General features: G+C 55.9%; 48 protein-coding genes (1 of these 48 running past the window's edge). 24 read left to right on the top strand and 24 right to left on the bottom strand.

Annotated elements, in window-relative coordinates; translation table 11 throughout:
- The first annotated feature begins 137 nt into the window (after positions 1–137).
- The 4 genes from drpB (at position 138) to GV764_RS20150 (ending at position 3076) form a co-directional block, all read left to right on the top strand.
- Complete coding sequence (drpB, locus tag GV764_RS20165; RefSeq protein WP_161661717.1) at positions 138–401, top strand: cell division protein DrpB; 264 nt, start codon at positions 138–140, stop codon at positions 399–401.
- 54 nt (positions 402–455) lie between these two features.
- Complete coding sequence (locus tag GV764_RS20160) at positions 456–1142, top strand: phosphohydrolase (RefSeq protein ID WP_161661715.1); 687 nt, start codon at positions 456–458, stop codon at positions 1140–1142.
- Positions 1143–1222: 80 nt separating this feature from the next.
- Complete coding sequence (locus GV764_RS20155) at positions 1223–2605, top strand: DNA cytosine methyltransferase (protein WP_476561227.1); 1383 nt, start codon at positions 1223–1225, stop codon at positions 2603–2605.
- A gap of 3 nt (positions 2606–2608) precedes the next feature.
- The gene (locus GV764_RS20150; protein WP_161661710.1) at positions 2609–3076 is read left to right on the top strand and encodes a very short patch repair endonuclease; all 468 of its coding nucleotides are present in this window, start codon (positions 2609–2611) and stop codon (positions 3074–3076) included.
- Between the two features lie 2 nt (positions 3077–3078).
- On the opposite strand, the gene yedA is transcribed toward GV764_RS20150, so the two are convergent.
- On the bottom strand, positions 3079–3990 hold the full coding sequence (gene yedA, locus GV764_RS20145; RefSeq protein ID WP_161661709.1) for a drug/metabolite exporter YedA: 912 nt from the start codon (positions 3988–3990) through the stop codon (positions 3079–3081).
- Between the two features lie 343 nt (positions 3991–4333).
- Here yedA and GV764_RS20140 point away from each other — a divergent pair, with 343 nt between their 5' ends.
- The 3 genes from GV764_RS20140 to dgcQ all read left to right on the top strand — a co-directional run bounded on the left by GV764_RS20140 (position 4334) and on the right by dgcQ (position 7369).
- Positions 4334–5248: a DUF808 family protein gene (locus tag GV764_RS20140; RefSeq protein ID WP_161661707.1), complete on the top strand. Its 915-nt coding sequence runs from the start codon at positions 4334–4336 to the stop codon at positions 5246–5248.
- Between the two features lie 90 nt (positions 5249–5338).
- On the top strand, positions 5339–5521 hold the full coding sequence (locus GV764_RS20135; protein WP_161661705.1) for a YodC family protein: 183 nt from the start codon (positions 5339–5341) through the stop codon (positions 5519–5521).
- Positions 5522–5701: 180 nt separating this feature from the next.
- Positions 5702–7369, top strand: coding sequence for a cellulose biosynthesis regulator diguanylate cyclase DgcQ (gene dgcQ, locus GV764_RS20130; protein ID WP_161661703.1), 1668 nt, complete (start codon positions 5702–5704; stop codon positions 7367–7369).
- On the opposite strand, the gene GV764_RS20125 is transcribed toward dgcQ, so the two are convergent.
- Positions 7358–8176, bottom strand: coding sequence for a mannosyl-3-phosphoglycerate phosphatase-related protein (locus tag GV764_RS20125; RefSeq protein WP_161661701.1), 819 nt, complete (start codon positions 8174–8176; stop codon positions 7358–7360). The two genes, dgcQ and GV764_RS20125, sit on opposite strands and share 12 nt — an antisense overlap.
- A gap of 307 nt (positions 8177–8483) precedes the next feature.
- The gene (yodD, locus tag GV764_RS20120) at positions 8484–8717 is read right to left on the bottom strand and encodes a YodD family peroxide/acid resistance protein (protein ID WP_125292229.1); all 234 of its coding nucleotides are present in this window, start codon (positions 8715–8717) and stop codon (positions 8484–8486) included.
- Between the two features lie 131 nt (positions 8718–8848).
- Here yodD and dsrB point away from each other — a divergent pair, with 131 nt between their 5' ends.
- Positions 8849–9037, top strand: coding sequence for a protein DsrB (dsrB, locus tag GV764_RS20115; RefSeq protein WP_161661699.1), 189 nt, complete (start codon positions 8849–8851; stop codon positions 9035–9037).
- A 56-nt stretch (positions 9038–9093) separates the two neighbouring features.
- Here the strand turns inward: dsrB and rcsA are convergent, their stop codons facing one another.
- From rcsA to fliF, 14 genes are all read right to left on the bottom strand, one after another.
- Entirely contained in the window at positions 9094–9717 is a 624-nt protein-coding gene (rcsA, locus tag GV764_RS20110) for a transcriptional regulator RcsA (RefSeq protein ID WP_161661697.1), read from the bottom strand.
- Between the two features lie 310 nt (positions 9718–10027).
- Positions 10028–10822, bottom strand: a complete 795-nt coding sequence (gene fliR, locus GV764_RS20105; protein WP_161661695.1) for a flagellar biosynthetic protein FliR — start codon at positions 10820–10822, stop codon at positions 10028–10030.
- A 4-nt stretch (positions 10823–10826) separates the two neighbouring features.
- Positions 10827–11096, bottom strand: coding sequence for a flagellar biosynthesis protein FliQ (gene fliQ / locus GV764_RS20100; RefSeq protein WP_002434937.1), 270 nt, complete (start codon positions 11094–11096; stop codon positions 10827–10829).
- A gap of 12 nt (positions 11097–11108) precedes the next feature.
- Positions 11109–11846, bottom strand: coding sequence for a flagellar type III secretion system pore protein FliP (gene fliP, locus GV764_RS20095; RefSeq protein ID WP_161661693.1), 738 nt, complete (start codon positions 11844–11846; stop codon positions 11109–11111).
- The gene (gene fliO / locus GV764_RS20090) at positions 11843–12226 is read right to left on the bottom strand and encodes a flagellar biosynthetic protein FliO (protein WP_161661691.1); all 384 of its coding nucleotides are present in this window, start codon (positions 12224–12226) and stop codon (positions 11843–11845) included. Before fliO ends, fliP begins: the two co-directional genes overlap by 4 nt.
- Positions 12227–12634, bottom strand: coding sequence for a flagellar motor switch protein FliN (gene fliN, locus GV764_RS20085; protein ID WP_161661688.1), 408 nt, complete (start codon positions 12632–12634; stop codon positions 12227–12229). It abuts the gene before it with no gap.
- Positions 12631–13635: a flagellar motor switch protein FliM gene (gene fliM / locus GV764_RS20080; RefSeq protein WP_161661686.1), complete on the bottom strand. Its 1005-nt coding sequence runs from the start codon at positions 13633–13635 to the stop codon at positions 12631–12633. Before fliM ends, fliN begins: the two co-directional genes overlap by 4 nt.
- A 4-nt stretch (positions 13636–13639) precedes the next feature.
- On the bottom strand, positions 13640–14107 hold the full coding sequence (gene fliL / locus GV764_RS20075) for a flagellar basal body-associated protein FliL (RefSeq protein ID WP_161661684.1): 468 nt from the start codon (positions 14105–14107) through the stop codon (positions 13640–13642).
- 103 nt (positions 14108–14210) lie between these two features.
- On the bottom strand, positions 14211–15416 hold the full coding sequence (locus GV764_RS20070; RefSeq protein WP_161661682.1) for a flagellar hook-length control protein FliK: 1206 nt from the start codon (positions 15414–15416) through the stop codon (positions 14211–14213).
- Entirely contained in the window at positions 15413–15856 is a 444-nt protein-coding gene (fliJ, locus tag GV764_RS20065) for a flagellar export protein FliJ (RefSeq protein ID WP_161661680.1), read from the bottom strand. The genes GV764_RS20070 and fliJ overlap by 4 nt, the downstream gene beginning before the upstream one ends.
- 21 nt (positions 15857–15877) lie before the next feature.
- Entirely contained in the window at positions 15878–17248 is a 1371-nt protein-coding gene (gene fliI / locus GV764_RS20060) for a flagellar protein export ATPase FliI (protein ID WP_161661679.1), read from the bottom strand.
- Positions 17248–17943: a flagellar assembly protein FliH gene (gene fliH, locus GV764_RS20055; RefSeq protein WP_161661677.1), complete on the bottom strand. Its 696-nt coding sequence runs from the start codon at positions 17941–17943 to the stop codon at positions 17248–17250. The genes fliI and fliH overlap by 1 nt, the downstream gene beginning before the upstream one ends.
- The gene (gene fliG, locus GV764_RS20050; RefSeq protein WP_125292217.1) at positions 17936–18931 is read right to left on the bottom strand and encodes a flagellar motor switch protein FliG; all 996 of its coding nucleotides are present in this window, start codon (positions 18929–18931) and stop codon (positions 17936–17938) included. Before fliG ends, fliH begins: the two co-directional genes overlap by 8 nt.
- Positions 18928–20613, bottom strand: coding sequence for a flagellar basal-body MS-ring/collar protein FliF (gene fliF / locus GV764_RS20045; RefSeq protein WP_161661675.1), 1686 nt, complete (start codon positions 20611–20613; stop codon positions 18928–18930). The genes fliG and fliF overlap by 4 nt, the downstream gene beginning before the upstream one ends.
- A 226-nt stretch (positions 20614–20839) precedes the next feature.
- Between fliF and fliE the strand changes: the two genes are divergently transcribed.
- Together fliE and agp are read left to right on the top strand one after the other, a co-directional pair.
- Positions 20840–21151, top strand: coding sequence for a flagellar hook-basal body complex protein FliE (gene fliE / locus GV764_RS20040; protein ID WP_125292215.1), 312 nt, complete (start codon positions 20840–20842; stop codon positions 21149–21151).
- 260 nt (positions 21152–21411) lie between these two features.
- Positions 21412–22650 (top strand): bifunctional glucose-1-phosphatase/inositol phosphatase, encoded by a 1239-nt coding sequence (agp, locus tag GV764_RS20035; protein ID WP_161661673.1) that lies wholly within the window; start codon positions 21412–21414, stop codon positions 22648–22650.
- A 34-nt stretch (positions 22651–22684) separates the two neighbouring features.
- Here agp and GV764_RS20030 read toward each other — a convergent pair whose 3' ends face one another.
- Together GV764_RS20030 and wrbA are read right to left on the bottom strand one after the other, a co-directional pair.
- Entirely contained in the window at positions 22685–22912 is a 228-nt protein-coding gene (locus tag GV764_RS20030; protein ID WP_161661671.1) for a YccJ family protein, read from the bottom strand.
- Between the two features lie 18 nt (positions 22913–22930).
- Positions 22931–23527 carry an NAD(P)H:quinone oxidoreductase gene (wrbA, locus tag GV764_RS20025; RefSeq protein WP_161661668.1) on the bottom strand — a complete coding sequence of 199 codons (597 nt, stop codon included), beginning with the start codon at positions 23525–23527 and terminating at the stop codon, positions 22931–22933.
- A gap of 392 nt (positions 23528–23919) precedes the next feature.
- Between wrbA and GV764_RS20020 the strand changes: the two genes are divergently transcribed.
- The 3 genes from GV764_RS20020 to rutR all read left to right on the top strand — a co-directional run bounded on the left by GV764_RS20020 (position 23920) and on the right by rutR (position 25817).
- Positions 23920–24102 (top strand): con-10 family general stress protein, encoded by a 183-nt coding sequence (locus tag GV764_RS20020; RefSeq protein ID WP_161661666.1) that lies wholly within the window; start codon positions 23920–23922, stop codon positions 24100–24102.
- A 154-nt stretch (positions 24103–24256) separates the two neighbouring features.
- Positions 24257–25174 carry a DMT family transporter gene (locus tag GV764_RS20015; protein WP_161661664.1) on the top strand — a complete coding sequence of 306 codons (918 nt, stop codon included), beginning with the start codon at positions 24257–24259 and terminating at the stop codon, positions 25172–25174.
- Between the two features lie 7 nt (positions 25175–25181).
- Positions 25182–25817, top strand: a complete 636-nt coding sequence (gene rutR / locus GV764_RS20010; protein WP_161661663.1) for an HTH-type transcriptional regulator RutR — start codon at positions 25182–25184, stop codon at positions 25815–25817.
- On the opposite strand, the gene GV764_RS20005 is transcribed toward rutR, so the two are convergent.
- Both GV764_RS20005 and putA read right to left on the bottom strand, forming a co-directional pair.
- The gene (locus GV764_RS20005) at positions 25814–26215 is read right to left on the bottom strand and encodes a lysozyme inhibitor LprI family protein (RefSeq protein ID WP_161661661.1); all 402 of its coding nucleotides are present in this window, start codon (positions 26213–26215) and stop codon (positions 25814–25816) included. The genes rutR and GV764_RS20005 overlap by 4 nt on opposite strands.
- A 53-nt stretch (positions 26216–26268) precedes the next feature.
- Positions 26269–30231, bottom strand: a complete 3963-nt coding sequence (gene putA / locus GV764_RS20000; protein ID WP_161661659.1) for a trifunctional transcriptional regulator/proline dehydrogenase/L-glutamate gamma-semialdehyde dehydrogenase — start codon at positions 30229–30231, stop codon at positions 26269–26271.
- Positions 30232–30656: 425 nt separating this feature from the next.
- On the opposite strand from putA, the gene putP reads away from it, so the two are divergent.
- Together putP and phoH are read left to right on the top strand one after the other, a co-directional pair.
- A complete protein-coding gene (gene putP, locus GV764_RS19995; protein ID WP_161661657.1) occupies positions 30657–32165 on the top strand; it encodes a sodium/proline symporter PutP in 1509 nt (502 codons plus the stop codon).
- A gap of 574 nt (positions 32166–32739) precedes the next feature.
- The gene (gene phoH, locus GV764_RS19990) at positions 32740–33528 is read left to right on the top strand and encodes a phosphate starvation-inducible protein PhoH (protein WP_192798670.1); all 789 of its coding nucleotides are present in this window, start codon (positions 32740–32742) and stop codon (positions 33526–33528) included.
- A gap of 54 nt (positions 33529–33582) precedes the next feature.
- On the opposite strand, the gene GV764_RS19985 is transcribed toward phoH, so the two are convergent.
- The gene (locus tag GV764_RS19985) at positions 33583–34926 is read right to left on the bottom strand and encodes an anaerobic C4-dicarboxylate transporter (RefSeq protein WP_161661655.1); all 1344 of its coding nucleotides are present in this window, start codon (positions 34924–34926) and stop codon (positions 33583–33585) included.
- Positions 34927–35296: 370 nt separating this feature from the next.
- Complete coding sequence (locus GV764_RS19980; RefSeq protein WP_161661653.1) at positions 35297–35794, bottom strand: non-heme ferritin-like protein; 498 nt, start codon at positions 35792–35794, stop codon at positions 35297–35299.
- Between the two features lie 769 nt (positions 35795–36563).
- Between GV764_RS19980 and araF the strand changes: the two genes are divergently transcribed.
- From araF to otsA, 5 genes are all read left to right on the top strand, one after another.
- Entirely contained in the window at positions 36564–37553 is a 990-nt protein-coding gene (gene araF / locus GV764_RS19975; RefSeq protein WP_161661651.1) for an arabinose ABC transporter substrate-binding protein AraF, read from the top strand.
- A gap of 57 nt (positions 37554–37610) precedes the next feature.
- A complete protein-coding gene (araG, locus tag GV764_RS19970) occupies positions 37611–39125 on the top strand; it encodes an L-arabinose ABC transporter ATP-binding protein AraG (RefSeq protein WP_161661649.1) in 1515 nt (504 codons plus the stop codon).
- Between the two features lie 13 nt (positions 39126–39138).
- Positions 39139–40119, top strand: a complete 981-nt coding sequence (araH, locus tag GV764_RS19965) for an L-arabinose ABC transporter permease AraH (protein ID WP_161661636.1) — start codon at positions 39139–39141, stop codon at positions 40117–40119.
- Between the two features lie 239 nt (positions 40120–40358).
- Entirely contained in the window at positions 40359–41162 is an 804-nt protein-coding gene (otsB, locus tag GV764_RS19960; protein WP_161661634.1) for a trehalose-phosphatase, read from the top strand.
- On the top strand, positions 41137–42561 hold the full coding sequence (gene otsA / locus GV764_RS19955) for an alpha,alpha-trehalose-phosphate synthase (protein ID WP_161661632.1): 1425 nt from the start codon (positions 41137–41139) through the stop codon (positions 42559–42561). The genes otsB and otsA overlap by 26 nt, the downstream gene beginning before the upstream one ends.
- Positions 42562–42613: 52 nt before the next feature.
- On the opposite strand, the gene uspC is transcribed toward otsA, so the two are convergent.
- Positions 42614–43033, bottom strand: a complete 420-nt coding sequence (uspC, locus tag GV764_RS19950) for a universal stress protein UspC (RefSeq protein ID WP_161661630.1) — start codon at positions 43031–43033, stop codon at positions 42614–42616.
- Positions 43034–43835: 802 nt separating this feature from the next.
- On the opposite strand from uspC, the gene flhD reads away from it, so the two are divergent.
- From flhD to motB, 4 genes are all read left to right on the top strand, one after another.
- The gene (flhD, locus tag GV764_RS19945; RefSeq protein ID WP_201743271.1) at positions 43836–44186 is read left to right on the top strand and encodes a flagellar transcriptional regulator FlhD; all 351 of its coding nucleotides are present in this window, start codon (positions 43836–43838) and stop codon (positions 44184–44186) included.
- Positions 44183–44767 (top strand): flagellar transcriptional regulator FlhC, encoded by a 585-nt coding sequence (gene flhC / locus GV764_RS19940; RefSeq protein WP_161661727.1) that lies wholly within the window; start codon positions 44183–44185, stop codon positions 44765–44767. The genes flhD and flhC overlap by 4 nt, the downstream gene beginning before the upstream one ends.
- Positions 44768–44895: 128 nt before the next feature.
- Positions 44896–45783: a flagellar motor stator protein MotA gene (gene motA, locus GV764_RS19935; protein WP_161661626.1), complete on the top strand. Its 888-nt coding sequence runs from the start codon at positions 44896–44898 to the stop codon at positions 45781–45783.
- Positions 45780–46671, top strand: partial view of a flagellar motor protein MotB gene (gene motB / locus GV764_RS19930; protein ID WP_161661624.1) — the 5' portion only. 38 nt of this gene lie beyond the right edge of the window; 892 of the gene's 930 nt are visible here — the first part of the coding sequence; it begins with the start codon at positions 45780–45782; the stop codon falls past the right edge of the window. The genes motA and motB overlap by 4 nt, the downstream gene beginning before the upstream one ends.

Genomic DNA, 46671 nt, shown 5'->3' with positions numbered 1-46671 from the left:
CTTCCACGGCAATACCGTACTAAAAACGTGATCAATCACAAACGAGAGCGGGAAAGAATTTCACTTAGTTGTTTAATGTGATAAAAATCACACTTATTGATGTAATACTTACACGTTGCTGATAGTCAGGTACGAAGATGGATGAAAAAATTCAAAGAAGTCTGGGAGGGAAGCTGGCGCTGTGGGCGTTTTATGCCTTTTGTTTTTACTTCCTCTGGATGATGGTGCGTTTTTTTTGGGTAGTGAGTGGTATCCAGGCTCCACCGGGCGCGGCCTCTGACGGGCCGATGACGACAATTTCCGGTCACTGGTTAAGCGCACTGCTCGGTGCCGGCGTGTTAGGTGCGGTGGGTATGCTGCTTGGCGCAATTGCCTGGTATACCCGGCCCCGTGAGGATTAAATTGCCAGGCCATTGATGCTAGCATCGCGGAACACGCTTTCAGGAGAACCTGCGATGACGCTTGATGACTGGCAAACCTGCTTCGAAAACTTCCTTCAACAGCATTTTACGCACCAGGACGGCGCCCACGATATTGCTCATTTTCGTCGCGTATGGTGTACCGCGCAGCGCATCATGGACGATAGCGCGACGCCGCTGACCGTTCTCGCGGCCTGCTATTTTCACGACATCGTAAATCTGCCAAAGAACCACCCTGAACGCCATCTCGCTTCCCGTTATGCCGCGGAGAAAGCGCTAACCCTGCTCGCCAGCCATTTTCCCGCCTTCCCCGAGGCGCTTTATCCGGACGTTTACCATGCTATTGAAGCGCACAGCTTCAGCGCCGGTATCACGCCACAAAGCATTGAAGCCAAAATCGTTCAGGATGCGGACCGGCTGGAGGCGCTCGGTGCCATTGGTCTGGCACGGGTGTTCTACGTTTCTGGCCAACTGGGGCGGCCGCTGTTTGATGCAGAGGATCCCTTTGCGCAGCAGCGCGAGCCGGATGATAAACGCTGGGCGCTGGATCATTTTCAAACCAAGTTGCTTAAGCTGCCTGCCACCATGCAGACTGAAAAAGGGCGCGAACTGGCCCGTCACAACGCCAATTATCTGGTGAAATTTATGGCCAAACTTGCCGCCGAGCTGCGCGGCGAACATCATCAGTATGACGAGGATGTGATGCGTCAATTTGCGTTGTAACCCGGCGGCGTCGGGTTTTGTGATACTCTTAAGGCAATTCGTTCTGAATGGCTTATGTAATGCTGGAAAATCAATCTGCTATGACGCAGTGCGCGTCATCCGGGCACGGCGCGTCTGACGCCTCTGTCGCCATTTTGCGTAAACTGAGCGAGATCTACGACACCAAAACAGTTTTGCAGGTGTTGAATGACGCAGGCGTTCAGAAATGGAACCGCACACACCTTAAACGCGAGCTTGAAGGGGACACAGCCTTTCGGCTTCATGCTGGCGAAGTCTCACGGCTGGCGGCGCTGTTGCCGTCGCCGCCTGCGCATCATCCCCACTATGCATTCCGCTTTGTCGATCTGTTCGCCGGTATCGGCGGTATCCGCCGGGGGTTCGAATCCATCGGTGGGCAGTGCGTTTTTACCAGCGAGTGGAATAAACACGCGGTGCGCACCTATAAAGCCAACTGGTTTTGCGACGCGGATCAGCACACGTTTAATGAAGATATCCGCGACGTCACGCTAAGCCACCAGGCGGAAATTAGCGATGACGAGGCGTTCGCCCACATCGATAAAACCATGCCGGATCATGATGTACTGCTGGCGGGCTTCCCCTGTCAGCCGTTTTCCCTGGCGGGGGTATCCAAGAAAAACGCCTTAGGCCGCGCCCACGGATTTGCCTGTGATACCCAGGGCACGCTGTTTTTCGATGTGGCGCGCATTATCGCGGCGAAAAAACCGGCGATTTTTGTGCTGGAAAACGTCAAAAACCTGAAGAGCCATGATAAGGGCAACACCTTTCGCATCATCATGCAAACCCTGGACGAGCTGGGTTATGAGGTGGCAAATGCCGGGGACGCTGGCCCGGACGATCCCAAAATCATCGACGGCAAAAACTTTTTACCCCAGCACCGCGAGCGTATCGTGCTGGTGGGCTTCCGGCGGGACCTCAATCTTCACCAGGGTTTTACGTTGCGTGATGTAAACAAATTTTTCCCTGACAGACGGCCTGCGATCGGTGAATTACTGGATACTGCCGTTGACGCGCGTTACATCCTTAGCCCGATATTGTGGAAATATCTTTATCGTTATGCCAAAAAACATCAGGCGAAGGGCAACGGCTTTGGATTTGGCATGGTTGACCCGCGCGATCCGTCCAGCGTGGCGCGCACGCTGTCTGCCCGTTATTACAAAGACGGCGCAGAAATTCTGGTCGATCGCGGCTGGGATAAAGCGCTCGGCGAAGCCGATTTCGATCATCCCGCCAACCAGCTACAACGCCCGCGCCGCCTGACGCCACGCGAATGCGCGCGGTTGATGGGGTTTGAAGCGCCGAAGCAAAGTGAATTCCGCATTCCGGTGTCGGATACCCAGGCCTACCGGCAGTTCGGCAACTCGGTGGTGGTGCCGGTGTTCGCGGCGGTCGCTAAACTACTTGAATCACGCATTTTTCAGGCGGTGGCAAAGCGTAAGGAGTAAGGCATGGCGGATGTCCACAGTAAGGCGATACGCAGCAAAAATATGCGGGCGATTGCGACACGCGACACCGCCATTGAAAAACGCCTCGCGCCGCTACTGACCGCCATGGGCTTTGACTGGCGGGCGCAGGACGCCGCCCTTGCCGGCAAGCCCGACTTCGTGATTGAGGCGTACCGTTGCGTTATCTTTACCCACGGCTGTTTCTGGCATCATCACGACTGCTATCTGTTTAAAGTGCCCGCCACGCGTACCGACTTCTGGATGACCAAAATCAACAGCAACGTTGAGCGGGATCGGCGCGACGTTGCGCGGCTGCGGGCAGCAGGCTGGCGGGTGCTGATTATCTGGGAATGCGCGCTGCGTGGTCGGAGCAAACTGTCCGACGAGGCGCTGTGCGAGCGGGTAGAAGAGTGGGTATGCGGCGGAGGCGACTGCGCCGAAATCGATCTTCAGGGCATCCATGCCCTGTAGCGTTATTTTTCTACCGGGCAGGGCTCAACCACCGGCTTTCCCGGGAAAAAATATTTCCCCAGCGTTACCAGCACTACCGCGAAAATGATAATGCCCAGCGCCAGCCATTCGGTTGGCGACAGGTTTTCCCCACCAAAATGGGTGCCCAGCAGCACCGCCACCACCGGGTTAACGTAGGCATAACTGGTCGCCACAGCGGGAGTGACATTACGGATCAAATACATATAGGCGTTGATGGCGATTAACGAGCCAAACACGGCCAGATAGCCCACGGCGAGAAAACCGGAGAGATCGGGCATCGCGGTAAGTTTTTCACCGGTCACCCGCGAAGCCACCATCAGCACAATCCCGGCAGCCAGCATTTCAATCGCGCCCGCCATCATGCCGGTCGGCAGCGCAATCCGCGATCCATACACTGACCCGAAGGCCCAGCTCAGGGAGCCGATCAGGATCAGCAGCGCGCCCCACGGGTTGCCGTTGAGATTGCCGCCGCTGTTCAGCAGCACAATGCCGGCAAGGCCGATGGCGATCCCCAGCCATTCAATCTTGCGGGTTTGAATACCGAAAAAGCGGCTAAAAATCAGGGTAAACAGCGGAACGGTGGCAACCATTACCGCGGCAATGCCGGACGGCACGTTTTGATGCTCAGCGACGGTCACGAACCCGTTGCCTACCGCCAGCAGCAGGACGCCGATCAGTGCGGCATTCAGTAGCGGACGCAGGGCAGGCAGCTTATGGCCGGTCGCCAGCAGTATCGCCAGCAGCAGCAAACCCGCCGCCAAAAAACGCACCCCGGCCATCATAAACGGCGGCCAGCTTTTTACCCCAACGGCGATAGCAAAATAGGTTGAACCCCAGATGATATAGAGCGCAAAGAGCGACCCAATCAGGGGCAACAGTTTTCCGAAACGCATACTCCCTCACGACTTGATTAAGAAAACACGAATGCGGCGTCGCCATAACGACGCCAAAAAAATTGCGAAAAACGAGACGCTTCAATCCGGCAGAGAAGAAGCATAACGGGCTAATAGTGAACGACAAAACTACTCCAGGCGCGAGCACTTTAATGTTCGCAAACGGTTAAATAAATGTTGACATAAAGGTCCTGAAAACAGATAGCGCAAAAAGGCGGCGAAAAGCGCTGAATCTGTCGCGTGGGCCAGCGCCAATATTCCGATTACCACGCAGTTTATTACCGTTCACATCGCTTTTGTTCCATACTTTGGGGCATTAAAACCAGACAGAAGGAAGTTAACTTTGGCCGGGAGTAGTTTATTAACACTGTTAGATGATATCGCCACGCTACTGGATGACGTGTCGATGATGGGCAAGCTGGCGGCAAAAAAAACCGCCGGGGTATTGGGCGATGATTTATCACTTAACGCCCAGCAAGTTTCCGGCGTACGCGCCAACCGCGAGCTGCCCGTGGTCTGGAAAGTGGCGAAAGGCTCTTTTATCAACAAACTGATTCTGGTGCCGCTGGCCCTGATTATCAGCGCCTTTGCGCCCTGGGCCATCACGCCGTTGCTGATGATCGGCGGCGCGTTTCTCTGCTACGAAGGGGTAGAGAAAGTGGTCCACTCCTGGCAGGCGCGCAAGCACAAAGAGACCCCGGAAGAGCGCCAGGCGCGGCTTGATGCCATTGCCGGGCAGGATCCGCTGGTGTATGAGCGGGATAAAGTGAAAGGCGCGATTCGCACCGACTTTATTCTCTCCGCCGAAATCGTGGCGATAACCCTCGGCATCGTGGCGGAAGCACCGCTGTTGAACCAGGTGCTGGTGTTATCCGGGATCGCCATTGTGGTCACCATTGGGGTGTACGGCATCGTTGGGATTATCGTTAAGCTCGACGATCTGGGTTTCTGGCTGGAGAAAAAGGCTTCCGCGCTCGCCAGGGCCGTGGGTAAAGGGTTGCTGGTAACCGCACCCTGGTTGATGAAAGCGCTGTCGATTTTGGGCACCCTGGCGATGTTTCTGGTGGGCGGCGGTATTGTGGTGCACGGCATTGGCCCGGTTCATCACGCCATTGAACACTGGGCGGAGCAGGGCGGCGGCATAGGGCAGGCGCTGCTGCCGTTAGCGATGAACCTGGTGCTGGGCTTTATTATCGGCGCGGTGGTGCTGACGGTCGTGAATATGATTTCCCGGCTGCGCGGCAAACCCGCTCATTAGGATTTTTCCTCAAAATACGCGCGGGCACCAGGCAAAAATCACCATAATTGTCTATGTTTTAAACGTTTCGCACTGATTAAGGAGGCAGGTATGGTCTTTGTGGTCAGCGATGAAGTTAAACGCAAAAATGGTGGTCCGCGCATGGTGGTGACCGGATATTCAAGCGGCATGGTGGAATGCCGCTGGTATGACGGGTACGGCGTGCAGCGTGAAGCTTTTCGTGAAGACGAATTGACCGTGGGGAAACTCGCTTCACGTGAAGAAGACCATTGACCGCACGTCAGCAATGCTCGCGCATTGATGATAAAGAGGGAAACCGCAGGGTTTCCCTCTTTATTTCTGCCCGGCCTCTAACCGCCTGGCGCGAATTTATGGCGCGATTCTGACAGCGCATCTTCAACGTTATGCCAAACTACTTGTTAGATTCCGGGCAGTTTTCAGGGAGCGTTGTCTGTGTCGGCAAAAATCCAACAACACGCATGGCGAACCAGGCACCCGATAAAAATCGTTAATTTTTGCTTTCTGGTGGTGTTTCTCTGTTCCACTTTACTCACCTGGCGAGAAATCGTGGTGCTGCAAAATGGCTGGACCGCCAGTCAGAAAAACCGCATTCAAAGCGTTGCCGCAGCGCTCGATCGCCATCTTCAGTACAGCGTGGATAAGCTGCAATTTTACCGCGCCGCCATGCAGCACGCCCTGAGCTCGCCCATTTCCACTAACCGCACCGATGCGGCGCTGGCGCAGTTTGACCAACAGCGCCAGTCCGGGGCCTGGCAAATCCGCCTCGATACGCAACGCGGTCTGCCGGTGAATGGCGTTTCCGACGATCGGGTTCGGCAAAATCCGCTACTCGCCCGCGACGAACAGCGGCTGGAGAACGAACTGATCGCCGCGCTGGAGTTTGGCGCGATCCTGCAACTGGCCGATCCCCAACAGGACCGGCAGCGCCGCACGTTTTACACCTCGCGCGCCGGTTTTTATCTCTCCAGCACGCCCCATGCCGCGTCTGATGATATTGCGTCCCGCTATCACCGGCTGGTGACGCGGCCCTATTTCCACAGCCATACCCGGCGCAATAATCCCGATCGCGGAGTGCGCTGGACGCATGCCCGGGAAGCGAATCGTCAGGAGGACCAGGTGGTGACCGCCAGCCTGCCGCTGGATTATCAGAATCAGTGGTATGGCGTGCTGGCGATGGATTTCTCGCTGGGCACCATGAATGATTTTTTAAACCAGGCGATGTTTCGCCGCGAGAACGGTGAAATACTGCTGCTGGATAATCAGTTTCAGGTTATTGCTTCATCGGCGGAACCGGTGCCCACCGGCAGCGTATTGAGCGACAGCGAACGCGAACGGCTCATTCGCGAAATGGCGGAGCATAACGAGGGGGGAGCGCTGATCGACACCCGTTACGTCAGCTGGGCGAAACTCAATTTTTTCGATGGGGTGCTGATCCGGGTCTATTCTCTGAAGCAAAGCCTGGGCGGCGAGTTCGGCAGTATCTTACTGGTGCTGGGGCTGCTTTGGGCGCTGTTCTCGCTGATGCTGTTAGGCTCGTGGTACGTGATCCGCAGGATGGTACGCAACATGTTCGCCATGCAGGAAACCCTGCAATGGCGCGCCTGGTACGATGCGCAAACGCATCTGTTTAATCGCGGCGCGTTTCTTGAACGCGCCAGGCAGATTGCCCGACGCTGCCAGCAACAGCAGTTGCCGCTGTGCGTTATCCAGCTCGATCTCGATCATTTCAAACGGATCAATGATACCTGGGGCCATCAGACCGGCGATAAGGCGCTCTCCCATGCGGCCAGTATTCTGCGCCAGTCGCTGCGCGGCAATGATATTGCCGGGCGCGTAGGGGGCGAGGAGTTTTGCATTGTTCTGCCGGAGACCTTACTGCCAGAGGCGGTCGCGATTGCTGAACGCATCCGCGAGCGGCTGAGCAATAAAGAGATTCTGGCGCGCCAGAACACCACGATCCGCATCAGCGCCTCGTTTGGCGTAAGCTGCGCCGTGCTGGAAGGCGATTACGATTTTGAACATCTGCAATCAATTGCTGACCGACGGTTGTATCAGGCCAAGCTGGCGGGACGCAACCGCGTCTGTTCATCAGACGGATGAGCCCAGAAAATAATTGAGGCCTTCGCACCAGCCCTCCGGCCCGTATGCCCGGGTGCGATACACCCGCTGCGGATGGTCATTTTTCACCACCACAGGCTGTTTGCTGTACCCCTTAATAATCACGGCATAATCTGCCACATCGAGCATCGACACATCGTTAGGGCTGTCACCCACGCCGATAGTGGTCGGGCGGCGGCCTTCGCGATGGCGGTACTGATCGATAAGCCAGGTCAGCGCAGATCCTTTACCGCCGCGTTGATCCAGCACGTGCCAAAAATGCCCGCCTTCCATCATGCACAGGCCGAGGTTATTCAGGGCATCGTTAAATGTCGATAAACGGTCATCGCTGTCACGCCAGATCAGGGTCTGCGACGCCTCCTGAAGTTTTGCCAGGGCAATCATTTTTGGCGTCAGGCCGGTGAGTTCGCCAATCATCGCGTCGTCAACATCATCGTAGGTCGTGAATTTATAACCTTCCGACTGGCGCAATTCTTCCAGCACTTTACGGATTGACTCATGCGTGTCGCCATTGATCACGCGCGGGTAATCTGAGTGATCGTCCCACTCGTCATTGAGCTGGATCACCGCGCCGTTTTCCGCAATAAAGGCTTCACCCTGTAGACCGAGCTCGTTCTGAATCGCGATAGTTTCCGCAGCGGTTTTGCTGCTGCACAGGATGACCGGGATGTGGTGTTCGCGCAGGCTGTCCAGCACAGGAAGCGCAGCGGTCCACTGCTGGGTATGGCTATCAATCAGGCAACCATCAAGATCGGAAACAATAATCAGCGAGTCAGTCAATGAAGGCATAAAGGATCCTTAATTATTGCGGCACACGAAACGGGGCTTCCCGGCAGTCCAGGAATAATCCCAATCAACGTCCGGTTTTTGTTCACAACGCGTCATAACATTCTCTCTCGTGCCGCGACAGCACAGGGGAGCAAGATATTCCTCTGATAAATTCCAAATTAGTACACATTTATGAGGTGAATATATCCTTGTCATGCAAAAAAATTGCCTATATGGTGAGTGTCGCATCAGATTTCCTGGTGTAACGAATTTTAAATATTTCTTGCTCAGCAAGTTTATCCCGGCGCCCCCGCCGGGATATTTTTATCTAGCGGTTCAGTTCGCTGACCGAAAAGTCATGAATGTCCAGTTCAAACGCGTCGGCGAGCTCGGAATAGGTGTGGTAGTCATGTCCGTTAACGCTCACCCGCGGCGGCTCTTCGCCATCTTCCACCGGGCGGACTTCGCTTTCGCTGATCTCGTTAATCGCGGCAAGCAGCGCATCAACATCAATCTCCACTTCCCGGTGTTGGGCATCGCTAAACTCTTTTACCGTCTTCATTGGCAGTACCTCGCGCAGTAAGCCTGCTATTAAGTGTAGTCGATAGAAAAAGGGGCTTATCGCCCGGGTATCCCCGTGCCAGAAAATGAGAATTGTTCTAAACTGCCACTATCACTACGGGAGGAGAAGTTATGAAGATTAACGATCGGGTCACGGTTAAAACGGATGGGGGTCCGCGTCGGCCAGGGGTTGTGCTGGCAGTGGAGCCGTTTAACGAAGGCACGATGTATCTGGTGTCGCTGGAAGATTACCCGATGGGGATTTGGTTCTTTAACGAGAAAGATCACCCCGACGGCATTTTCGTCGAAAAAATCGATTAATTCCCCGGCAGGATGATGTTAATCCATCTCCAGCGCTGCCAGAGATGGGTTACTGCTTAACGCATATTCACGAATATTCCGCTGGTCACGTTGTCTGCCAGGCGCACAACATGGTAAATAACCTGTTTGTTATGGGTTTTAATTTTTCGCTTAATATTACCCTTATGGGATGACACGGTTTTAGCTTTAATATTCATCTGATCGGAAATTTGGATCGTTCCCTGTCCCGACATCCACATACGCAACATACTCGATTCCGTTCGGCTTAAAGAGAGTGTCGGTAATGCGATATTTCCTAAACCCTCCGCAGCATTAGTCAGAGAATTCCCTAATAATTCGTCTAGTGATTCCGGTTTAATCGATTTAGAGCTAATTAATAAGTTTTTTCTTACCCGCAAATACTCATCGAAATGAAGATTGGCAATAGACATAAAAACGATAAATAACGTTCCGGGATGTTGATTAATGATCTGCCTGATGCGCTGGCTGCTTTCGGCGTCATGAATAAAGCAATCCTCATTAATAAACACCACGTGCGGCTGCGTTGACCGACACTGTTGGCCAAGGCTTTCAACATCATTCACTTGTATTATTTTTCGTTTTCGTACCCCCCGGCTGACTAAATATCCGATTAGTCCCAGCCTGGTATAGCTACATAAATCCATGATGATCGTTGACATAGCGTACCCTCACTCATCGCGTTATCCGTTAAAACACAACGAATCCTTTGCCCCTTCTGCATCGTGCGCCCGTGGAAATAATTGACATGGGTGAAATATTTGCCGGGCGGCAGCAGGCAGATTGCCGTTAATATTCAGGCGTCAACACTATCCCGTAAAGGCGTTGTTAATTTGCCAGGAAAGGTCTTAAAGTAAATCGAATGTAAAGGAATGTGAGAATACTAAAATCATATAAGCCGCGTCAGCGTTATGCTGGTGGATGTTATTTGATTCTGGTTTTAGGATTTACCTTACCATTCCTGCACAATGTTCAGGGAGATGGCGAAGCGGGAATTTCACTCAAAATATCGCTTAATAAGGAAAAGATCTCACTGAATAAATGTTCGCAGAATGGCGCGATTAATGGCATCAGCGCAATAATTACCACCATGCCGACGGAGAGCGTCAGCGGGAAGCCGATAACAAACACCGACAGCTGTGGCGACATGCGATTCAATAAACCGAGCGCAAGGTTCAGCGTCAGTAATAGCGTCACCATCGGGAGCGCCAGCATCAGGCCGTTCAGGAAAATCAGCCCGCCGGATTTGGCCAGCGCGTAAAAGGCGTTGGTATTAAGCGGATTGCCGTTAATCGGCAGGGTGTGAAACGTATCCACCAGCATCGATATCAGCCACAAATGGCCGTTCAGGCTCAAAAACAGCAGCATCGCCAGCATATCGAGAAAACGCGCCAGCACCGGCATATTCAGTTTGCTGCCGGGATCAAAGAACGTCGCGAACGACAACCCCATCTGCAGGCCGATAATTTCACCGGCGGTACGCACCGCGGCGAAGGCAAACTGCATGGTAAAGCCGAGCGCGATGCCGATCAGGATTTGTTGGATTGCCAGCCAGAAGCCTTCAACGGAGAAAATGGTCACATCGCTGGCGGGGATGGTGGGCGCGACAATCCAGGTGATCATAAACGCCAGGCCAATTTTGACCCGCTTGCTGATCACCCGTTCGCCAAGGATCGGCGCGGTAGACACCAGCGCCAGCACGCGCAGCAGCGGCCAGAAGTACAGGCTAAGCCAGTGAAGCCATTGGTCGCTGGTGATATGCAGCATCAGATCAGCCGATGATATACGGCAGGTTGCTGAACAGGGTGCGAACGTAATCCAGCAGCAGGTTAAGCATCCACGGGCCCGCCACCACGATTGCCACGAACACCGCCAGAATTTTCGGGATAAACGACAGGGTCATTTCGTTAATCTGGGTGGCGGCTTGCAGAATGCTAATGATAAGGCCGGTGACCAGCGCCACCAGCAGCAGCGGGGCAGCCAGCGCGAGCGCCACTTTCATCGCCTCGGTGCCCATCATCATGACCGATTCCGGCGTCATCGGCGTTCTCCGTTAACTGTAAAAACTTTGCGCAAGGGAACCCACCAGCAGTTGCCAGCCGTCTACCAGCACAAACAGCATCAGCTTAAAGGGCAGGGCGATGGTCGCAGGCGGCACCATCATCATCCCCAGCGCCATCAGCACGCTGGCGATCACCAGGTCGATAATCAGGAACGGGATAAAAACCGTAAAGCCAATCTGGAACGCGGTTTTCAGCTCGCTGGTCACGTAGGCGGGCAGCAGGATACGCATCGGCACCGCTTCCGGCCCTTCCAGCGAAGGGATATTCGCCAGGCGGGCGAACAGCGCCAGATCCGCCTGACGGGTCTGACGCAGCATGAATTCGCGCAGCGGCTGAGCGCCTTTTTCCAGCGCCACCTCCATGGTGATCTTGTTTTCGCTGAATGGTTGATAGGCATCGGTGTAAATCTTGTCCAGCACCGGCGACATAATAAAAAACGTCAGAAACAGCGCCAGCCCGAGCAGTACCTGATTGGGCGGCGCGGACGGCGTACCCAGCGCGTTGCGCAGCAGGCCAAACACAATAATGATGCGGGTAAAACTGGTCATCATTAACAGAACGGCGGGCAAAAAGGTCAGCGAGGTGATAAACACCAGGGTCTGAACCGGCAGCGACCAGCTCTGGCCGCCGTTGGCCAGCGGCTGGCTGACGATACCGGGCAGTTGCGCCATGGCGGGTGTCGCCATCAGGCCGAGCATAACAAGCAATAAAGAGAGGCGACGCATCAACGTTTACCGTTTCGGGAAAGCAAATTTTTCATCAGATTTTGAAACTCGGCGGGCTGCGATGGCGTAACCGCCGTTTCTGCCGGAGCCGGGGGCAGGGTATGCAGATGGGTAATCTGCGACGCCGTGACGCCCAGCACCAGACGGGCGTCTTCCACTTCCACCACCACGATGCGCTCGCGGGTGCCGAGGCTGACGCTGCTGCGCAGTTTCACCTCTTTGCTCAGCCCGCTTTTGGCGCTGAAGCCAAAGCGCTTCGCCAGCCATCCCGCCAGTAAAATCAGCAAAATAATCACCGCCAGCGCGCCGCTGATCTGCATCAATGACGAACCGGCTTGCGGCATGGCCTGCGGTGCGGCGACGGTGGCGGTCTGGGCTGTCATTTAGCGGCTCAGACGACGCATGCGTTCGGACGGGGTGATGATATCGGTGATGCGCACGCCGTATTTATCGGCGACCACAACCACTTCACCCTGCGCGATCAAATAGCCATTGATCAAAATATCCAGCGGCTCACCCGCGAGACCTTCCAGCGCCACCACCGAACCCTGGGTCAGACGCAGCAGCTCTTTGATGGTCATACGGGTGCGGCCCAGCTCCACGGTCAGCTTGACCGGGATATCCATAATCAAATCGATATCCTGTAACGTCCCGCTGACGTCGCCGCCTTCCAGCGCGCGAAACACGCTGTCGGCGCTGCTTTTGGTCGCGGATTTCTGTTCACTCATGGCTTCAGCCCACAGATCGTCCACGGAGCCGTTATCGTCGGACGGATTGTTAATGTCACTCATTTGGGCTGTTCCTCATTCAGCGAATGTAAAATCGGGTTGATCAGGTGTTCAACGCGCAGTGCGTACTGGCCGTTTACCGTTCCGTACTGGCTGGTCAGTACCGGTACGCCATCCACATGGGCGATAATGCGATCCGGTTTTTCGATGGGCAGCACATCGCCCGGTTTTAATTTGAGAATATTCGACAGGCGCATCGAGATATCCGCGAAGTTCGCCACCAGTTCCAGCTCCGAGTGCTGCACCTGGCGCACCAGGTTCTCACGCCAGTTCTGGTCTTCATGGCGGGAGTTTTCCAGCGGCGGGTTAACCAGCAGCTCGCGCAGCGGCTCGATCATGCTGAACGGCAGACAGATGTTGAACTCGCCGGTCAGGTTGCCGATTTCCACGTGGAACGGGGTGTTCACCACAATATCGTTCGGCGAGGTAGTGATGTTGGTGAACTTCACCTGCATCTCGGAACGCACATACTCCACGTCCAGCGGGTTAATCGCTTTCCACGCATCGCTGTAGGACTCCAGCGCCAGCTTCAGCATGCGCATAATCACGCGCTGTTCGGTGTGGGTGAACTCGCGGCCTTCCACCTTGGTGGGGAAGCGCCCGTCGCCGCCGAACAGGTTATCCACGGCGATAAACACCAGGCCTGGCGAAAACACAAACAGCCCGGTGCCGCGCAGCGGTTTTAAGTGGATCAGGTTCAGGTTGGTCGGCACCGGCAGGTTGCGGGCAAACTCGTGATAGGGCTGAATGCGGATCGCGCCCACGGTAATATCCGGGCTACGACGCAGCAGGTTAAACAGCCCCATACGGAACTGACGGGCGAAACGCTCGTTGATGATCTCCAGCGCCTGGAGACGCTCGCGCACCACCCGGCGTTGGGTATTAGGATCGTAAGGGCGAATATCGCTGTCGCTAACGCCAGCCTTTTTTTGTTCAACGTTGTCGTCGCTATCGCCATTCAACAACGCGTCGATTTCGGCCTGTGAAAGAATACTGTCGCCCATGGGTCTACCGCAGAATAAAAGCTGTGTACAGCACGTCGGTCACGACCTGCTTCGGTTGGCCTGCCACCAGCGGCTGGGCAAGCGTGTCTTTAATGGCTTCAACCAGTTTCTGTTTACCTTCGTCCGTGGCGAGTTGCTCCGCGTTCTGACGTGAGAACAGCAGTAGTAAACGGCTGCGGATTTCCGGCAGGTATTCACTCAGACGCTGACGTGTGGCCTCGTCTTTCAGACGCAGCGTGATGCCGATATACAGCACCCGGTCAGCGTCGCCGAGGTTAACCGTAAACGTATCCAGAGCGTAAAACACCGGCGCCGGCGGCGGCTCGGGTTCCGCTTTTACTGGCGTGTCCGGCGTTTGTTGCATCCGCCAGTAGCTGTATCCTGCGGTGGCGCAGGCAGCAAGAGTAATGAGCACCAGTAACGGGATCCAGATGGAGCGTTTACGGCTTTTAGTGATTGCGCTGTCAGTCATCTGACCGTGTTTCCTCTATCAGTACTGCATAGTGGCTGATTATCCCGTGTCTGCGGGCGGTTAAAGCCTGGAAAAGACGTGAATATTCACGCTACCTCAGGCGTTAGGCGAAGATATCCACCGCGTTATCGCCACGGGCGATTCGCTGCAGGCTGGCAGGAGCCGCCACGCTCTCTTCGCCGCTACCGGAAAAACTAAACTGGCTGCCGCGTGAGCCGCCCTGCTGGGGCTGGCCTTGCTGCTGCTGTTGCCCGGCAAAGTTCTCGCTGCTGATATCGCTCTGGCCCAGCTGAATGCCGCTTTCCGCCAGCTGCGTGCGCAACGTCGGCAGCGCGGCTTCCAGCGCTGCGCGCACGTGGCTGTGCGGCGAAACAAACTGCATCTGCGCCAGGTTATCGTCGATTTTTAGCGAGATATGCACCTGGCCCAGATCTTCCGGGTTAAGGCGCAGTTCGGCGCTTTGCTGGCCGTTACGGGTCATCAGCGTGACGTGCTGGCTGAACGCCTGCTGCCATTCGGCGGTGCCCAGCTGGGCATTCAGCACCGCGGTATGCGGGGTAGCCATGGCTGCGCCGGTCGGCACGGTTGACGTCGTGGCGCTACTCACCAGCGGCTGCAACGCCGATGGCGTGGTCGGGCTACTGGCGTTGGTGTCGTTAAACAGTTTTTCAGCGTTGCTGGCGGCGTGCACCGCATCAGGTTGCTGGGGTGCAACGGCAGCCGTCGGCTGGGCCTGGGCCGTTAAGGCCTGAGTATCCGTGCGGGTTTTACCATCGCTTTTCATGTCGGCGCGCGCATCGCCAGTCAGCGATTTCGCCAGCGAGCCTGTCGCGGTGGCGATTGCCGCCGTTGCCGTCGTGCTGGCCTGACCGCTGACGCTTTCTTTCGCCAGCGCAGCGGTTTGCTGGTGAGGCAGCATTGCGAACAGGGCAGTTAATGCTGCCATATCCTGCTCGTCGAGTGGCTTATCCTCTTTGACGCTGTGAATGTTGTCGGCCACGCTGGCTTCAGCAGTGACGGTGGCGTCGGGCTGGCTGTCCATGAGGGGATGCAGTCCCACCAGCATCGCTTCAGGCAGGGTTTTTGCCCCGGAGTCAGCCTCCCCGGCGAATTCACCCGGTTTTAACGTCAGTTTCTGGGCGCCGTTTGCCAGCGCGTCGAGATCAAGAGACTGACCGTCGCCGATGCCGGGCATCGCCTGGCTAAGCAACGCCAGAAAAGATTCCCCGAGTGGGGCGCTTTTGTCAGACACCGCCAGCCCGGCAATATCGCCTTCAGGGAGCAGTGAAATTTTAGGTAATGTAATCATTCGCTTTTCCGAAATGACGCGCGCTGCGCAAACTCATCCATACGTTTTTGATCGAGCCGGTTTTCCGCCAACAGCGCGGCGCTGGCCTGACGATCGGAAAGCGTCTGCCATGCCTGCAAACGCTGCTTTTTTTCTTTCCAGAAACCCAGTGCCTGATCGACTTTTGAATTCCACTGCATTAACTGCTGACGGTGTTGTTCAATCGCTTTTTCCAGCGTCTGGATAAACTGTTGGTAGTTTTGCCAGCGGGTACTGGCGATACCCTGGCTCATATCCTGGTTCAGGTTGCTGCGGTACTCGTGCTGATAGTCGATCAGCATATTGAGCTGATCCTGGGCCTGCTGGCACCCCCGCCGCATTTCACCTAACCGCAAAGCCGCGTCATCGACTTCTTTTTCAGCCAGATCTTTTAAGGTGTTAAGTGCATTGCTCTGACTCATGGTTACCTCACTCACGCCTCGTTACACCGTCGGGAAGATCAGCTCCAGCGCCTGTAGCGAATTCCCGACGTCGGCACGCTCGAAAATGCCCTGTTGTAAAAACGCTTCCAGCTGCGGCCAGAGCGCGATGGCCTTATCCAGTAACGGATCGCTGCCTTTGGCGTATGCCCCCACGCTCACCAGATCGCGGTTGCGTTGAAAACTCGACAGTAACTGCTTAAACATCCGCACCCGGGCGTAGTGTTGTTCGGTGATCAATGCCGTCATGGCGCGGCTGATGGAGGCTTCAATATCGATGGCCGGATAGTGGCCCGCTTCCGCCAGGCGGCGCGACAGGACGATGTGGCCGTCGAGGATCGCGCGCGCTGAATCGGCGATGGGGTCCTGCTGATCGTCGCCTTCGGTCAGGACGGTATAAAACGCGGTGATCGAGCCGCCGCCAGTGATACCGTTGCCCGCACGCTCCACCAGCGCCGGCAGTTTGGCGAATACCGAAGGTGGGTAGCCTTTGGTGGCGGGCGGTTCGCCGATCGCCAGCGCGATTTCACGCTGGGCCATGGCGTAGCGGGTCAGGGAATCCATAATCAGCAGCACATGCTGGCCGCGATCGCGGAAATCTTCGGCGATGCGCGTGGCGTAGGCCGCGCCCTGCATACGCAGCAGGGGAGAGACGTCCGCCGGGGCGGCGATCACCACCGAGCGGGCGCGCCCCTCAGAGCCGAGGATGTTTTCGATAAAATCTTTGACTTCACGGCCACGCTCGCCTATCAGGCCGACGACAATCACGTCGGCCTGGGTGTAACGGGCCATCATGCCTAACAGTACGCTTTTGCCGACGCCGGAACCGGCGAACAGACCCATACGCTGGCCGCGTCCGACGGTGAGCAGGGCGTTAATCGGGCGTACGCCCACGTCCAGCACGTCTTCAATTGGGGTTCGCTGTAACGGGTTGAACGGCGGGGTGATCAGCGCGCCGGTGGATTCGGTTTCCGGCGCGGGCAGGCCGTCGAGCGGTTTGCCGCTGCCGTCCAGTACGCGGCCCAGCAGCTCCGGGCCCAGCGGCAGTTGTTTACCGCTTTGCAGATTGTCGCCCACAGTGTGGCGGGCATAGACCCGCGCGCCGGGCAAGATGCCTTCGACTTCTTCCAGCGGCATCAGAAACAGTTTCTGGCCGTTGAAACCCACCACTTCGCTTTCCACTTCCTGGGTCTGGCTGCCGCTCTGGCGCTCGATGATACAGGTGGCCCCCAGCGGCAGTTGCAGGCCGGTGGCTTCCAGCACCAGACCCGTGGCGCGGGTCAACCGCCCGTAGCGGCGCACCGGCGGCAGTTGGGCGATTTTGGCTTCAAAGGCGTCAAGGGACGCCAGCCAGCGGGTAAGCCGGGCGGTCATTACACCACTCCCGGCGCGGCGAGGCGGCAGAGCTCCTGCCAGCGGGTGGCAACGCTGGCGTCGAGATCGCCTTCGTCCGCCGACACTTTACAGCCGCCGGGGTGCAGCGTCGGGTCGCCGCGCAGCCGCCAGCCGTGCAGGCTCAGGGTCGCGCCCAGCATCTCTTCCACGCGCTGTAAATCATCCGGGTGTACGCGCAACTGCGGCTTGCCGCTGAACAGCGGCTCCTGCTGCAACAGCAGCTGGATCTGTTTGATCAGGGCGTTGTTGTCGACGCCAGCGGACTGGCCGATCACCTGGCGCGCGGCCTCCAGCGCCATCTGCATCAGACGCGAGGCGATTACGCTGTCGAGGGCGTCGAGGGTGTTCTGGAATTCACTCACCAGCAACTGCATCCGGGCATGCACCGGGGCCTGCTGGTTGCGGGCTTCCGCCATGCCCTGTTCGACGCCTTTCTGGAAACCTTCCTGGCGGCCCTGTTCAAACCCCTGGGCGCGGCCTTCGGCGGCGCCCGCGTTATAACCCTGCTCGTGGGCCTGGGTTTGCAGCATCGCCAGCTGCTGTTGCAGCCGTTGCTCCTGCTGGGCGGCGGTGAGCTCAGTATCAGGCTCCGCCGCGTCCGGCATGACAAATTCGGTGGCGGGTGGGGCGAGATCGTCAGGCAGCCAGCGCTGCCAGGCCGGTTGGTTAGACATAGGTATCCTCGCCGCTGCCAATCACCATCTCGCCGGTTTCCGCCAGACGACGGACAATCAGCAGAATTGCCTTCTGCTCGTTCTCCACCTGGGAGAGACGCACCGGGCCACGGTTGGCCAGGTCGTCGCGCAGGATATCCGCCGCGCGCTGGGACATATTGCGCAGGAACTTCTCGCGCAGCGGCTGTTCGGCACCTTTGAGCGCCACCAGCAGCGATTCGGAATCCACTTCCTGCAACAGGCGCTGAATACTGCGGTCGTCCACTTCCACCAGATTTTCGAACAGGAACATCTCGTCGATAATTTTCTGCGCCAGATCGCCGTCGAACTCGCGTACCGCCGTGATAACCGCTTCTTCCTGCTGGGTTTTCATCAGGTTGATAATCTCGGCTGCGGTTCTTACGCCGCCCATTTTGCTGCGCTTGAGATTCTGGCCGTCGAGCAGGTTGTTGAGCACTTCGGTCAGCTCCGCCAGCGCGGCCGGCTGGACGCCGCCGAAGGTGGCGATACGCAGCATGACATCGTGACGCAGACGCTCGTCAAACAGGGCAAGAATATCCGCCGCCTGGCCGCGTTTGAGGTGGACCAGGATGGTGGCGATAATCTGCGGATGCTCGTCGCGAATAAGATCGGCGGCGCTCTGCGGCTCCATAAAGTTGAGCGTTTCCATGCCCGAGGTGGTCTCTTTGGTATCGAGAATATCCTCCAGCAGGCTGGCGGCGCGCTCTTCGCCCAGCGCTTTGATCAGCACCGAACGCAGATAGTCGTTGGCGTTGACGCTCAGTGCCGCGAACTGCTCGGCTTCCTGTTCAAACTCCGCCAGCACTTCGGTCAGTTGCTTGTTGGAGATCTGGCGCACGTTGGCCATCGCGGCGCTCAGGTGTTGCACTTCGCGCGGGGAGAGGTGTTTGAACACCTCTGCCGCCCGGTCTTCGCCGATGGTCATCAGCAAAATAGCGCTTTTATCGGTACCGGTCAGTTCACTCATAGTTCGTTACTCATCCACTGGCGAATGACCAGCGCCACCACGCGCGGATCGTTATCAGACATTTCACGGATACGCTGGCTCATCACCTCGGCGCTCAGGCGCTGGGTGGTGCGGCGCTGCTGGGTTTGCTCGTCGCGAGTCAGGCGAACTTCCACCGCATCTTCCATCTCTTTCTGCTGGCGAGCCACTTCCTGGACGGCTTTGGTCTCTTCGGCGCGGCGCTGTAGCTGCGGACGTACCGCTTTACGCCACAGCAGCCAGGCGACAATCAGTACAATCAGCCAGCGGCCTGCGGACATCAGCTGATCGATGAAGCTCTGCTGCTGCCAGAACGGCAGTTCGCCACCGGTTTCCAGCGTTTCGGTGAACGGCGAGTTCACCACGTTCAGGGTATCGCCGCGCGTGTCGCTAAAGCCCATCGCTTCCCGCGTCAGATCTTCGATCTGCTTCATCTGATCGTTGGTCAGCGGCAGCGGTTTGCCGTCCGGCAGCGTGCGGTAGTTGACCACCACCGCCACGGACAGACGCTGCACATCGCCGGTGTTCATTTTGGTATGGCGAATGGTGCGATCGACTTCGTAGTTGGTGGTTTCATCGCGCTGCGTATTGCGCGGCACCGCGCTGTTGTTATTGGCCGTTTGCGTGCGCTGGCCGTTGTTCTGGGCGTTTTGCGGGTTTTGAGCCGGTGGCGCGTCGATAGGCGCGTTATTGGCCGGCGCAGGCTGGTTTGACAGTGCGCCCGGCACGCCGCCCGGTAAGCCGCTGCCGATTTGCTCGTTACTGTTTAACTGGCGCGAACGGATGGCGGCCTGGTTGGGATCGTTATTCGGGCGGTACTGCTCTTCGGTTTGTTCTTTGCTGGCGAAGTCGATTTGCGCGGTCACCTGGGCGTGAACGTTGCCGTTACCCACGATAGGACCGAGGATCGCTTCGATGCGGCGCTGCACGCGGCCTTCAACGTCGGCGGCGTACTTCAGTTGCGCATCGTTCAGATCGCGCCCGGCGGTGCTGGAGGGGGTTAACAGGTGCCCCCCCTGATCCACCAGCGTCACGTTGCCCGGCGGCAGACCGGCTACCGCGCTGGAGACCATATGCACCACGGCGGTGATCTGCCCTTCATCCAGCGCGCGGCCCGGCTCCAGATTCACCGTCACGGAAGCGGAAGGGGCTTTTTGCTCGCGGACAAACAGCGATGGCTTTGGCATGGCAAGGTGAACGCGGGCGCTTTTCACCGGGCCTAAGGTTTCGATGGTGCGGGACAGTTCGCCTTCCAGCGCGCGCTGGTAGTTGACCTGCTCGCTGAACTGGCTGATGCCGAACTTTTCCTGATCCAGCAGTTCGAAGCCGACCGCGCCGCCTTTCGGCAGGCCCAGCCCGGCCATCTTCAGGCGCAGCTCGTGTACGTTATCCGCCGGAACCATAATGGCGCCCCCGTTATCGGAGAACCGATAGGGGACGTTCATTTGGGTGAGCTGAGTGACGATGGCGCCGCCATCTTTTTCGCTCAGGTTACTGTACAGAACGCGGTAATCCGGGGTTTTCGCCCACAGGACCAGGGCCACGATAATCGCGACCGCGGCCGCGCTGGCGACCATCAACGGAATACGAGGATTTGCTCGCAGGCGGGTTAACCATTCGTTGGCTTTATTTGCTGGCGCTTGAGCCGGAGCAGCGGTATTCATCGCGCACCTCGACGCTCAGCGTGGACAACAATTTTGGTGTTATGAAGCAAAACGGACTCCCGGGTGCAACGTGCACAATAACTTCCACAATGATGGCGCTGCCATTATTTGGCTTTCCAGGAATTTCGATGAAGCAAATAGATGAGATTTTAGGGGCTATTTAACGCCTTTATCTCATTGACAAGGTGTTAACCTCCGTCTACTCGAAATGATCCAGGGGAGTGTCATGTCCATTCAGGGGATTGAAGGCGTCGTCCAGCAGTTGCAGGCCACCATGCTGTCTGCGCGCAATACGCCAGTACAACCGCAGCCCGCCGTGAGTTTTGCCGGTGAGCTTCAGGCCGCGCTGGGGCGCATCAGCGATACCCAGAACGCCGCCCGCGCCCAGGCCAACCAGTTTTCACTCGGTGCGCCAGGCGTTTCGCTTAACGATGTGATGGTCGATTTGCAGAAATCGTCGGTCTCACTGCAGATGGGCATTCAGGTGCGCAACAAGCTGGTGTCGGCCTATCAGGACGTGATGAATATGCAGGTCTAGCGGTCCTGATTTCCTGATATATAACGATAAACATTACGATGCTGCCTCCGGGGCATGGGGGCACTGTCAGATAATGTAAGGCGCAGAGCGGCGTTCCGTTGCGTTTCGCTGCGTTGTCCGGCCTCTGTTTCCCGCCCCCTTGCGCATCTGCGCGGCGCTGTCATCAAATCGTCATTTTGCGATCTCTGCGCCAGGGAACCGGCGTTTTTTCTGCCACACTTGCTTCGACATGTTTTAACCAACAGTCCGAGGAACCCGGCATGAATAAAAAAATTATCGCAATTGCGCTCTCCTCCGTTTGTTTCATTCCCGCTCTGGCAAAGGCAGACACGTCCCCGGAAGGCTACCAGCTTCAGCAGGTGCTGCTGATGAGCCGCCATAACTTACGCGCGCCGCTCGCCAATAACGGCAGCGTACTTGAGCAATCCACCGCGAAAAAATGGCCGCAATGGGATGTGCCCGGCGGGCAGCTCACCACCAAAGGCGGCGTGCTGGAAGTGTATATGGGCCACTATTTCCGCGAATGGTTCGCCCGGCAGGGGCTGGTCACCAGCGGCGAATGCCCGGCGAATAACCGGGTTTATGCCTACGCCAACAGCCTCCAGCGCACGGTGGCCACCGCGCAGTTCTTTATTACCGGCGCGTTTCCGGGCTGCGATATTCCGGTCCATCACCAGGAAAAAATGGGCACCATGGATCCGACCTTCAATCCGGTGATCACCAATACCTCGCCGGAATTCCAGCAGGCGGCGCTGAAAGCCATGGAAACCCAGCGCGGTGAATATCAGCTGGATGAAAGCTATAAACTGCTGGAAGAGGTGACCGGCTATGACGACTCGCCGTCCTGTAAACAGAAACAGGTGTGCGACTTAACGGCGGCGAAAGACACGTTCAGCGCCAAAGCCACCGAAGAACCGGGCGTCAGCGGGCCGCTAAAAGTGGGTAACTCGCTGGTGGATGCCTTTACGCTGCAGTATTACGAAGGCTTTCCGATGGATGAGGTCGCCTGGGGCCAGATCAAAACCGATAAGCAGTGGAGCGTGCTGTCGAAGCTGAAAAACGGCTATCAGGATACGCTGTTCACTTCGCCGGATGTGGCGCGTAACGTGGCTGCGCCGCTGGTGAAATACATCCAGAAAGCGCTGGTGACCGGGAAGCAGGGGCCAGCCGTGACGGTGCTGGTGGGGCATGATTCCAATATCGCCTCGCTGCTGACGGCGCTGGATTTCAAACCCTATCAACTGACTCACCAGTACGAGCGCACGCCCATTGGCGGAAAAATCATGTTCCAGCGCTGGCACGACAGCAAAACCAATCGCGATTTAATGAAGGTGGAATATGTATATCAAAGCAGCGAGCAGCTGCGCGACGCGACGCCGCTGAATCTGGAAAGCCCGCCGCAGCGCGTCACGCTACAGCTTACCGGCTGCCCGACCGACAGCGACGGTTTTTGCCCGTGGGATAAATTTGCCGGCGTGTTAGAAAGCGCGGTGAAATAACGCGATGCCCCCGCCGGGCGGCGGGGGCGTTGACTCAGACGTTTTTACGTTCGATGGTTTGCTCGCCCCAGAACAGGGCGTCTTTATCGGTTTTTTTAAAGGCGCGGATCAGCACTTCATCATTGCCTTCTTCCCAAATTTTCTCCGCCAGTTTTTCGTCATAGTCCGCCACTTCAAAGATGGCTTCGGCAATTTCCGGCGAGGTATTTCTCAGACTGGCCCATTCACCCACGTGATGAGCTTTAGATTGTTGATTTGGCATCAATATTCTCCTGTACCTTTAGCCTTTGAGTTTGACCGCCAGGCTGGCGACGTGTTGGCCCTGATAACGGGCAATGGATAACTCTTCTTCGCTGGGTTGACGCGAGCCGTCGCCGCCCGCAATGGTGGTGGCGCCGTACGGTGTACCGCCGCGCACCTGTGAAATATCAAACAGTTCTTTGGTGCCATAGCCGATCGGCACAATCACCATGCCGTGATGCGCCAGGGTAGTCCAGGTGGAGGTGATGGTTTGCTCCTGGCCGCCGCCGGTGCCGGTCGAACTGAACACGCTGGCGATTTTCCCGTACAGCGCGCCGGAGGCCCACAGGCCGCCGGTCTGGTCCCAGAAGGTGCGCATCTGGCCTGACATATTGCCAAACCGGGTCGGGGTACCGACGATAATCGCGTCGTAGTTCGCCAGTTCCTGTACGGTGGCTTCTGGCGTGGTTTGCGCTTTACCGCCTGCTTTTGCGAAGAGTTCGGGCGGCATGGTTTCAGGAACGCGTTTCACTTCCACATCGACGCCTTCAACGCGCCGCGCGCCTTCCGCGACGGCCTGAGCCATGGTCTCGATGTGTCCATACATTGAGTAATAAAGCACTAAAATCTTCGCCATCTTCAGTCACTCCTGAGTTCAACATCGTGTTCGCAACGCCAGGTTGCCCTCTTTTAAAGATATGACGTTGCGCCAGGAGTGCAACTTTCACGGGGTTTTGCTTGATGTATAACAACTTAGTCAGCGTTGCCGCTCTGTTGCATTCTTTCACATATAAAAACGACCAATTTTGGTACTGATTAGAACTATTTATTGATGACAATGGTTAATAATCACCCGATTAAGGGGTTGCATGTTGCAGGATGTTACACAAACAGGAACTGTGTCCGCTTGTGGACTAGGCTTTAACTTACGCGGCAAACGAAATGTCTCTCTTGTCACCCGCGGCTAACAGGGCTGTTATTTCATTAAAACTGAATGAAGACTAATGTTTCGCGTACCGGAGGTTAGACATGGCAAACCATCGTGGTGGTTCGGGCAACTTTGCAGAAAATCGTGAAAGAGCATCAGAAGCGGGCCGTAAAGGCGGCCAGGCGAGCGGCGGGAACTTTAAAAATGACCCGCAACGTGCCTCAGAAGCGGGGAAAAAAGGGGGTAAAAACAGTCATGGCGGGAATCGCGGCAACAGCGAGTAGCCCGATGACGTTGAGTACTGTGGATTGACCTGACTCCGCTTCAACCGGGTTAATCAGCATCGCCGCCGGCCCTGACCGGCGGTTTCGTTTTAGCCATTGCGCCGGGCTTCAATCCATCGCAAACTTGAGAGCTGTCACATTTTTCGGTGCTCTCATGTCTTCGCTACATCAACGCTATCAATTCTCCGTAAAGCCGCAGGAAGCCCTGCTGATCCTGATTACCATGTTCTGGGGCGGTACTTTTCTGGCCGTGCAGTACGCGGTAACGCTCAGCGATCCGTTCTTTTTTGTCGGCCTGCGATTTGCTACGGCGGCGCTGGCTGTAGGGCTACTTTCGATAAAATCGCTGCGTGGGCTGACGCGCCTTGAACTGAAAGCGGGAGTGTCGATCGGCATTGCCATTGCCTTCGGCTACAGTTTGCAAACCTGGGGGCTGCAAACTATCCCCAGCAGCAAATCCGCCTTTATTACCGCCATGTATGTGCCGCTGGTGCCGCTACTCCAGTGGCTGTGCCTGGGCAGAATGCCGGGGCTGATGTCGTGGATTGGCGTGGCGCTGGCGTTCATCGGCCTGGTGTTCCTGGCCGGGCCGGAGGGTAATGTGCTGCAAATGGGCCAGAGGGAAATCATCACCCTGCTTGGCGCAGTGGCGATTGCGGCGGAGATCATTTTAATTAGCGCCTGGGCGGGAAAAGTGGACATCAAGCGCGTCACGGTGGTGCAGCTCGCCACGGCTTCGCTGGTGTCTTTTATGATGATGGCCCCGGCGGGGGAGCGCGTTCCGCCGTTTTCCACCGGATTGCTGGTGGTGGCGCTGGGCTTAGGCATTTTCAGCGCCATTATTCAGGTCACCATGAACTGGGCCCAGCGCAGCGTCTCGCCGACCCGCGCCACGGTAATTTATACCGGCGAGCCGGTATGGGCCGGGATTTTTGGGCGCATGGCCGGGGAACGTCTTCCCGCCATTGCGCTGCTGGGCGGCGCGTGCATCGTGCTCGGCGTGCTGGTCAGTGAACTGAAGCTTAAAAAGAAACCGGCCAGCGAGCAGGCCGTGGAACAGACGGAAGGATAATCAACGCATGACGCAGGGAAAGAAACCCGCCGGGAAACGTTCGCAGGCGGTGGCGGCGAAGCGGGACGCCATTTTGCAGGCGGGCCTCAGCCAGTTCTCGAAATATGGCGTACACGGCGCGACGCTGGAGCACATCGCCGAAGGCGCAGGGGTGTCGAAAACCAATCTGCTTTACTATTTTCCCTCTAAAGAGGCGCTCTATATTGCGGTGCTGAAACAGATCCTGGCGATCTGGCTGGCGCCGCTGCGGGCGTTTCGCAGCGATCTTGAGCCGCTGACTGCCATCGGCGAATACATACGGTTAAAAATGGCGGTGTCGCGGGACTATCCTGAAGCCTCCCGGCTGTTTTGCATGGAGATGCTGCAGGGCGCGCCGCTGCTCATGGGCGAGTTGTCCGGGGACGTAAAACCGCTGGTGGAAGAGAAATCGGCCATTGTCGCCGGGTGGGTGGCGCAGGGCAAACTGGCGCAAATCGATCCCCATCATCTGATTTTTATGATTTGGGCCAGTACCCAGCACTACGCGGATTTTTCGGTTCAGGTTGAAGCGGTAACCGGCGCCACCTTGCAGGATGACGCCTTTTTTCAGCAGACGGTGGAGAATGTCCAGCGCATGATCCTCGCGGGTATCCGCCCCCGTTAGTGGCTGGCCGCAGCCGGTAACGGGCAGCTTAAATCGCCTTCGCCGCACTGCAGCATCGATTCCAGATAAGCGCTGCGCTCGCGGGTTTTGTCCGTCAGGCACTGGCTGTAAATCATTGGCTGAATACTGCCCCCTTCGACGCCGGAGGCGATAAAGTGGCAGTCGGCGTCGCGCAGTTTAATCCAGGCATTTTGCGCGTTTTTCAGCAAATCGTGCTGCTCTTTACTGGCGAGGGCGTACACCTTTTTATAAGCGGCATTCAGCTCGCCATCCGCTTTTTGGTATTCGGTTGCCGCGCAGTCGTTAAGCTCCAGCTGCGTTTCGGCTTTCTCGCAATCCTGCGCCAGCGCCGCTGACGACATCAGCAGCGCGATAACCATTATTCCTGTTCTTGTCATGATCGATCCCCAAAAAAAAAGCTCCTGAACGGAGCTTTTAGGGTAGCGAAGCGTTAGCCGATTGTCATCAGGCTGGCGTTGCCGCCTGCCGCAGCGGTGTTGACGCTGAGCGAGCGCTCAACCCACAGCCGCTCCAGCAGCAGCCTGGTTTCACCACGGGCAAAGCCCTGCACCGACACAATCGCGCCGTCGCGCGCCGCCACGTTTTCACACAGGGTGCGCAACTGGTCGGAATCGCCGTGATAGATAACCGCGTCGAAATGCTGGCTCATCAGCGAGTCCGCGCCGGCGAAGTCAATGCGCTGGGCAACGGCGGACGGCAGTTTACCGGCCAGTTCGCGATGCAGCTTATCTTCCGGCCACAGCGCGCGGCTGCCGCTGCTGGTGACGGCGGCAAGCTGTACCAGCGCGTCCTCTTCGTTATCCGCCAGGCACAGAACCCGTTCGCGCGGCAGCAGGGTATAGGTGTTGCGCTCGCCGGTCGGCCCTGGCAATACGCGCTGCACGCCGGTTTGCGCCTGCGCGCCAAAAGCTTCGCACACCGCTTTCAGCGCCGGACGGCTGGTTGCCCACTGGGTCAGCGCCTCGTGCGGTTGCAGCAGCGCAGTGCGTAGCTGGCTGTCCATCGGCAAGCCGTTATCGCGATTAAAGGTGGCGGTCACCGCATTCTCCGGGCGATTCGCCAGCAGACGGTAGAGATACAGCGGTCCGCCCGCTTTCGGGCCGGTGCCGGACAAGCCTTCGCCGCCGAACGGCTGCACGCCGACCACAGCGCCCACCATATTGCGGTTGACGTACATGTTGCCGACACTGGCGCTGCCGGTGACCTGGGCGATGGTTTCATCAATGCGGGTATGCACGCCCAGCGTCAGGCCGTAACCCGCCGCGTTAATCTGCTCAATCAGCGCGTCGAGGTTGCTGCGGTTGTAGCGCACCACGTGCAGTACCGGGCCGAAGACCTCTTTTTTCAGCTCATCGAAACGCTCAAGCTCAATCAGGGTTGGCTTAACGAAAGTGCCGCTTTGCCATTCGCGGGCGTCGTCCTGGTGCTCGCGCACCGCCTGGAATACCGGGCGACCTTTGGCGCGCATCGCCTGAATGTGATTCTCGATGTTTTCTTTGGCTTCGGCGTCGATCACCGGGCCGATATCGGTGGTCAGGCGCTCCGGGTTGCCCATCCGGCATTCCGCCATCGCGCCGCGCAGCATGGTCAGGGTGTGATCGGCAATGTCGTCCTGCAGGCACAGCACGCGCAGTGCCGAGCAGCGCTGACCGGCGCTGTCGAACGCCGAGGACACCACGTCCACCACCACCTGCTCGGTCAGGGCGGAGGAGTCGACGATCATGGCGTTCAACCCGCCGGTTTCGGCAATCAACGGCGTCGGACGGCCCTGCGGATCGAGGCGGGTAGCGATATTACGCTGCAACAGCGTCGCCACTTCGGTGGAACCGGTAAACATCACGCCGCGCACCCGCTCGTCGCCGGTCAACAGCGCGCCGACGGTCTCGCCGCGGCCCGGCAGCAGCTGTACCACGCCTGCCGGTACGCCGGCGTCCAGCAGAATGCGCACGCCCATGGCGGCGATCAGCGGAGTCTGCTCAGCGGGTTTCGCCAGCACGCTGTTGCCTGCCGCCAGCGCGGCGGCCACCTGGCCGGTGAAAATAGCCAGCGGGAAGTTCCATGGGCTGATGCACACCACCGGGCCGAGCGGGCGATGGGTTTCATTATCGAAATCGTGATTAACCTGGCCCGCGTAATAGCGCAGGAAGTCCACCGCTTCGCGCACTTCGGCGATGGCGTTGCTGAAAGTTTTACCCGCTTCGCGCACCAGCACGCCGATCAGCGTCTGCATCTGGTCTTCCATCAGTACGGCGGCGCGTTCGAGGATAGCGGCGCGCTCCTGCGGCGGCGTAGCGAACCAAATCGGCGCGTTATTTACCGCGCTTTGCAGCGCCTGGCTGACTTCCTGCTCTGTGGCCTCGCGGGTATAGCCGACAATATCCAGCGGCTCCGCCGGGTTAACCACCGGGGTCATCTCACCGTCGCGCGCGGCCTCTTCGAGGATCGGCTGCGCCAGCCATTTTTGGGTGGCGCTATTCAGCAGTGCGGAAGAGAGCGACGCCAGACGGTGTTCGTTTGCCAGATCCAGACCGGCAGAGTTGGCGCGGCCATTGCCGTACAGATCCACCGGACGCGGAATTTTCGGATGCGGCAGGCCGGGGATCCCCTCCTGGGCCGCCAGTTTTTCAACGGCGGCGACAGGGCAGGCCACCAGCTCATCCAGCGGCAGCGTGGTATCGGCGATGCGGTTAACGAAGGAGGTATTAGCGCCGTTTTCCAGCAGGCGGCGCACCAGATACGCCAGCAACGTTTCATGGGTGCCCACCGGCGCGTAAATGCGGCACGGACGGTTGAGTTTGCCGTCAGCCACTTTGCCTACCACCTGTTCGTACAGCGGTTCGCCCATGCCGTGCAGGCACTGGAACTCGTACTGGCCTGGATAGTAGTTCTGCCCGGCCAGATGATAGATGGCCGCCAGGGTGTGGGCGTTGTGGGTGGCGAACTGCGGGTAAATCAGGTTTGGCACCGCCAGCAGTTTTTTGGCGCAGGCAAGGTAGGAGACGTCGGTATACACCTTGCGGGTATACACCGGATAGCCTTCCAGCCCTTCCACCTGGGCGCGTTTGATTTCGCTGTCCCAGTACGCGCCTTTCACCAGGCGGATCATCAGACGGCGGCGGCTGCGGGTCGCCAGGTCGATCAGGTAGTCGATCACGAACGGGCAGCGCTTCATATACGCCTGGATCACGAAGCCGATGCCGTTCCAGCCCGCCAGTTCCGGTTCGAAGCACAGTTTTTCCAGCAGATCGAGGGAGATCTCCAGCCGATCGGCTTCTTCGGCGTCGATGTTAATACCGATGTCATACTGGCGCGCCAGCAGGGTCAGGGATTTCAGGCGCGGATAAAGTTCTTCCATCACCCGGTCGTACTGGGCGCGGCTGTAGCGCGGGTGCAGTGCCGACAATTTGATGGAGATCCCCGGGCCTTCATAAATACCGCGACCGTTGGAGGCTTTGCCGATGGCGTGGATCGCCTGCTGGTAGGAGACCATATAGGCTTGCACGTCGGCGGCGGTCAGCGCGGCTTCGCCGAGCATGTCGTAGGAGTAGCGGAAACCTTTTTCTTCCAGCTTGCGGGCGTTGGCCAGCGCTTCGGCGATGGTTTCCCCGGTAACAAACTGTTCGCCCATCAGGCGCATCGCCATATCCACGCCCTTGCGGATCAGCGGCTCGCCGCTCTTGCCGATAATGCGGTTGAGCGAGCGCGACAGGTTGGCTTCGTTATGGGTGGAGACCAGGCGGCCAGTAAACAGTAGCCCCCAGGTGGCGGCATTAACAAACAGCGACGGGCTGCGGCCAATATGGGATTGCCAGTTGCCGTTGCTGATTTTGTCGCGGATTAACGCGTCGCGGGTGGCCTTATCGGGAATACGCAGCAGGGCTTCCGCGAGGCACATCAGCGCTACGCCTTCCTGAGACGAAAGGGAGAATTCCTGCAACAGGCTTTGCACCATACCTGCGCGACCGGTGGCGGTCTTCTGGTTACGCAATTTATCCGCCAGTTTCCAGGCCAGCTGATGCGTCTGGCTGGACATCTCCGGCGTTAAGCGCGCCTGTTCCAGCAACATGGGCACGGCGTCAGTTTCCGGACGACGCCATGCGGCGGTGATCGCCGCGCGGTTCACCGACTGCGGCAGGATCTGCTCGGCAAATTCCAGGAACGGCTGATGATTCTCTTCGCCCGCCGCGCTGAGCGCGTCTTCGCTCTCATTGGCCGCGCCTGCCAGCAGGGCAGGCAGCTCAGGCAGGGTATCGTTATTTTCCAGTCGCTCAAGGTAATTAAAGATGGCCTGCTTGATCAGCCAGTGGGGCGTGCGGTCAATTTTCGATGCGGCAGATTTAATGCGCTCCCGCGTCGCGTCATCCAGTTTAACGCCCATGGTAGTGGTGCCCATGTTGTTAACTCCCGTGTTTAATTATTGCTGTTTTGTAATCAAGTACCGGCAATATCCAACATGTTGCAACTTTGTGCAACCATGTTAAATGTGACCTGAGTAGCAAGCCAAAAAATGAATGAATTGTTAAATAAGAAAACGTGATGATCAAAAACACATTCGCCGCGGTAGCCTGATAAATACGGGCGACTTAACACTTTTACCGGGTGCAACCGGCGAAAAGCGTGAGCAAGTGCAACCTCTGAAAAAGACGCGCAGTTACTGGGGTGAATTTGTTGTGAATGAGGTGTTAAATCGATTGTGAATGAAAACCGCTTACGGCAGGATACTGCTCCTTTAAGAGTGACTATAACGAAGCTGCTGCGTTCCGGCGGCCAATAAACGTACGGGTAACACCGTGCGGGATCCCATTTGGAGAGATTTGCATGATGACAAGCACACCTATGGTGGTGACTTTCCTGATTTATATCTTTGGCATGATATTGATAGGGTTTATCGCCTGGCGTTCGACCAAAAACTTTGATGACTATATCCTCGGCGGACGCCGTCTCGGCAGCCTGGTCACCGCGCTGTCCGCCGGGGCGTCAGATATGTCCGGCTGGCTGCTGATGGGCTTGCCAGGCGCGATTTTTATCGCCGGGATCTCCGAGAGCTGGATCGCCATCGGCCTGACCGTGGGCGCCTGGATCAACTGGAAGCTGGTGGCCGGGCGTCTGCGCGTCCACACCGAGTACAACAATAACGCCTTAACGTTACCGGATTATTTCACCGGGCGCTTTGATGATAACAGCCGCGTTCTGCGCATCATCTCTGCGGTGGTGATTCTGGTGTTCTTCACCATCTATTGCGCATCCGGCATTGTGGCAGGCGCGCGCCTGTTCGAAAGCACCTTTGGCATGAGCTACGAAACGGCGCTGTGGGCCGGCGCGGCCGCGACCATCCTTTACACCTTTATCGGCGGTTTCCTGGCGGTGAGCTGGACCGATACCGTGCAGGCCAGCCTGATGATTTTTGCGCTGATCCTGACGCCGGTTATCGTTATCTTCGCGGTGGGCGGCCTGGGCGATTCGATGGAAGTGATCAAACAAAAGAGCATCGAAAACGTCGATATGCTGAAAGGCCTTAACCTGGTGGCGATCATTTCGCTGATGGGCTGGGGGCTGGGCTACTTCGGTCAGCCGCACATCCTGGCGCGCTTTATGGCGGCGGATTCCCATCACACCATCGTTAACGCGCGCCGTATCAGCATGACCTGGATGATCCTGTGCCTGGCGGGCGCGGTAGCGGTGGGCTTCTTTGGCATCGCTTACTTCACCAATAACCCGGCGCTGGCCACTGCGGTTAACCAGAACAGCGAGCGCGTGTTTATCGAACTGGCGCAGATCCTGTTTAACCCGTGGATTGCCGGGATCCTGCTGTCCGCTATCCTGGCGGCAGTGATGTCTACCCTGAGCTGCCAGTTGCTGGTGTGCTCCAGCGCCATCACGGAAGACCTGTATAAAGCGTTTTTCCGCAAACATGCCAGCCAGCGTGAACTGGTGTGGGTGGGGCGTCTGATGGTGCTGGTGGTGGCGCTGGTGGCGATTGCGCTGGCGGCCAACCCGGAAAACCGCGTACTCGGCCTGGTCAGCTACGCGTGGGCAGGCTTCGGCGCGGCGTTTGGTCCGGTAGTGCTGCTCTCGGTTCTGTGGTCGCGCATGACCCGTAACGGCGCGCTGGTAGGGATGATTATCGGTGCGGTGACGGTCATCGTCTGGAAACAGTTTGCCTGGTTTAACCTGTATGAAATCATTCCAGGCTTTATCTTCGCCACGCTCGGGATCGTGGTGGTCAGCCTGATGGGCAAAGCGCCGTCAAAAACCATGATCGAACGCTTTGAAAAGGCGGATGATGTTTATCATTCTCCGGCTCCGTCAAAACTTCAGGCGCAGTAATCGATTTAACACCATAATGAAACAGTCAGCCGGGATTTCCCGGCTGACTGTTAGGGATGAAACGGCGGCGGGCCGACGACACCGGGCCTAAATTTTTCATTTGCTAACGATTAATCCATAAATTTTTTGTATGCCTATCCGGTTGAAATAAATCTGTAAAATTTCCCTGTCATAACTGTCACATCAGCAGATTTGAAGAATCGTTGTCGATAAGTAAAATATTTGTTGTAGTTATGCTAATTTTTAGTGTAGAGATAAGTTGTGCGGGAGTTCCCGGTTGTGAACCTGGATTCACTATGGAGATCGCGGATGACAGCGTCCTGTAATGGACAAACCCTTTTTCAACGTTTCACACTCTCACCGGGTGAGCCCTCTTCCGGTAACGCATTCTTCACCATCAATTTTCCCGATTTCGCGCTATTTACCGATGTGTTTGATACGGCGGATCGCCGACGTATCACTCTAACCGGCAGTCTATGGCTTAAAAGGAAGCCAAACCTCATATGTTCGTGCGCATCAACGCGTGCCGTCAGGCGCTGCGTAATATGTAAACCAACTATTCAAGGTGCCATCCATGGGAAGACAAAAAGCAGTGATCAAAGCTCGTCGCGAAGCAAAACGTGTGCTGAGACGCGACTCACGCAGCCATAAACAACGTGAAGAAGAATCGGTCACCTCGCTTGTGCAGATGAGTGGTGTTGAAGCTATTGGCATGGCGCGCGACAGCCGCGACGCTTCGCCGATAGTGGCGCGTACCGACGCGCAGGAAAGTTATCTCAACGCCATTGAAAGCAAAAAACTGATATTCGCCACCGGCGAAGCCGGATGCGGCAAGACGTTTATCAGTGCGGCGAAAGCCGCGGAGGCCCTGATACATAAGGATGTCGACAGGATTATCGTGACCCGCCCGGTATTACAGGCCGACGAAGACCTCGGTTTTTTGCCCGGCGACATCTCCGAGAAGTTTGCCCCGTATTTCCGCCCCGTCTATGACGTGCTGGTGAAACGGCTGGGTGCATCCTTTATGCAGTATTGCCTGCGGCCGGAGATTGGTAAGGTCGAGATCGCGCCCTTTGCCTATATGCGCGGACGGACCTTTGAGAATGCGGTGGTGATTCTGGACGAGGCTCAGAACGTCACGGCGGCCCAGATGAAAATGTTTTTGACCCGCCTCGGGGAAAACGTCACGGTGATCGTTAATGGCGATATTACCCAGTGTGATTTGCCATCCGGTGTTCGCTCGGGATTGAGCGATGCGCTCGAACGTTTTGAAGATGACGAAATGATTAGCGTAGTGCGCTTCGGCAAAGATGACTGCGTGCGTTCGGCCCTGTGCCAGCGGACGCTGCGCGCGTACGGCTAACGTTTCTCCTTTACTGACAAACCCGCGCACGCGCGGGTTTGCTGTTTTTAGCGGTCAGAACAGGGCGGAAACCAACAGGTAGCTGGCTACGCAGGCGCAACTCACGCCGATCAGACCCGGGATAATAAAGCTGTGGTTAAGGATGTATTTGCCGATGCGGGTGGTGCCGGAACGGTCAAAGCCGATACAGGCCAGGTCGCTCGGGTAGGTCGGCAGAATAAAATAGCCGTAGGAAGCCGGGAAAAAGGCAATCAGCATTTTCGGCTCGACGCCGAGCATTAAGCCCATCGGGGCGACCGCCGTTAGCGCCGCCGCCTGGCTGTTGACCAGTTTGGAAACCAGAAACAGCACCAGCGCATAGGTCCACGGATGGCTTTTCACTACGCCTTCCAGCGCCATTTTCAGTTCATCGAGATGCGCCTGGAAAAAGGTATCGCTCATCCATGCCACGCCGAACACCGAGAAAATCGCCACCATCCCGGCTTTGAATACCGCGCCGTTAGAAATCGACGCCGGATTCACTTTACAGACGATCAGCATCACCGCACCGGCAATCAGCATCATCATCTGGATCACCAGGTTCATGGAGAGCGGCTTCATCACGCCTTTGACTTCAAACGCCGGACGCAGATCCTGCATTGCGCCAAGCAGCACCACTACGAGGATCCCGGCAAAGAAAATCCAGGTAGACCACCAGGCCTGTTTCGGGAACACCTGGTTCATCAGGGTTTCGGTGGAGCCGAAGATAAATTCCCGCTGCTTCGGATCGTTGATTTTTTCCTGGAATTCCGGGTCCTTATCAAGATCCTTACCGCGACGCAGGCTCCACAGCGCAGCAATCAGCACGCCAAACAGCGATGCGGGCACCGAGACCGCTAAAATTTCCAGAATGCCGAACGCCTGGCCTACGCCATGGTTCGCCGCGATGATTGACACCAGCGACACCACCGCCACGGAGACCGGGGAGGCGGTGATGGCCATCTGCGAGGCGATTGAGGCGACCGCCATCGGGCGTTCCGGGCGGATGCCTTTTTTCAGCGCGATATCGGCGATAATCGGGAACATGGTGTAAACCACATGCCCGGTGCCGCACAGGAAAGTCAGGGTCCAGGTGGTGAAGGGGGCCAGCAGGGTGATGTGCTGTGGGTGGCGGCGCAGCAGTTTTTCCGCAAACTGCATCATCACGTTCAGCCCGCCTGCCGTTTGCAGCGTGGCGGCGCAGCCGATTACCGCAAGGATCGTCAGCATCACATCAACCGGCGGTTTACCGGGTTCAAGGCCAAAAATAAAGGTTAAAAGGAATAAGCCAATGCCGCTAATCAGGCCCAGCCCCATACCCCCGAAGCGTGTGCCGACCAGCAGGCAGAGAATAATGACGATAAACTCAATGGTGATCATAACAATCCTTGAATATTTAAACGAGTGAATCGCTTAAGCATTACAAATTGTAAGCGTACTCATTGAGAGGTAGATCTGATTTGTAGAAAGTTACGATGATTAGATAATTACTTACTTTTCATTAACATTAAAAAGCAATTTAAATAACGTTTCTTTCGGTATCCCCTAAAGAAACATATCGCCAAAAAATCGGTTTATTACCACCATTAATAATGGTGAAAAGCGAGTTAACGTTATTTTTTAGAGAAAAGAGGGTGAGGGTAGTATTAAGTGGTGGGTGAATGTGACGATACGAGAAGGATAAGAGAGATATTGATGTACAGCCGGAAAATAAAAGGAGGCGCGAGGCCTCCTCATTGGCAAAAATTGATCAGTGATAAAGATCGATAACGCCGAGCAGATGTTTGTCGGTTTGTTGCATGTTCACGCCGGCTTTTTTGGCGCTGCGGACTTCGTCAAGAATGACCTGCAATAGCGTACCGTCTACCAGCTCTTCTTTTTTAAACGTGACTAAAAAGTTGATAGCCGCCGTGTCGTTGGCGGCGAGCGCCTCATCGGTCAGGTTCGCAAGCGACTGAATGCGATGATGATAGTCCTTAACCATCTGTTCAAACATCTCTTCCAGCGTGAGGCAGTGGCTACACCTGGGTTGCTCTTTCAGGACGGGGGTTGCGCCGTGTGTTTTAATATATTCAAACATACGCATCATTTGAGTGACGGTATTTTGTGCCTGGTGGCGCAAAAATACGGCGGTTCCGTTGAGTTCTTGCTGGCTGCACCATTCGCTTAGCTGGAGATACATATTTGATGTGTAAAACTCATGGTTCATTTGGGCGTTGAGTTTTTGTACCATTCCGCTAGTGATCATATGATGTCCTTATTTCTTTTTGTGACTGAAAGCTTATATCTCGTGAAAGAAATCGCGATCGATATCTGGCTGTTGCGCGTGCATTACGCCATGCGCTAATACACGATTTGCTGGCTGGTTTTATCCTCGTTATCCTCAGGATACCTTCACTATCTCATTAATACACGCGGCTATTCTGTGATATTGTTTCGATATTGGAACCTCTCCCGCAATTAATCATGGTGAGCAAAAACGATAATTGCCTGAAATTCCCTGCGTTAAGGTGCTATATTTTTATTTTATATAAGCCGGGTAATGATTTACCTCTGAAATGAATTTTTGCAAACTCTTCAGTATTTTCTTATTTCCACGCCACAATGAAACCTCTCCCGCTGACAGCCGTGCTGATAACCGGTTGTTAAAAGGTGTTGCCATAACGCAATGCCGCAATCTGCCTTCGTAATGACCCTCTCGCAGGATTGCCGGGATCAGGTTTTATTTCAAGGCAAGGATTGTCGAGCTGTGAATATGGATAATTCAGTTATCGTAAAATCAATCATCATACAAATAAGCGAAATTTTATGTTATTTATCGCTAAATCTATGCACTGTTTTACTGAAATTCTGCGATGTGATTTTGCTCTCCTATGGATAATCAATTTCCCGCTAAAACTATCATCAGCAATAGCACGTTGAACCTCAGAAAAGCTAATGCGTTGTTTTAAAGCCTTTTAGTAAAGATTTTAATGATTCATTACCCTGCAAAAAGAAAACTAAAGCTGGAGTTGCTCATGCACAAATTTACTAAAGCCCTGGCAGCCATCGGTCTGGCTGCCGTTATGTCACAATCCGCTATCGCAGAAACCATGAAGCTGGGTTTTCTGGTCAAACAGCCGGAGGAGCCGTGGTTTCAGACCGAGTGGAAGTTTGCCGATAAGGCCGGTAAAGACTTAGGTTTTGAAGTAATTAAAATTGCTGTACCTGACGGCGAAAAAACCCTGAACGCCATCGACAGCCTGGCGGCCAGCGGCGCGAAAGGCTTCGTCATTTGTACGCCTGATCCGAAACTGGGTTCGGCGATTGTCGCGAAAGCCCGTGGCTACGACATGAAAGTCATCGCCGTGGATGACCAGTTCGTCAACGCCAAAGGCAAGCCGATGGATACCGTTCCGCTGGTCATGATGGCGGCGACCAAAATCGGCGAACGCCAGGGACAGGAACTGTATAAAGAGATGCAGAAACGCGGCTGGGATGTGAAAGAGAGCGCGGTCATGGCGATCACCGCTGATGAACTGGACACTGCCCGTCGTCGTACTTCTGGTTCGATGGAAGCGCTGAAAGCGGCGGGTTTCCCGGAAAAACAAATCTACAAAGTACCGACCAAATCCAATGACATCCCCGGCGCATTCGACGCGGCTAACTCCATGCTGGTTCAGCATCCGGAAGTAAAACACTGGCTGATCGTCGGCATGAACGATAACACCGTGCTGGGCGGCGTGCGCGCCACTGAAGGCCAGGGCTTTAAAGCGCCGGACGTGATCGGCATCGGCATCAACGGTGTTGACGCCGTCAGCGAACTGTCCAAAGCGCAGGCGACCGGCTTCTACGGCTCGCTGCTGCCAAGCCCGGACGTACACGGCTACAAATCCAGCGAAATGCTCTACAACTGGGTGACCAAAGGCGTTGAGCCAGAGAAATTCACTGAAGTGACCGATGTGGTGCTGATTACCCGCGACAACTTCAAAGAAGAGCTCGCTAAAAAAGGTTTAGGCGGTAAGTAATGTCGTAAGGCGAGCGCCACAGGTGCGCTCGCCTTTTTGGTGGTTTGTGGAGGCGTTATGCAGCAATCAACACCCTGGCTCTCTTTTCGCGGTATCGGGAAAACCTTCCCGGGCGTGAAAGCGCTATCAGATATCAGTTTTGACTGCCATGCCGGGCAGGTTCATGCGCTGATGGGCGAAAACGGCGCGGGGAAATCGACCCTGTTAAAAATTCTCAGCGGCAACTACACCCCAACCACGGGCACCATCGCCCTGAAAGGCCAGGACGTGGCGTTTGCCGATACCACCCAGGCGCTGAACGCAGGGGTGGCGATCATCTACCAGGAACTGCACCTGGTGCCGGAAATGACCGTGGCCGAGAACATCTATCTGGGCCAGATCCCCCACAAAATGGGCTTTGTGAACCGGTCATTGCTCAACTATGAGGCCAAACTGCAGCTTGAACATCTAGGGCTGGATATCGATCCGCAAACACCGCTCAAATACCTGTCTATCGGGCAGTGGCAGATGGTGGAAATCGCCAAAGCGCTGGCGCGCAACGCCAAAGTTATCGCTTTCGACGAGCCCACCAGTTCGCTGTCGGCGCGGGAAATCGAAAACTTATTTCGGGTGATCCGCGAACTGCGCAACGAAGGGCGCGTGATCCTGTATGTCTCCCACCGTATGGAAGAGATCTTCGCGCTCAGCGACGCCATTACGGTGTTTAAAGATGGCCGCTATGTTTGCACCTTCGACGATATGCAACAGGTCAACCACGACAAACTGGTGCAGGCGATGGTCGGACGCGAAATCGGCGACATCTACGGCTGGAAACCACGCGAATACGGGCCGGAACGGCTGCGTCTGGAAAATGTGAAAGCCCCGGGCGTGCGCACGCCTATCTCCCTGTCGGTACGCAGCGGCGAGATCGTCGGCCTGTTCGGCCTGGTCGGGGCAGGGCGCAGCGAACTGATGAAAGGCATGTTCGGCGGCACCCGCATTACTGACGGGCAGATTTATATCGATGGGCAGCCGGTGGCTATCCGGGCGCCCGGCGATGCCATCCGTTCCGGCATGATGCTGTGCCCGGAAGACCGCAAAGCGGACGGCATTATTCCGGTGCATTCGGTGCAGGACAACATCAACATCAGCGCCCGCCGCAAGCACATCAGCGCCGGATGCCTGATTAACAACGGCTGGGAGGAAGAAAACGCCCGGCACCATATTAAGTCTCTCAATATCAAAACGCCGACGGCCGGGCAGTTGATCATGAACCTGTCCGGGGGCAATCAGCAGAAGGCGATTCTGGGCCGCTGGCTGTCGGAAGAGATGAAAGTCATTTTGCTGGATGAGCCGACACGCGGTATCGACGTGGGGGCGAAGCACGAAATTTATAACGTTATCTATGCGCTGGCGGCGCAGGGCGTGGCGGTGCTGTTCGCCTCCAGCGACCTGCCAGAGGTGCTCGGGGTGGCTGACCGCATCATCGTGATGCGTGAAGGGGAAGTCGCCGGGGAGTTACTGCATAACGAGGCTTGCGAACAAGACGCGCTAAGCCTTGCGATGCCAAAAATCAGCCAGGCTGTCGCCTGATACAGGAGAGTTTATGTCTGCTTTAACCACATCCGGTGCGCCAAAGTCATCGCTGACCCTCGGCCGTATCTGGGACCAGTACGGTATGCTGGTCGTGTTTGCCGTGTTGTTTATCGCCTGTGCGATTTTTGTGCCTAACTTTGCCACCTTTATCAATATGAAGGGGCTGGGGCTGGCGATCTCTATGTCCGGCATGGTGGCCTGCGGGATGTTGTTCTGCCTGGCGTCCGGGGACTTTGACCTGTCGGTGGCGTCGGTTATCGCCTGTGCCGGTGTCACCACCGCCGTGGTGATTAACATGACCGAAAGCCTGTGGATCGGAGTGTTTGCCGGCCTGGCGCTCGGTATGATCAGCGGCTTCGTGAACGGCTTTGTGATCGCCAAACTGAAAATCAACGCCCTGATCACCACGCTGGCGACGATGCAGATCGTGCGCGGGCTGGCGTACATTATTTCTGACGGTAAAGCGGTGGGTATTGAAGACGAAAGTTTCTTTACCCTGGGCTATGCCAACTGGCTGGGCCTGCCGGCACCGATCTGGTTAACCGTGGCGTGCCTGATCGTTTTCGGTTTCCTGCTCAACAAAACCACCTTTGGCCGCAATACCCTGGCGATTGGCGGTAACGAAGAAGCGGCGCGCCTGGCGGGTGTACCGGTCGTGCGCACCAAAATCATCATTTTCGTGCTGTCTGGCCTGGTTTCCGCCGCGGCGGGCATCATCCTTGCCTCGCGTATGACCAGCGGCCAGCCGATGACGTCTATCGGTTATGAACTGATCGTTATCTCTGCCTGTGTGTTGGGCGGGGTATCGCTGAAGGGCGGCATCGGTAAAATCTCTTACGTTGTGGCCGGTATTTTGATTCTGGGCACGGTGGAAAACGCCATGAACCTGTTGAATATCTCCCCGTTCGCCCAGTATGTGGTGCGTGGTTTGATCCTGCTGGCGGCGGTGATTTTCGACCGTTACAAACAGAAAGCGAAACGCACGGTGTAACGTCTTTTGACAAAAAAACGCGCCATTTTTCCTTAAGATTCATTCGTAATAATTATTGATTGCCGACCCATCCGGGTCGGCTTTTTTTTGCCGTTTTTCAGACTAATCCAGCGCTGGCAAGCCTTCCGGGGGCGTCAGCAACATGGCGAGCCTCGTCACACTGTCTATACTTACATGGCTATTGATAATGGCAGGTAACTGTTTGGTTGCCTTTTGACTGTGTAAGGAGGAAACCACTGGTGGCTACTGAACTCTCTCTACCACCCCTGAATAACGGAAACCTGGCTTTTTTCTTTGACCTCGATGGTACGCTGGCAGAAATCCAACCTCATCCCGATCTGGTTCACATCCCGACCGACGTGCGTGCCCTCCTGGAAAAGCTTTCCGGTCTTCAGAATGGGGCGCTGGCGTTGATTTCGGGACGTTCTATGGCCGAGCTGGACAAGCTGGCCGCACCGCATCGTTTCCCCGTTGCCGGGGTACACGGCGCTGAGCGCCGCGACATCAACGGAAACACCCATATTGTCACGCTGCCTGCGGATCTGGTGCGCGCGTTGCAGTTGCGCCTTGAAACGGAACTGGCGGCGATGCCCGGCACCGAACTGGAATGTAAAGGTATGGCCTTTGCGCTGCACTACCGTCAGGCGCCGGAATTTGAAACGCGCATTCTGAGCCTGGCGTCGACGCTGGCCAGCCTGTACGAGGAGCTTTCGCTCCAGCCGGGCAAATGCGTAGTCGAAATCAAACCGCGCGGCATCAACAAAGGCGAGGCGATTGCGGCGTTTATGCAGCAGGAACCGTTCGCAGGCCGTACGCCGGTGTTTATCGGCGATGACTTAACAGACGAGGCGGGATTTACCGTGGTGAATGCCATGAACGGCATTTCTGTCAAGGTCGGTAAGGGAGAAACCGAAGCGAAGTATCGTCTGATGAATGTACAGGCCGTCCATGTATGGCTTGAAAAGTTGGTAACACAACAAGAAAAAGAACAAAAATTAAATGACAGGAGTGTAGGTTATGAGTCGCTTAGTCGTAGTATCTAATCGTATCGCGCCGCCCGATGATAAAAAAGCAAGCGCAGGGGGCCTGGCGGTTGGCGTGCTGGGAGCCTTAAAAGCGGCGGGAGGATTGTGGTTTGGCTGGAGCGGAGAGATTGGCAATGAAGACCAGCCGCTGAAAACCGTCAGCCGGGGCAATATTACCTGGGCCTCATTTAATCTCAGCGAGCAGGATTACGAGCAGTACTATAACCAGTTTTCCAATGCCGTATTATGGCCTGCCTTCCACTACCGCCTCGATCTGGTGAACTTCCAGCGCGATGCCTGGGAAGGTTATCTGCGGGTTAACCAGCTGCTGGCGGAAAAACTGAAACCGCTGCTGGAAGAAGACGATATCCTGTGGATCCACGACTACCATCTGCTGCCGTTCGCCAGTGCGCTGCGCTCGCTGGGCATCAATAACCGCATCGGCTTCTTCTTACATATCCCTTTCCCGACGCCGGAAATCTTCAACGCATTGCCTCCCCATGCCGATCTGCTGGAAAAACTGTGTGATTACGACCTGCTGGGCTTCCAGACCGCTAACGATGAAAATGCGTTTTTAGAAAGCGTCGCGCAGCAAACCGCATTAACCTCCCGGGATAAACATACCCATCGGGCGTTTGGCAAACAGTTCACCACCTCGGTTTACCCGATCGGTATCGAGCCGGATGAGATCGCCACTCAGGCAGCGGGCCCGCTGCCGCCCAAACTGGCGCAATTGAAAAAAGAGCTGGGAACCATTAAGAATATCTTCTCAGTTGAGCGTCTTGATTATTCCAAAGGTTTGCCTGAACGTTTCCAGGCGTTTGAAGCCCTGCTGGAAAATTTCCCGCAGCATCACGGCAAAATTCGTTACACCCAGATTGCGCCAACCTCACGTGGCGAAGTGCAGGCCTATCAGGATATTCGGCATCAGCTGGAAACCGAAGCCGGGCGGATCAACGGCAAATACGGTCAGTTAGGCTGGACGCCGCTCTATTATCTTAACCAGCATTTCGATCGTAAATTGCTGATGAAAGTGTTCCGCCATGCGGATGTCGGGCTGGTGACGCCGCTGCGCGATGGGATGAATCTGGTGGCGAAAGAGTACGTGGCGGCGCAGGATCCGGCCAATCCAGGGGTACTGGTGCTGTCAAAATTCGCCGGTGCGGCGAATGAATTAACGTCCGCGCTGCTGGTGAATCCTTATGACCGCGATGAGGTCGCCCAGGCGCTGAACCGTGCGTTAACCATGCCGCTGGCGGAACGTATTGCACGTCATAGCGAAATGATGGCTGTCGTACAGGAAAATGATATTCACCACTGGCAGGAGCGTTTCCTCGCCACCCTAAAGCAGATTGCGCCGCGTAGCGCGCAAAGCCAACTGCAGCAAAAAATCGCGACCTTCCAGAAACTCGCCTGATAACCCGCGCTTTACCTGCTTACGCAACGCGGCCCTCAATGGGCCGCACGCGTTAGAGCGACACCAGCAACACATCCACCGAGCAGGACTGGACCACCCGTTTCGCGCTACAGGTCATTTTGCTGAAAAAGCTTTGATTATGGTTGCCGCAGACCACCAGATCGATGGGCGTTTTCGCGCAGATATTAAGGATATGCTCGCTCAATTCGCCCGTGGCGATCACCGTGTCATAAATCGGGTATCCGGCCCGATCCTTCAGGGATTGTAGAAACAGATGGGTTTCTTCCAGCATCAGTTCGCGCAGATTTTCCATCATTGGCGCGGCGAGCTGGTTATACAATTCGGGATCGGATGCCAGCGTGATGAGGGTAATTGAACCGTCAACCGGCCTGACGATGGAGACGGCTCTTGCCACCAGTTGATGGCTTTCCGGGGTCGGCGCAACCGCGACCAGAAGATGTTTATAGCTCATGTAACGCTCCTTACTCACATGAGAATTGACGCTGTCTGTTCAGCGATACGCGCTTTTTAACGTTTGCGCAAGGGAACAACCTGATCTTCAGGCGTGGCTTAACACAAAATTGTTTAATTATTCTTATATAAGGAATATGCAACATTTTTGAAATAATTGTACAGCGACGGCATAACCCGCGCTTCTCTCTTAAGCAGGGTTTGCGTTTCGCTTCAATAAAATATTTACAAAAATCTTATTTGGCGCACGTTTTATTTTTATCATATTGATTAATAAGAATTTAATATTTTTAAGGGGATGTCGTGCACAGGAAATAATATGTTTAATTAATGTTAATCAAAATGAGTTAAAAAAGAGCGGCAACTTTTCTTGCTGGCAGGGTAAATACCGCATGCCATGAATGATTATTCGTAAAAGCAATACGGCAATAAGACTAATTTTGGTTAAAAAATGCCCATTTCTATAGCTTTTCTGATTGGTTTATTAGGATTTTTAATTCAAAAATGTGATATTCGTCACATTTTATCCAAATTATCATCACGCCCTGATTGTATGTAAAATTCCTGACGAGTACAGTTTGCTCGCTTTAGGAAAAATCTTAGTTTTTTGTAAGGGAAATAAGAATTGTCTTCAAATAAGTAACTTTTTGTGACGACCGATCCGTGTGGAGCGGCCTTTACAATAACCACTTGTTTTATTGCAACATTAAACCCTTATTTTTATTTTTCCAGATTTTATCTGGCGACATCACGGGGTGCGGGCATACCGCATAGTACGCAGTTGGTTATTCTGGATGGGAAAAATGCACACATCCGAGTTACTGAAACACATTTACGACATCAACCTGTCGTATCTGCTTTTGGCTCAACGTTTAATTAGCCAGGACAAAGCATCCGCCATGTTCCGCCTGGGCGTGACGGAAGACATGGCAAACACCCTCGGCGAGCTTACGCTACCGCAGATGGTAAAATTGGCCGAGACCAATCAGCTTATCTGTCAGTTTCGCTTTGACGATCACCAAACCATTACCCGTCTGACGCAGGAGTCGCGCGTTGACGATCTGCAACAGGTTCACACCGGGATCCTGCTTTCCACCCGCCTGCTTAACGATGCGACCACGGCTGACGACGTCAGCAAAAAGAAAAGGGCCTGATTATGGTCGAAAAGAGCATTGTTCAGGAAGCGCGCGACATTCAGCTGGCAATGGAACTGATCACGCTGGGCGCGCGTCTTCAAATGCTGGAAAGCGAAACCCAGCTCAGCCGCGGGCGATTAATTAAGCTGTATAAAGAATTACGGGGAAGCCCGCCGCCAAAAGGCATGCTGCCGTTTTCCACTGACTGGTTTATGACCTGGGAGCAGAACATCCATGCCTCGATGTTCTGCAACGCCTGGCAATATCTGCTGCGCACCGGGCTCTGTTCTGGCGTGGATGCGGTGATTAAGGCCTACCGCCTTTACCTGGAACAGTGCCCGTCTCAGGATGAAGGGCCGCTGCTGGCGCTGACGCGCGCATGGACATTAGTGCGTTTTGTCGAAAGCGGCATGCTGGAACTGTCGACCTGCAACTGCTGCGGCGGCAACTTTATTACCCATGCGCATCAACCGGTTGGCAGTTTCGCCTGTAGCTTATGCCAACCGCCTTCCCGCGCAGTAAAAAGGCGTAAACTTTCCCGAGATTCTGCCGATATTATTCCACAACTGCTGGATGAACAGGTCGTACAGGCTGTTTAAGCGTCAGGTGTGGTGAATCACTCCAGCAGCGATAAGTCTCTTATCGCTGCTTTTTTATTCCCCGTCAGACACAAAACGTCTTTTCGCTTGTGAGTCCTTGTCACAGTCAACAGCGGAAGGAAGATGTCGTGCTGATTCTTATAGGTTACCTGGTGGTTCTCGGTACAGTTTTCGGCGGTTATATGATGACCGGCGGTCACCTTGGCGCACTCTATCAACCTGCTGAACTGGTTATCATTGGGGGCGCAGGGGTAGGGGCGTTTATTGTCGGAAACAACGGCAAAGCAATCAAAGCCACCGTCAAAGCCATCCCGCTGCTGTTTCGCGGATCCAAGTACAACAAAAGTACTTACATGGATCTGATGGCGCTGCTGTATCGCCTGATGGCCAAATCACGCCAGCAGGGGATGTTCTCTCTTGAGCGTGATATCGAAAATCCCAAAGAGAGCGAAATTTTCGCCAGCTACCCGCGCATTCTGGCCGATAAAGTGATGCTCGAATTCATCACCGACTATCTGCGCCTGATCATCAGCGGCAACATGAACACCTTCGAAATCGAAGCGCTGATGGATGAAGAGATCGAAACCCACGAGAACGAATGCGAAGTGCCGGCCAACAGCCTGGCAATGGTGGGCGACTCCCTCCCGGCGTTCGGGATCGTGGCGGCGGTGATGGGCGTGGTCCATGCGCTGGCGTCGGCGGATCGTCCGGCGGCGGAGTTGGGCGCGCTGATCGCCCACGCCATGGTGGGGACCTTCCTCGGCATTCTGCTGGCTTACGGTTTTATCTCGCCGCTGGCGACGGTGCTGCGCCAGAAGAGCGCGGAAACCACCAAAATGATGCAGTGCGTCAAAGTGACGCTGCTCTCCAGCCTCAACGGCTACGCGCCGCCCATCGCCGTCGAGTTTGGCCGTAAAACGCTCTACTCCACCGAGCGACCGTCGTTTATCGAGCTGGATGAGCATGTGCGCGCCGTGAAATCACCGAATCAGCAAACGACGACGGAAGACGCATGAAGAATCAACATCGCCCGATCGTTATCGTTAAGAAACGCAAGCATAAAGGCCACGGCGGGGGCGCTCACGGTTCGTGGAAGATTGCCTATGCCGACTTTATGACTGCGATGATGGCGTTCTTTCTGGTGATGTGGCTGATTTCCATCGCCAGCCCTAAAGAGTTGGTGCAAATTGCCGACTATTTCCGTACCCCGCTTTCCGCTGCGATCACCGGCGGGCAGCGCATCGCCGACAGCGAAAGCCCGATCCCGGGCGGCGGCGATGATTACACCCAGACGCAGGGCGAAGTGAAAAAAGAGCCGGATATCGATGAGCTGAAAAAGCGCATGGAAACCAGCCGGCTGAAAAAATTGCGTGGCGATCTGGACCAGCTGATTGAATCTGACCCGAAACTGCGCGCGCTGCGTCCGCATTTACGCATCGACCTGACGCCGGAAGGGCTGAGGATCCAGATTATCGACAGCCAGAACCGCCCGATGTTTAAAACCGGGAGTGCCGAGGTCGAGCCGTATATGCGCGATATTCTGCGCGCCATCGCGCCCGTGCTGAACGACATTCCTAACCGAATCAGCTTGTCAGGCCACACCGACGATATTCCTTATGCTTCCGGCGAACGCTATTACAGCAACTGGGAACTGTCGGCGGATCGCGCGAACGCCTCGCGGCGCGAACTGGTGATCGGCGGCCTTGACGACGGCAAAGTGCTGCGCGTCGTCGGTATGGCGGCCACCATGAAACTGGCCGACAAAGGGCCGGATGAAGCCATCAACCGGCGCATCAGCATTCTGGTGCTTAACAAGCAGACCGAGCAATCGATATTGCATGAGAACGCCGACAGCCAGAACGGCTCTCTCAGCGATTTAGCCCAACCGGGAGCAGTGCCCCCGG

It is taken from the genome of Atlantibacter hermannii (assembly GCF_009907385.1).
Lineage (GTDB): Bacteria > Pseudomonadota > Gammaproteobacteria > Enterobacterales > Enterobacteriaceae > Atlantibacter > Atlantibacter hermannii_A.
This window is presented reverse-complemented; position numbering and strand designations above follow the sequence as displayed.

Bases quoted from the DNA above. Each gene is read 5' to 3' on its own strand.
- GV764_RS19980 (WP_161661653.1), bottom strand. From the start codon at position 35,794: ATGATCACTAGCGGAATGGTACAAAAACTCAACGCCCAAATGAACCAT.
- drpB (WP_161661717.1), top strand. From the start codon at position 138: ATGGATGAAAAAATTCAAAGAAGTCTGGGAGGGAAGCTGGCGCTGTGG.
- fliM (WP_161661686.1), bottom strand. From the start codon at position 13,635: ATGGGCGACAGTATTCTTTCACAGGCCGAAATCGACGCGTTGTTGAAT.
- wrbA (WP_161661668.1), bottom strand. From the start codon at position 23,527: ATGGCGAAGATTTTAGTGCTTTATTACTCAATGTATGGACACATCGAG.
- fliJ (WP_161661680.1), bottom strand. From the start codon at position 15,856: ATGAGTCAGAGCAATGCACTTAACACCTTAAAAGATCTGGCTGAAAAA.
- otsA (WP_161661632.1), top strand. From the start codon at position 41,137: ATGAGTCGCTTAGTCGTAGTATCTAATCGTATCGCGCCGCCCGATGAT.
- GV764_RS20135 (WP_161661705.1), top strand. From the start codon at position 5,339: ATGGTCTTTGTGGTCAGCGATGAAGTTAAACGCAAAAATGGTGGTCCG.
- fliI (WP_161661679.1), bottom strand. From the start codon at position 17,248: ATGACCGCCCGGCTTACCCGCTGGCTGGCGTCCCTTGACGCCTTTGAA.
- yedA (WP_161661709.1), bottom strand. From the start codon at position 3,990: ATGCGTTTCGGAAAACTGTTGCCCCTGATTGGGTCGCTCTTTGCGCTC.
- fliF (WP_161661675.1), bottom strand. From the start codon at position 20,613: ATGAATACCGCTGCTCCGGCTCAAGCGCCAGCAAATAAAGCCAACGAA.
- fliG (WP_125292217.1), bottom strand. From the start codon at position 18,931: ATGAGTGAACTGACCGGTACCGATAAAAGCGCTATTTTGCTGATGACC.
- GV764_RS20125 (WP_161661701.1), bottom strand. From the start codon at position 8,176: ATGCCTTCATTGACTGACTCGCTGATTATTGTTTCCGATCTTGATGGT.
- GV764_RS20155 (WP_476561227.1), top strand. From the start codon at position 1,223: ATGACGCAGTGCGCGTCATCCGGGCACGGCGCGTCTGACGCCTCTGTC.
- rutR (WP_161661663.1), top strand. From the start codon at position 25,182: ATGACGCAGGGAAAGAAACCCGCCGGGAAACGTTCGCAGGCGGTGGCG.
- uspC (WP_161661630.1), bottom strand. From the start codon at position 43,033: ATGAGCTATAAACATCTTCTGGTCGCGGTTGCGCCGACCCCGGAAAGC.
- GV764_RS20160 (WP_161661715.1), top strand. From the start codon at position 456: ATGACGCTTGATGACTGGCAAACCTGCTTCGAAAACTTCCTTCAACAG.
- GV764_RS20015 (WP_161661664.1), top strand. From the start codon at position 24,257: ATGTCTTCGCTACATCAACGCTATCAATTCTCCGTAAAGCCGCAGGAA.
- GV764_RS20070 (WP_161661682.1), bottom strand. From the start codon at position 15,416: ATGATTACATTACCTAAAATTTCACTGCTCCCTGAAGGCGATATTGCC.
- GV764_RS20030 (WP_161661671.1), bottom strand. From the start codon at position 22,912: ATGCCAAATCAACAATCTAAAGCTCATCACGTGGGTGAATGGGCCAGT.
- flhD (WP_201743271.1), top strand. From the start codon at position 43,836: ATGCACACATCCGAGTTACTGAAACACATTTACGACATCAACCTGTCG.
- araH (WP_161661636.1), top strand. From the start codon at position 39,139: ATGTCTGCTTTAACCACATCCGGTGCGCCAAAGTCATCGCTGACCCTC.
- fliL (WP_161661684.1), bottom strand. From the start codon at position 14,107: ATGACTGACAGCGCAATCACTAAAAGCCGTAAACGCTCCATCTGGATC.
- putP (WP_161661657.1), top strand. From the start codon at position 30,657: ATGATGACAAGCACACCTATGGTGGTGACTTTCCTGATTTATATCTTT.
- fliE (WP_125292215.1), top strand. From the start codon at position 20,840: ATGTCCATTCAGGGGATTGAAGGCGTCGTCCAGCAGTTGCAGGCCACC.
- fliQ (WP_002434937.1), bottom strand. From the start codon at position 11,096: ATGACGCCGGAATCGGTCATGATGATGGGCACCGAGGCGATGAAAGTG.
- araG (WP_161661649.1), top strand. From the start codon at position 37,611: ATGCAGCAATCAACACCCTGGCTCTCTTTTCGCGGTATCGGGAAAACC.
- GV764_RS20020 (WP_161661666.1), top strand. From the start codon at position 23,920: ATGGCAAACCATCGTGGTGGTTCGGGCAACTTTGCAGAAAATCGTGAA.
- fliH (WP_161661677.1), bottom strand. From the start codon at position 17,943: ATGTCTAACCAACCGGCCTGGCAGCGCTGGCTGCCTGACGATCTCGCC.
- GV764_RS20005 (WP_161661661.1), bottom strand. From the start codon at position 26,215: ATGACAAGAACAGGAATAATGGTTATCGCGCTGCTGATGTCGTCAGCG.
- dsrB (WP_161661699.1), top strand. From the start codon at position 8,849: ATGAAGATTAACGATCGGGTCACGGTTAAAACGGATGGGGGTCCGCGT.
- rcsA (WP_161661697.1), bottom strand. From the start codon at position 9,717: ATGTCAACGATCATCATGGATTTATGTAGCTATACCAGGCTGGGACTA.
- yodD (WP_125292229.1), bottom strand. From the start codon at position 8,717: ATGAAGACGGTAAAAGAGTTTAGCGATGCCCAACACCGGGAAGTGGAG.
- GV764_RS19985 (WP_161661655.1), bottom strand. From the start codon at position 34,926: ATGATCACCATTGAGTTTATCGTCATTATTCTCTGCCTGCTGGTCGGC.
- putA (WP_161661659.1), bottom strand. From the start codon at position 30,231: ATGGGCACCACTACCATGGGCGTTAAACTGGATGACGCGACGCGGGAG.
- fliN (WP_161661688.1), bottom strand. From the start codon at position 12,634: ATGAGTGACATTAACAATCCGTCCGACGATAACGGCTCCGTGGACGAT.
- fliO (WP_161661691.1), bottom strand. From the start codon at position 12,226: ATGACAGCCCAGACCGCCACCGTCGCCGCACCGCAGGCCATGCCGCAA.
- agp (WP_161661673.1), top strand. From the start codon at position 21,412: ATGAATAAAAAAATTATCGCAATTGCGCTCTCCTCCGTTTGTTTCATT.
- araF (WP_161661651.1), top strand. From the start codon at position 36,564: ATGCACAAATTTACTAAAGCCCTGGCAGCCATCGGTCTGGCTGCCGTT.
- GV764_RS20150 (WP_161661710.1), top strand. From the start codon at position 2,609: ATGGCGGATGTCCACAGTAAGGCGATACGCAGCAAAAATATGCGGGCG.
- fliR (WP_161661695.1), bottom strand. From the start codon at position 10,822: ATGCTGCATATCACCAGCGACCAATGGCTTCACTGGCTTAGCCTGTAC.
- phoH (WP_192798670.1), top strand. From the start codon at position 32,740: ATGGGAAGACAAAAAGCAGTGATCAAAGCTCGTCGCGAAGCAAAACGT.